We start from the raw sequence: 54,794 nt of genomic DNA on the forward strand, positions 1-54,794 counted from the left end.
CCTGATGAAAAATCAGAGCGAATATCAACCCAAAGGGTGGGTTATGGCTTGATCACAACCATAGAATCTCCCACAGGTAAACCGCATACCTCCTGTGGGAGCGAATTCATTCGCGAAAGCTGCATCTCTAACGACGAAATTCCCGCGCTGTCACAAATGCCCAATCTTGCACTGCTAGCTTTCCCCTTTACCTTCAACAAGGGGACCCTCCATGACTCAGTTCGACCCGACACGTCGCCGCATCATTCAGGCAGCTGGCGCAGGCTTGCTTTTGCCCGGTCTGGCTCCAGCCGTTATCGCTTCGATTCAGGACCGGCCGAAAATCACCGACGGGGTGCAGTCCGGTGACGTGTTGGGTGATCGGGCGATGGTCTGGAGTCGCAGTGATCGACCGTCGCGCATGGTCGTGGAATGGGACACCCGCAGCATGTTCACCAACCCGCGTCGTGCGGTCTCAGCCCTCGCTGACCAACGCACCGATTTCACCGCGCGAGTCGAGTTGAGCGGTTTGCCGACCGATCAGGCGATTTTCTACCGGGTAATGTTTGAAGATGCGCAATCAGGCGTGACCAGTGAACCCTGGTTCGGCCATCTGCGCAGCGTGCCGCAACAGCGTCGTGACCTCCGGTTTGTCTGGAGTGGCGACACGGTCGGCCAGGGCTTCGGCATCAACCCGGACATAGGCGGCATGCGTATCTATGAAGCCATGCGTCTGCGTCTGCCGGATTTCTTTATCCACAGCGGCGACACCATCTATGCGGACGGCCCGGTTCCGGCGCAGATCGTCGCGGAAGACGGGCGCATCTGGCGCAACCTCACCACCGAAGCCAAGAGCAAGGTCGCGGAAACCCTCGACGAGTATCGCGGTGCTTATCGCTATAACCTGATGGATGAGAACCTGCGCCGCTTCAACGCGGAAGTGCCGCAAATCTGGCAATGGGACGACCACGAAGTGACCAATAACTGGTCGTCGAGCAAACAGCTGGATGATCGCTACAAGGTCAAGGACATCCAGTTGCTGGCTTCCCGTGGCCGACAGGCGTTTCTGGAATATGCGCCCATGCGTTTGCAGGAAGCGGATAACGGCGGGCGCATCTATCGCAAGATGAGTTACGGGCCGATGCTGGATGTGTTCGTGCTGGACATGCGCAGTTATCGGGACGGCAACGATTCAAACCTGGCGGATAAACCGGGGCCTACCACGGCTTTCCTGGGGCGTACGCAGCTGGACTGGCTGAAAAGCGGGCTCAAGAACTCCACCGCACAATGGAAAGTTATCGCAGCCGATATGCCGATTGGTCTGGGCGTACCGGATGGCGAAGTCAGCCCTGGCGTCGCGCGCTGGGAAGCCATCGCCAACGGCCAGGACGGCCCTGCGGCTGGACGCGAGCTGGAGGTCGCCGAGTTGTTGACCTATCTGCGCGCACAGAAAATCCGCGACTGCGTGTGGCTGACCGCCGATGTGCATTACTGCGCGGCGCATCACTACCAACCGGATCGGGCTGTGTTTCAGGACTTCGACCCGTTCTGGGAATTTGTCGCCGGGCCGTTGAACGCTGGCAGCTTTGGCCCCAACGCGCTGGACAAGACCTTCGGCCCTGAACTGGTCTTCCAAAAGGCCCCGCCTGCGCAAAATACCTCTCCATTTGCCGGTTTCCAGTTTTTTGGTGAAGTGAACATCGACGGCCAAAGCTCGGAGATGACCGTGACCTTGCGGGATCTGGACGGGGTGTCGGTGTTCGAGAAGAAACTGGTGCCCGCTCGGGATGCATGAAGGTAAACAGCATCTGGATCTGTAATGAAATCTTCTGTGGGAGCCCGGCTTGCCGGCGATAAGGCCGGGCGCGATCTAAAAGTGAACCGCATCCAGCCTTATCGCCGGCAAGCCTGGCTCCTATCAAACATCACTCCAATAATGGATTTGAAACGCGGACCTTGTAGGAGCTAACTTGTTGGCGAAGCGGAATTTCTGACGATGCGGGTCCGACGTCTCGCCAACAAGTTGGCTCCTACAGGTCACCCGTTTGCTGCGCGACAGCGTGGTGCCTGGGACACCGGGGCGACTCCCACAGGATTTGTGTCGCACATCGACTTTTGGGCAGGCACACAATCACCGTGTTTGGGTTTTGTCCGGAGCCCAGCCAGAAATTCCCTGTAACGTTCTCGTCTATGCTGGCTTATCATTAGCCACCTAACGACGGGGCAGGGTTCGACGATGCTGGACATTTTCTATCAGACCCTGGCCATCACCGCGCCGGTTTTCGCCATGCTGTTCCTGGGTGTGCTGCTCAAGCGCATCAACTGGATTGACGACAATTTCATCATGACTGCGTCGAGTCTGGTGTTTAACGTGACGATGCCCGCGCTGTTGTTTCTCGGCATTATCCACGCTGATCTGCGTGAAGCGTTGCAGCCCTCGCTGCTGGTCTTTTTCACCATCATCACCCTGGCCGGTTTCGCCTTTGCGTGGACCTGGGCGATCTGGCGCGTGCCGCTGGCAGACCGTGGCGTTTTTGTTCAGGGCGCTTTTCGTGGTAATAACGGCGTGATCGGCCTGGCGCTGGCCGCCAGCATGTACGGCGATTACGGTATTTCTCTGGGGGCGATTCTCGCCGCCCTGGTCATTCTTTTCTATAACGCGCTCTCGACCATCGTGCTTGCGGTGTACAGCCCGGTGATCAAATCCGATCCGTGGAGCCTGTTCAAAAGCGTGTTGGGCAACCCGCTGATCATCAGCATCATGCTTGCCTCGCCGTTCGCCTACTTCAAGATCGGCCTGCCGCACTGGATCGAGACGTCGGGCAATTACCTCGCGCAGATGACTCTGCCACTGGCGCTGATCTGTATCGGCGGCACGTTATCGCTGAGTTCGCTGCATCAGAGTGGCAAGCTGGCTGTCAGCGCCAGCTTTATGAAGATGGTCACTTTGCCGGTGCTGTCTACGCTGGCAGCCTGGCTGTGTGGGTTCCGCGGTCCGGAGCTGGGGATTCTGTTCCTGTACTTCGCCAGCCCGACCGCTGCGTCCAGCTATGTCATGGCCCGGGCGGCCAATGGCAATCACGTGCTGGCGGCAGCGATCATCGTGATCACAACGCTGGCGGCCGCAGTGACCACCAATGTCGGGATTTTTATCCTGCAATGGGGCGGCTGGATCTAATGCTGACGTCGCCATGCGCGGATGGTGCTGAAGGTAATCATCACCGCGAACACCGGCAGAACAAATTGCACCATCAGCCGCTCAAGTTTATCGGCGAGCGGCATGCCGGTGGTGAACGACACAATGTGCAGCCCATACGCCAGATACAGCGACAGCAGCATCAGCCCTTCAATCCGGGTGATCCGGTAGCCTGAGTAGAACAGCGGCATGCAAAGCGCCGCTACCCCGAGCATCACCGGTAAGTCAAAATCCAGAGCATTGGGTGAAACAGACAGTGGTGCTGGTGCGATCAACGCGGTGATGCCCAGCACGCCCAACAGATTGAACAGATTGCTACCAATCACGTTGCCCACGGCGATGTCACGCTCGCCACGGAGCGCCGCGATTAACGAAGTGGTCAGGGCGGGCAGGGACGTACTGACTGCGATCACCGTCAAGCCGACCACCCGTTCGGACAAACCAAGGTCTATCGCGATCACCACCGATGCTGCCACCAGCAGATGACTGCCCAGTATGACGCAGGCGATGCCGGTAAACAACGCTCCGAGACGCAGCAGCACCTGGCCGGTTTTGCGCGAATGCTCCGATCCGCTTGACTGGCGATAGGCAAAGCGTTGCCCGGATTGGCGCAAAACGATCAGCAGGTAGGCCAGCAAGCCCAGCAGCAGAATCGCGCCATCGAGCGCGCCCAGCACGCCGTTCCAGGAAAGGGCCAGCACCAGTGCGCTGGCGACAACCATCAACGGGATCTCCAGGCGTACCAACTGCCGGGTAACCCGCAACGGAATGATCAAGGCGCACAGCCCAAGGGTGACCAGTACATTGAAGATGTTGCTGCCCACCACGCTGCCCACGGCGATGTCGGCGCTGGAAGTAAAGGCTGCTTGCAGGCCGACTGCCATCTGCGGCGCGCTGCTGCCCAGTGCGACAAATGTCAGACCGATGAATAAGGGGCGCACGCCGAGGGTGGTTGCCAGGCTCACCGCGGCGCGTACTGAAAGTTCGGCACCGATCAGCAGCAACAGCAGGCCGCATATCCACTGAAGGACATCGGGAAACGGCAGGGATGAGAGTTCGAGAATTCGGGGCGTCCTTAGTCGCTCAGACTTTGTACACGCACAGGCGCGGTGCCACTGCGCAGCATACCGATTTGTTCGGCGGCAGCACGTGACAAATCAATCAATCGACCACGGGTGTGAGGGCCGCGATCATTGATCCGGACGATCACGCTTTTGTCGTTATCCAGGTTGGTGACTCTGACCCGGGTGCCAAAGGGCAACTGGCGATGGGCCGCAGTGAGTCCATTCTGGTCAAAGGGTTCGCCGCTGGCGGTACGCTTGCCGTGATGCCGGGCGCCGTAATAGGAAGCGTTGCCGGTTTCGTTGTAGCCGCGAGGGTCGATGATCTGATCCTGGCTGGCGCAGCCAACCAGAAAGGTGAGCAGAGCTGTGGTGCCGAGAAGGCGCAGCATGGGATTGATCCTTCTACTACATTGGATGCGCTCTACCCTGTAGGAGCCAACTTGTTGGCGAAGCGATGTTCCTGATTAGGCAGGTTCGACGTCTCGCCAACAAGTTGGCTCCTACAGGGGGAGCGGGGCTATCAACCTTCCAGCTTTTTCTTCAGCAGTTCATTGACCTGCTGCGGGTTGGCCTTGCCTTTCGAGACTTTCATGGCCTGACCGACGAAGAAGCCAAACATCTTGCCGCGTTTGGCTTCATCAGCAGCGCGGTACTGTTCGACCTGTTCGGCGTTGGCTGCGAGCATCTCGTCGAGCATTGACTCGATGGCACCGCTGTCAGTCACTTGCTTCAAGCCGCGTTTTTCGATGATCTCATCGGCGCTGCCTTCACCATTGGCCATTGCCTCGAAAACCATTTTCGCGATTTTGCCGGAAATGGTGTTGTCGGTGATGCGCTTGAGCATGCCGCCCAATTGCTCGGCACTGACCGGCGATTCTTCGATTTCCAGGCCTTGCTTGTTCAGCAGGCTGCCCAGCTCTACCATGACCCAGTTGGCGGCCAGTTTCGCGTCGCCGCTGATGCTGACCACTTGCTCGAAGTAGTCCGCCTGCTCGCGGCTGGAGGCCAGCACGCTGGCGTCATAGGCCGACAGGCTGAACTGACTCTGGAAGCGCTCGCGCTTCTGCGGAGGCAACTCCGGGAGCGTGGCGCGGGTTTCTTCGATGAATGAATCTTCGATCACTACTGGAAGCAGGTCTGGATCGGGGAAGTAACGGTAGTCGTTGGCTTCCTCCTTGCTGCGCATGGCGCGGGTTTCGTCTTTGTTCGGGTCGTATAGACGGGTCTGTTGAATGACCTTGCCGCCATCTTCGATCAAGTCGATCTGACGCTGGATTTCGCTATTGATCGCCTTCTCGATGAAGCGGAACGAGTTGACGTTCTTGATCTCGCAGCGTGTACCGAATTCAACCTGGCCCTTGGGACGGATCGACACGTTACAGTCGCAACGCAGCGAGCCTTCCGCCATGTTGCCGTCGCAGATGCCCAGATAACGAACCAGTGCGTGCATGGCTTTAACGTAAGCCACTGCTTCCTTGGCCGAACGCATGTCCGGCTCGGAAACGATTTCCAGCAGCGGAGTGCCAGCGCGGTTCAGGTCGATACCGGTCATGCCGCTGAAGTCTTCGTGCAGGCTTTTGCCGGCGTCTTCTTCAAGGTGGGCGCGGGTGATGCCGACGCGTTTCACGGTGCCGTCTTCAAGGGTGATGTCCAGGTGGCCTTTGCCAACAATCGGCAATTCCATCTGGCTGATCTGATAGCCCTTGGGCAGGTCAGGGTAGAAGTAGTTTTTGCGGGCAAACACGTTGTGCTGGCCGATCTCGGCATCTACCGCCAGACCGAATTTGACAGCCATGCGCACGGCTTCTTTGTTGAGCACCGGCAAAACACCCGGCATGCCCAGATCAACCAGGCTGGCCTGCGTGTTGGGCTCGGAGCCGAACGCGATGGCGCTGCCAGAGAAAATCTTTGATTGGGTCGAAAGCTGGGTGTGAATCTCCAGCCCGATAACGACTTCCCATTGCATTGTGTTTTCTCCTTAGAAGCCGTCAGGCGTGCGCAGATGCCAATCGGTGACTTGCTGATATTGATGGGCAACGTTCAGCAGGCGGCCTTCCTGGAAATACGGGGCGAGCAATTGCACGCCTACCGGCAGCCCGTCGGCAAAGCCCGCAGGCATGGACAAGCCCGGCAGACCCGCGAGGTTGGCGGTGATGGTGTAGAAGTCTTCCAGGTACTCGGCGACCGGATCATTGGTCTTGGCGCCGATTTTCCAGGCCGGGTTAGGCGTGGTCGGGCCGAGGATCACATCGACTTCGGCAAAAGCGCTCATGAAATCGTTCTTGATCAGGCGACGGATTTTTTGCGCCTGCAAGTAGTAGGCGTCGTAATAACCCGCTGAGAGCGCGTAGGCACCCACCAGAATCCGGCGTTGTACTTCCGGGCCAAAGCCTTCGGCGCGGGAGCGCTCGTACAGGTCGGTGAGGTCTTTTGGCTCTTCGCAGCGATGGCCGAAACGCACGCCGTCAAAGCGCGACAGGTTGGACGAAGCCTCTGCCGGAGCGATCACGTAATAGGCCGGGATGCCGTGTTGCAGGTTCGGCAGGCTGATTTCCTTGACCACGGCACCGAGCTTTTTCAGCTCTTCGACGCTGGCCATGACCATATCTGCAATGCGCGGATCGAGACCGGCGCTGAAATACTCCTTTGGAAGACCGATGCGCAGTCCCTGCAGCGAGCCGTTGAGGCTGGCGCTGTAATCTGGAACGGGTTCGTCGATGCTGGTGGAGTCCAGTGGGTCGAAACCGGCCATGCCTTGCAGCAGCAGCGCACAGTCTTCAGCGCTGCGTGCCAACGGACCGGCCTGATCGAGGCTCGACGCATAAGCGATCATGCCCCAGCGTGAAACACGACCGTAGGTCGGTTTCAAGCCGGTCAGGTTGGTCAGTGCGGCCGGTTGGCGAATCGAGCCGCCGGTATCGGTGCCGGTGGCGGCAGGCAGCAGGCGCGCAGCTACTGCAGCAGCCGAACCCCCTGAGGAGCCGCCCGGCACATGGTCAAGATTCCACGGGTTTTTCACCGCGCCGTAGTGGCTGGACTCGTTGGCCGATCCCATGGCGAATTCGTCCATGTTGGTCTTGCCAAGGGTCACGGTGCCCGCTGCGGCCAGCTTGGCAACAACGGTGGCGTCATATGGCGCCTTGAAGTTATCGAGCATCTTCGACGCGCAGCTGGTACGGATACCTTGCGTGCAGAACAGGTCCTTGTGAGCCAGTGGTGCGCCCAGCAATGGATTGTTTTCACCGGCAGCGCGACGTGCGTCAGCGGCCTGCGCCTGAGTGATGGCCAGGTCTTCGGTGAGGGTAATGAAGCTGTTGAGCTGTGGATCGAGCTGCGTGATACGCGCGAGCAGGACACGGGTCAATTCTTCGGAAGAAAACTTTTTATCGGCGAGTCCGCGGGCGATCTCGGCCAGAGTCATTTGATGCATTGAAGGCACATTCCCTTAGTCGATGACTTTTGGAACCAGATAAAGGCCGTCTTGGACCGCTGGTGCGATGGCTTGATAGGTATCCCGACGATTTCGCTCGGTAACCACATCTTCGCGCAGGCGTTGGGAAGCTTCGAGGGGGTGGGCAAGGGGTTCAATACCGGTGGTATCGACCGCTTGCATCTGATCAACCAGCCCAAGAATGCTATTAAGTGCTTCGGTAGTACGTGGGACATCGGCGTCATTCAGGCGAATTCGCGCCAGATGAGCGATCTTTTCCACGTCGGAGCGATCAAGCGCCATGGGGTTCTCCAGTGGAATGCCTACGGATTGGATCCGTGTGGTAGATTGAGGAACACTATCGCATTTCTACGGTCAGAAGGCCGCGAACGTCGAGGGTCGTGCTCGGAAAAACCGCTAATTTAGCATATTGGCTCCTTGCCCAAAATCCCTGTCGTTGTTAGAGTTTGCCGCACTTTTTTACCCACGCGTTCCCTAGGGTCCCTTTCCCATGTTCAAGAAACTGCGTGGCATGTTTTCCAGCGATCTGTCTATCGACCTGGGCACTGCCAACACCCTTATTTACGTGCGTGAGCGCGGCATCGTTCTGAATGAACCATCAGTTGTGGCCATTCGGACCCACGGAAACCAGAAAAGCGTCGTTGCTGTCGGGATGGAAGCCAAGCGCATGCTCGGCCGTACCCCAGGCAACATCGCCGCTATTCGCCCAATGAAAGACGGCGTTATCGCCGACTTCAGCGTTTGCGAAAAAATGCTGCAGTACTTCATCAACAAGGTTCACGAAAACAGCTTTCTGCAGCCAAGCCCTCGGGTGTTGATCTGCGTACCGTGCAAATCCACACAGGTTGAACGACGCGCGATTCGCGAGTCGGCCCTGGGTGCTGGTGCCCGTGAAGTGTTCCTTATCGAAGAGCCAATGGCTGCTGCCATCGGTGCCGGTCTGCCGGTCGAAGAAGCACGCGGTTCGATGGTTGTCGACATCGGTGGTGGTACTACTGAAATCGCTCTGATCTCGCTCAATGGCGTGGTTTATGCCGAATCCGTACGGGTTGGCGGCGACCGCTTCGACGAAGCGATCATCACCTACGTGCGTCGTAACTACGGCAGCCTGATCGGCGAATCCACCGCCGAGCGCATCAAGCAGGAAATCGGTACTGCCTACCCAGGTGGTGAAGTGCGTGAAGTCGACGTGCGTGGCCGTAACCTGGCTGAAGGCGTTCCACGTGCTTTCACCCTGAACTCCAACGAAGTGCTGGAAGCGTTGCAGGAATCTCTGGCAACTATCGTTCAGGCCGTGAAAAGCGCGCTGGAGCAGTCGCCTCCGGAACTGGCATCCGACATCGCCGAGCGCGGTCTGGTGTTGACCGGTGGTGGTGCCTTGCTGCGTGATCTGGACAAATTGCTGGCTCAGGAAACAGGTTTGCCGGTAATCGTTGCCGAAGATCCACTGACCTGCGTAGCGCGTGGTGGTGGCCGTGCGCTGGAAATGATGGATAAGCACACGATGGATCTGCTCTCCAGCGAGTAACTCGCCGGTAGGACCTATCATGCATCCTTATGTGTACAGGTAGCGATTTGGCTACCTGTATGCGTTAGGCTGACGCCAAAATATGGCGTTACTTTTTCTACCTGTTCAAGCCGGTTGCATATCTCATGAATAACAACAGCCGATTGAAATCCTGCTTCGGAGGAGCGGCCTATTAAACCGCTTTTCGCAAAAGGCCCCTCATTGGGCGTGCGCCTGTTGGTGCTGGTCGTTTTATCCGTGGCGCTGATGGTCGTTGATGCGCGGTTCACCGTGCTCAAACCCGTGCGCAGCCAGATGTCGCTGGTACTGATGCAGTCGTACTGGATCGTCGATCTGCCGCAGCGTTTGATACAGGGTGTGGCCAGCCAGTTTGGCAGCCGTACCGAGCTCATCGCTGAAAACGAAAAACTCAAGACTGAAGCCTTGCTCCTTCAAGGGCGCCTGCAAAAGCTCGCGGCCCTGACCGAGCAGAACGTGCGCCTACGCGAGTTGCTCAACTCGTCGGCGCTGGTCAACGAAAAGGTTGAAGTGGCCGAACTGATCGGCATGGATCCCAATCCATTTACCCATCGAATCATTATCAACAAAGGCGAGCGCGACGGCGTTGTCCTGGGTCAGCCAGTGCTCGACGCACGTGGCCTGATGGGGCAAGTGGTCGAGTTGATGCCTTACACCTCGCGTGTACTGCTGCTGACCGACACGACTCACAGCATTCCAGTGCAGGTCAACCGCAACGGGCTTCGTGCGATTGCCAGCGGCACGGGTAACCCGGAACGTCTGGAGCTGCGCCATGTCGCGGACACCGCTGACATCAAGGAAGGCGACCTGCTGGTCAGTTCCGGTCTGGGTCAGCGCTTTCCTGCCGGATATCCGGTGGCAACCGTTAAAGAAGTCATCCATGACTCCGGACAACCGTTTGCTATCGTTCGCGCCGTGCCGACAGCCGCATTGAACCGCAGCCGTTACCTGCTGCTGGTGTTCTCCGACGGTCGCTCGCCGGAAGAGCGCGCCGCCGATGCCGCACGTGCCCAGGAGTCCATCGAGAAAGGTGTTGATCCGGCAGCCGTCCCGGCGACTGTTCCTGTCAATAACGCAGCCGCTCCTGCCGGGACGACACACGCCGCGCCTGCCGCCCACGGTGCTGCTGCTCCGGCTGCTGCTCCGTCCGCCGCGCCAGCTGCAACACCTGCCGCAACGCCGGCCACGCCAGCACCCAAGCCCGCCAGCAAGCCGCCTGTAAAGCCTGCGGCGACCAAGCCACCGGCCACCGCGCCTGCCGCCACTCGGGAGAGAATCGATGGCTAGTCATGCCCCGGAACGTAACGGGTGGGTCGTGTGGTTCACTTTCGTCGTCGGTTTGCTGTTGAGCGTTTCGCCGCTGCCGCAGTTCATGGAAATTTTTCGTCCGCTCTGGCTGGCGCTGCTCGTGACCTTCTGGGCGCTGTATCTGCCCCATAAGGTCGGCATGACCACCGCATGGCTGTTGGGTCTGATGGAGGACGTGTTGTACGGCACACTGCTGGGGCAGAACGCCCTGACGTTGTGTCTGATCACCTTCCTGGTGATGTCCCTGCAGCAGCGTTTGCGCATGTTCCCCATGTGGCAACAGTGTCTGATTCTGTTGGTTATCTATGGGCTGGCCCAGTTGGCCCAGCTCTGGCTCAGCGCTCTGACCGGCAATCGACAGCCGACACTGGCGTTGGTGTTGCCTGCTTTGGTCAGTGCGTTGTTATGGCCTTGGGTCAGCTATGGCCTGCGAGGCTTGAGCAAGCGTTTGAAAATCAACTGACGCAGCATGTAGCCCCGGGTAAGCATCTCTGGCTCGGGGCCGCATCACGATCTTTGACACGGAGATGTCCCAATGCCCCCGCTTTTTCTGGCCTCTGGCTCGCCGCGCCGTCGGGAATTACTGACCCAGATTGGCGTTCGCTTCACGGTGCTCAGCGCACAGATTGACGAAACTCCCCACAGCGAAGAAACCCCGACGGCCTATGTCGAGCGTCTTGCCCGTGGCAAAGCGCAAGCCGGATTGGCGTTGCTGACCGATGATCAGGGCTGCGTGTTGGGGGCTGACACTGCTGTGGTGCTCGACGGTCATATCCTCGGCAAGCCTCGGGATGAAGCGGATGCCCAGAGCATGCTGACGGCGTTGTCGGGGCGTGAACACGAGGTGTTGACGGCGATTGCGCTGGTCAGTCAACAGCGTTGCGAAACCCGCGTCGTCTCCAGTCGGGTGCGTTTTCGGTCGATCTCTACTGCAGAAATCCAGACTTACTGGTCCAGTGGCGAGCCTCAGGACAAGGCAGGCAGCTACGCTATTCAGGGCCTGGCGGCGATTTTCGTCGAGGGTTTGCACGGTAGTTATTCCGCAGTGGTGGGCTTGCCGCTATGCGAAACCGCAGAACTGCTGAGCCGTTTCGGCATACCCTGTTGGCAAGGCCAGGAAGGTGACAAGTCATGAGTGAAGAGATTCTGATCAACATCACGCCAATGGAATCACGCGTGGCAGTGGTGGAAAACGGTGTTCTGCAAGAGGTTCACGTCGAGCGGACCCAGCGTCGCGGCATCGTGGGCAACATTTATAAAGGCAAGGTTGTCAGGGTGTTGCCCGGCATGCAGGCCGCGTTCATTGATATCGGGCTGGACCGTGCAGCGTTCATTCACGCCTCGGAAATCTCCATGCGTGAAGGCTCTGCCGTCGAAACCATCAGCGCGTTGGTGCACGAAGGTCAGAGCCTCGTCGTTCAAGTCACGAAGGATCCGATTGGCAGCAAAGGCGCGCGACTAACGACGCAGCTGTCAATTCCTTCGCGCTATCTGGTGTACATGCCCAAGACGGCGCACGTCGGGATTTCTCTGAAGATCGAGGACGAGGGCGAGCGTGAGCGACTGAAAAAAGTGGTCAGCGATTGCGTTGCCCTCGAAGGCATCAAAGAGGTTGGCGGCTTTATCCTGCGTACTGCGGCCGAAGGTGCCGGGGCTGACGAAATCCTTATGGACATTCGTTATCTGCGCCGCCTCTGGGATCAGATCGGTGAGCAGATCAAGACCGTCAGCCCGCCCAATGTGATCTACGAAGATCTTGGTCTGGCGCTGCGCACGTTGCGTGATCTGGTCAGCCCGCGTATCGAGAAGATCCGCATCGACTCCCGGGAAACCTTCCAGAAAACCACGCAATTCGTGGCTGAGCTGATGCCTGAGATCGCTGACCGCCTGGAGCATTACCCTGGCGAGCGGCCTATCTTCGACCTCTACGGCGTTGAGGATGAGATCCAGAAGGCGCTTGAGCGCAAGGTTCCTCTCAAGTCCGGCGGCTATCTGGTGATCGATCCGGCCGAAGCAATGAGCACCATCGACGTCAACACTGGCGCCTTCGTCGGGCATCGCAACCTCGAAGAAACCATCTTCAAGACCAATCTGGAGGCGGCAACGGCCATTGCCCGTCAACTGCGCCTGCGTAATCTGGGCGGCATCATCATCATCGACTTCATTGACATGGAAGACGGTGAGCACCAGCGTCAGGTCCTGCGTACCCTGGAGAAACAACTGGAGCGCGATCACGCCAAGACCAACATCATCGGGATCACCGAGTTGGGGCTTGTGCAGATGACCCGCAAGCGAACCCGTGAAAGCCTTGAGCAGGTGCTGTGCGAGCCTTGTCATGCTTGCCAGGGGCGCGGCAAGCTGAAGACGCCGGAAACCGTCTGCTACGAGATATTCCGGGAAATTCTGCGTGAGGCCCGTGCCTATCAGGCGGTGGGCTACCGGGTACTGGCCAATCAGCGAGTTGTAGACCGCCTTCTGGACGAAGAGTCGGGTAATGTGGCGGAACTGGAAGCGTTCATCGGCCGCACTATTCGTTTTCAGGTAGAAACCATGTATTCACAGGAACAATACGATGTCGTGCTGCTCTGACAGTGCACCTGATAGATTGAATTGTTAACGGTGCCTCAGGGCCAGCGGCATGCATGCCGTCACAAGCAGAGAACTATGCGTGGTAAATGAGCTAACCCCTGGCAGTATCAGCACCATTAAGTGGGGCCATTTCACGCAAGCCGATTGGCGCGCATACCGTTCCGGAGGCTCGCTGAAATGGGGCGTCTGACACGTTTGGCCTCGCTCCTGACGCGCTGGGGTCTGAGTCTCTGCGCATTGGTTCTGATCCTGGCGGCTCTGTATGTCAGCGTCGGTCGTGAGCTGACGCCACTGGTCGCGGGTTACCGTGTTGAAGTCCAGAGCAAGGCGCAGGCTGCAGTCGGCATGCCCTTGGCTATCGGCAGCCTTGAAGGCAGCTGGCGTGGCTTTTCACCGGTTTTCGTCGCCAACGATGTAATGGTCGGCGAGGGCGCAAACGCTGTGCGTCTTGATGAAGTTCGCGCCGAACCTGATCTCTGGGCCAGCTTGCTGGCATGGGATGTGCGACTTTCCCACGTTGAAGTCAACGGTTTGCAGGTGATCCTCAAGGAGGATCAGGACGGTCATTGGGCGCTGCAAGGTTTGCCGGTCCAGGATGACAAAACGCTTGATCCCGAGCAGATTCTCAACCAGATGCAGGTTGTATCGCGCCTCTCTCTGCTCAACAGTCAGGTCACCCTGCAGCCTTTTGAGCAAGCACCGCTGACCCTGACTTATGTGAACATCAGTCTGGCGACGGGCAGCACCCATCAGCGTCTTGATGCGCGGTTGACACTCCCGGATGGTCAACCACTTGCCCTTAACGTTCGCTCGCGGATTCAGGCCAGCGCGTGGAAGGAGGGTGAAGCCGATATCTACCTGAGCCTGCCACAAAGCGACTGGGCGAAGTGGCTGCCCAAAACCCTGACCCGCGAATGGAAAGTATCGACCCTGAAGGCGGGTGGCGAGTTCTGGCTGAGCTGGGGCAAGGGCACTGTGCAAAGTGCTGTCGCACGCCTCAATGCCCCGACGCTGAAAGCGGCTTATGCCGAGCGAAAATCGTCGAAGATCGACAATCTGGCGCTCAACGCGTGGCTTAAACGAAACGACAGCGGCTTTGAAGTGAACCTTGGCTCTCTGGCCATGGACCTGAACGGCAAGCGCTGGGAAAGCCGCATTCAGCTTGAGCAAAAGATCGCCACCAGCGATCAGGAAGAAACCTGGCATGTTCAGGCTGACCGGCTTGATCTGACTCCGGTGACGCCTCTGTTGAAGTCTCTGGCTCCGTTGCCGGACACCTTCATGCAGGTCGTTGATAACCTGAAAGTGAAGGGTGCACTGCGTAACGCACTGGTGGATTACCGCCCGCAAGCGGTGGGTGACAAGCGCCTGAGCTTCGCCGCCAATCTTGAAAACATCGGGTTTAAGGCTTATCACGGTGCTCCTGGGGCGGGGAATGTCAGCGGCGCGATCAGTGGTGATCTGGGGCAGGGTGAACTGCGCCTCGACAGCGACAACTTCATGCTGCACCTGTATCCAATTTTCAAAAACGAGTGGACCTATCCAAAAGCCAATGCCCGCCTGACCTGGCGTCTGGATGACGAGACTTTCACGCTGATCGCGCCCTACATCAAAGTGCTGGGCGACGAGGGCAAGATCGCTGCGGACTTTCTGATTCGACTGCATCTGGAACATGAGCGGGCGGATGAGGATTACATGGACCTGCGGGTGGGCATGGTCGACGGCGACGGCAGTTATACCAGCAAGTATCTGCCGGCTGTTCTCAGCCCGGACCTGGACAAGTGGCTGCGTACGGCGATCATCGGCGGCAAGGTTGACCAGGGTTTCTTCCAGTACCAGGGGTCGCTAAGCAAGAACGCGGCTGACACCGCCCGGGTCATCAGTCTGTTTTTCAAGGTGCGTGACGCGACGCTGGACTTCGAGCCAGGCTGGCCGCAGCTGACTGGCGTGGACGGCAAGGTGTATGTCGAGAACAGTGGCGTGCGTGTCAAAGCCAGCAAGGGCAAGCTGCTCGATACCGATATCAGCAAGGTACAGGTCAATATTCCCCACACTCCAGCCGGACAACCCAGCCATTTGCTGGTAGACGGCAACTTTTCCGGTCAACTGGCCGATGGCGTGAAGATTTTGCAGGAGGCGCCTATTGGTACTGCCAGTACCTTCGCGGGCTGGCAGGGCACCGGTCCGCTGGATGGCAAGCTGAAGCTGGATATCCCATTGGTCAAAGGGCAGGAGCCGAAAATCGCTGTGGACTTCAGCACCCAGGGCGCACGTTTGAAACTGGCTGACCCGGCGCTGGATCTGACCCAATTGAAAGGCGAGTTTCGCTTTGATAATGCCAAGGGGTTAAGTGGTAAGGGTGTTCAGGCGCAGGCGTTTGATCGCCCTGTCACTGCGGAAATCGCAGCGGAAGGCAAGCCCGGCGCCAATCTTACTCGTGTGGTTGCCAACGGTCAGGTCACGGTAAAACGTCTGACTGAATGGTTGGGCGTTACCCAGCCGTTACCTGTTTCTGGCGATATTCCGTATCAGCTACAACTGACTCTGGGCACAGATAGCTCGTTGCGGATCAACTCCAGCCTGAAAGGCGTAGCGGTGGATCTTCCTGCACCGTTCGGCAAAACGGCTGAAAGCAGCCTGGACAGCGAATTCCGCATGACTCTCCAGGGCGCTGAACGGCGCTTTGGTTTTGCCTACGGCAAGCTGGCCAATCTGGCCTACGCCGCGGCACCGGACAAACTGGGCGACGGGCGTGGCGAGGTGTTTCTCGGTGACGGCGGCGCCATTGTCCCGGACGCCAAAGGCCTGCGTGTCAGAGGCTCACTTTCGGAGCTCGATGTCGCGCCCTGGCAAGCAATGGTTAAACGTTACGCCGGTGATAATCCTGGTAGTAGCGCCAAGCAATTGGTCAATAGCGTCGACCTGCATATTGGCAAGCTGACCGCTATGGGCACGACGCTGGACAACGCCAGTGTTCAGCTCAAACGCAACACTGACAATTGGGCGCTTTCGCTGGATAGCCAGCTTGCCAAGGGTACGGCGACGCTTCCTGACGTGAAGACCGCACCTATTGGCATTGACATGCTTTATGTCCGACTGCCTGCGCCTGATCCAGCCGCAGTAGTTGTAGAGAATGCACCAGACCCACTGGCCGATATCGATCCGAGCCAGATTCCGGCGCTTGATGTGAAGGTCACGCAGCTGTTTCAGGGCGAGCAGTTATTGGGCGCATGGGCCCTCAAGATTCGTCCAACGCCCACAGGTATTCGTCTGTCTGACCTGGACCTGGGTCTCAAGGGCATACGTTTGAAAGGCGAGGGTGGCTGGGAAGGCGCGCCGGGTTCAACCAGCAGTTGGTACCGGGGTAATCTTGAAGGCAAGAACCTCGGGGATATCCTCAAGGCATGGGGGTTTGCCCCGACGGTCACTGCCGAAAAATTCGAATTGAACGCCGATGGTCGTTGGCCCGGATCACCGGCCTGGGTGGCGCTCAAGCGTTTCTCCGGCAGCCTGGATGCCAAGCTTGAAAAAGGCCAGTTTGTCGAGGTGGAAGGCGGAGCACAGGCATTGCGAGTGTTTGGCCTGCTGAACTTCAACTCCATCGGCCGTCGTTTGCGTCTTGATTTCTCCGACTTGCTGGGCAAAGGGTTGAGCTACGATAGGGTCAAAGGCCTGCTGATCGCGAGCGATGGTGTCTATGTCACGCGCACGCCGATTACCCTGACGGGGCCTTCAAGCAATCTGGAGTTGAACGGGACGCTGGACATGGTCAAGGATCGAGTCGATGCCAAGCTGCTGGTGACGCTGCCGGTCACTAATAACCTTCCGATCGCTGCTTTGATTGTCGGTGCGCCCGCTATTGGCGGGGCGTTGTTCCTCGTCGATAAGCTGCTGGGCGATCGTGTCGCACGATTCGCCAGCGTTCAGTACAAGGTCGAAGGCCCCTGGAAAGAGCCGAAGATCACGTTCGACAAGCCGTTTGAAAAACCTCAATAGTTCGTCATGGAGTACAGTGGAAGCTATATGGGGTCCATCGCCCAGACGCCGCGAGACCCTGTAGGAGCTGACGAGCACCGCGAGGCCGCGATGGGGTGTATCAGGTGAACCGCTATCGCGGCCTCGCGGTGCTCTTCAGCTCCTACAGAAAAATGCATTCCAATTCAGAGGTTCGCGCGTTGTTTGAGGAGAGGCCGCCATGTCTTTTGCCGTGATTCAAATGGTTAGCCAGAGCGACGTGCCGGGCAATCTGACTCAGGCCCGGCGACTGCTGGAACAAGCTGCTGCTTCTGGAGCGCGCCTGGCGGTACTGCCGGAAAACTTTGCTGCCATGGGCCGTCGCGATGTCGCGGATATCGGCCGGGCGGAAGCTTTAGGCCAGGGGCCAATCCTGCCATGGTTGAAACTGGCCGCTCGCGACCTCAAGTTATGGATAGTTGCCGGAACCATACCTTTACCGCCGATTGATAATCCTGAAGGCAAGATTACCGCGTGTTCATTGTTGATTGATGAGCATGGCGAGCACGTGGCGCGTTACGACAAGCTGCACTTGTTTGATGTGGACGTGTCAGACAGTCGTGGACGTTATCGGGAGTCCGACGACTATGCTCATGGCAGCAATGTGGTGGTTGCCGACACGCCAGTGGGGCGTCTCGGTTTGACCGTATGCTACGACTTGCGCTTCCCTGAGCTGTACACCGCTCTGCGAAAGGCAGGGGCTGAATTGATTACTGCGCCGTCGGCCTTTACCGCCGTTACCGGCGCAGCGCACTGGGACATTCTGATCCGTGCGCGAGCCATTGAAACCCAGTGCTATCTGCTGGCGGCCGCGCAGGGCGGGGTTCATCCGGGACCTCGGGAAACATACGGGCATGCAGCGATCGTCGACCCATGGGGGCGAGTCCTGGCCGAACAGGCGCAGGGCGAGGCGGTGCTGCTGGCCGAACGGGACAAAGAAGAACAGGCGTCCATCAGGGCGCGGATGCCGGTGTCCAGTCACCGGCGATTTTTTACGCAGGACGCCGTGCGGCCTGTGCAGACCTCGGAGTGAATATGAGCGACTTGTCCTCTGTCAGCGAACACCTTCTGGCACCTGGTGGCTTGAACCTCGACAGCCTTCAATCGGTGTTGGGCGAGCTGGCCGGTCCAGGCATTGATGCCGCTGACCTGTATTTCCAGGGGCAGATTTCTGAGTCCTGGTCGCTGGAAGACGGCATCGTCAAAGAGGGCAGCTTCAACCTCGATCAGGGAGTTGGCGTGCGTGCCCAATCGGGTGAGAAAACCGGTTTTGCCTACAGCAATGCAATCACTCACGAAGCCCTGACCACGGCAGCTCGCGCTGCGCGCTCGATTTCCCGCGCCGGTCAGAATGGCACCGTGCAGGCTTTCACTGCACAGGACGTGGCCCAGTTGTATGCGCCGGATAACCCACTGGAAGTGATGACCCGCGCGGAGAAAGTCGAACTGCTCAAACGGGTTGACGTTGCCACCCGTGCACTGGATACGCGTATTCAGCAGGTCACGGTGAGCATGGCGGGCGTTTGGGAACGTATTCTCGTCGCTTCCACTGATGGCAGTCTGGCGGCCGATGTGCGCCCTCTGGTGCGTTTCAACGTCAGCGTCATCGTCGAGCAGAACGGCCGTCGCGAGCGTGGCGGTCATGGCGGCGGCGGGCGTACCGATTACCGTTATTTCCTCAGCGATGACCGCGCCATGGGTTATGCCCGTGAAGCGTTGCGTCAGGCGTTGGTCAACCTCGAAGCGATTCCTGCCCCGGCGGGCACGCTGCCCGTTGTTCTCGGCTCCGGCTGGTCCGGTGTCTTGCTGCACGAGGCGGTTGGTCACGGCCTGGAAGGCGATTTCAATCGCAAAGGCAGTTCGGCCTACAGTGGCCGTATGGGCGAGATGGTTGCTTCAAAGCTTTGCACCATTGTCGATGACGGCACCCTGGCTGGACGTCGCGGCTCGTTGAGCGTCGATGACGAAGGCACGCCGACTGAATGCACGACCCTGATCGAAAACGGTGTGCTCAAGGGCTACATGCAGGACAAACTCAATGCACGCCTGATGGGCGTAGCGCGTACCGGTAATGGTCGTCGTGAGTCCTATGCGCACCTGCCGATGCCACGCATGACCAATACCTACATGTTGGGTGGGCAGAGCGATCCGCAGGAAATCATTGCTTCGGTCAAGCGCGGTATCTACTGCGCCAACCTGGGTGGCGGTCAGGTAGATATCACCAGCGGCAAGTTCGTTTTCTCCACCAGCGAAGCCTATTTGATCGAAGACGGCAAAATTACTGCCCCGGTCAAAGGTGCGACGTTGATCGGTAACGGCCCGGAAGCCATGAGCAAGGTGTCGATGGTCGGTAACGATCTGTCGCTGGACAGCGGTGTCGGTACCTGCGGCAAGGATGGTCAGTCGGTTCCGGTGGGCGTGGGTCAGCCGACCCTGAAGATCGATGCGATCACGGTAGGCGGCACGGGCGGTTGAGGGTGTGAGGCCGGGGCAGACTGATGAACAGTCCGCCCCATGGTCGAGTGTTAACGCAAACCGCGTTGTTTCTCGTCCAGCTCACGGATGTACTTGAAGATTTTCCGGCTCGACGCAGGCGCCTTGTTATGGGCCAGCTCGTGTTGGGCCTGACGGATCAGCGAACGCAGCTGCTGACGGTCCGCTTCCGGATATTCAGCGACGAACATTTCGAGGAGACCGTCATCACCGGCGATCAGTCGATCACGCCAGCGTTCCAGGCCGTGAAAACGTTCGTTGTATTGGCGAGTGGAGGCATCGAGTTGATCGAGAAGCACCAGAATGGCGTCCAGATCCTGATCGCGCATCAGCTTGCCGATGAACTGAATATGCCGTTTGCGTGCGATATGAGCCGTGTGCTTGGGCGCATCGGCCAAGGCTCTGCGCAGCGGATCGGTCAAAGGCAGCTTGTTCAGCAAATCAGGTTTGAGCGACACAAGACGCTCGCCAAGTTCAACCAGAGCATGCAGCTCGCGTTTGACCTGGGTTTTGCTTTTCTCCCCGTCGAGGGAGTCGTCGTAAGAATCAACCATGGGGGCAGTCCGCAAATAAACGCCGCCATGATAACCAGTCATGGGCCTCTTGTCCGGCCCGCTCGGTATTCGGCTCGTGCCGAAAGCAGAATTTGATGGAGAAAGTCATGAGTGCATCACAAAGCGTCGGCCCACAGGCCTTGCCCGCACTGCAGGAACAAGTCGAGCAAATCATTGCCGAAGCCAGGCGTCAGGGTGCCAGTGCCTGCGAAGTCGCTGTGTCGCTGGAGCAGGGTCTGTCGACCTCGGTTCGTCAGCGCGAAGTGGAAACCGTCGAATTCAATCGTGACCAGGGTTTCGGCATTACCTTGTACGTAGGCCAGCGTAAAGGCTCTGCCAGTACCTCGGCCAGTGGCGCTGATGCAATTCGTGAGACTGTCGCCGCCGCGCTCGCCATCGCTAAACATACTTCTGAAGATGAAGCCTCAGGCCTCGCTGATGCTGCGCTGATGGCCAGGGAGCAGCAGGATTTTGACCTGTTTCACGCTTGGGATATCACCCCCGAACAGGCCATCGAGAAAGCCTTGATCTGCGAAGCAGCAGCTTTTGACGCCGATAGCCGGATCAAGAACGCCGACGGTACAACGCTTAATACCCATCAGGGCTGCCGCGTGTACGGCAATAGCCACGGCTTTATCGGCGGTTATGCCTCGACCCGCCACAGCCTGAGCTGCGTGATGATCGCTGAAGGCGATGGCCAGATGCAGCGCGATTACTGGTATGACGTGAGTCGCCAGGGTGAGTTGCTGGCTGATCCGCAGAGCATCGGTCGCAAAGCTGCCGAGCGGGCAGCCAGCCGCCTGGGCGCGCGTCCAGTGCCGACGTGCGAAGTGCCGGTGTTGTTTTCGGCCGAGCTGGCCGGTGGACTGTTCGGCAGTTTCCTCGGGGCGATTTCTGGCGGCAATCTTTATCGCAAGTCGTCGTTCCTCGAGGGCTCCATCGGTCAGCGACTGTTTCCTGAATGGCTGACCATTGACGAACGGCCGCACTTGATGCGCGCCATGGGCAGTTCGGCGTTCGACGGTGATGGTCTGGCAACGTATGCCAAACCGTTCGTCGAAAATGGCGAGTTGGTTTCTTACATTCTTAGCACCTACTCTGGCCGTAAGCTGGGCTTGCCAAGCACCGCAAACGCGGGCGGCGTGCATAACCTGTTCGTCACCCACGGGACTGAAGACCAGGCAGCGCTGATCCGCCGCATGGGCCGCGGGCTGCTGGTCACCGAGTTGATGGGCAGCGGCCTGAACATGGTGACCGGTGATTATTCCCGCGGCGCGGCCGGTTTCTGGGTCGAGAACGGCGAAATCCAGTTCGCGGTGCAGGAAGTGACCATCGCCGGCAACATGCGTGACATGTTCAAGCAAATCGTTGCCGTTGGCAGTGATCTTGAGTTGCGTAGCAACATTCGCACGGGCTCTGTGTTGATCGAACGGATGACTGTCGCCGGTAGCTGATACAAAAGTTGTCCGCACCCACCTTTGTCTCTGTGGGAGCTGAGCTTGCTCGCGATAAGGCTGGATGCGATCTGAAGTGAACCGTGTCCAGCCTTATCGCGAGCAAGCTCAGCTCCCACAAAAAAACATGCCGTTCCGACGATTATTCTCCTCCCCCTCTAAATCCCTTCACCCTCTACGGTTGTTTTGATTCTCAATATCATTTAATAATGAATATCATTATCTGGATGAGCCGTGGTCATGGGTCCTGTCTTGCACGCACTTCCTGCACACCTGGAAAACTGGCGCGGGATGAGTTTCAGAATTCGTTGTGCCCTTGAGCCTGACGAACCACGGCTGATTGACCACTACCTCGCCGAAGGCCGTTATCTGGCTCGCTTCACCGCTACGCCTCAGCGAATGATCGCTGAAACCTCCTTCCGGCTGCTCATCGACACTGCTCGCGATACGGTTTTGCCCTGGCATTGGCGCTGTCTTTGCGTCGATCAGGCCTGGCGTCCGCTGCGCGATCTCAAGTCCCTCATCAACTCCCCGGCCGACCAACAACGCTGGCAGGCCTACAGCTGGCAGTTGGCGACATGCCTGCTGCAGCCCTCGATCTCTCCTACTGAACTGGTGCAAGGAAATTCCGATGAGTAATACCCGTATCGAACGCGACAGCATGGGCGAATTGCAGGTCCCGGCCGAGGCCCTGTATGGCGCTCAGACCCAGCGTGCGGTGAATAACTTCCCTATCAGTAACCTGCGCATGCCAACGCAGTTCATCCGTGCACTATTGCTCGCCAAGGCTGCCGCCGCGCACGCGAACCTTGAGCTGGAGCAGATAACGGCCGCGCAGAGCGAAGCGATTGTCAGTGCCTGTCAGGAATTGCTGAGCGGCGATTACATGGCGCACTTTCCGGTGGACGTGTTTCAGACCGGTTCCGGCACCAGCACCAACATGAACGCCAACGAAGTCATCGCTACCATTGCCAGCCGCGTACTGGGCGACAAGGTCAACGCCAACGACCACGTGAATTGTGGCCAGAGCAGCAACGACATTATCCCGACCACTATTCACGTCAGTGCCGCCCTGGCGTTGCACGAGCAGCTATTACCGGCGTTGACCCATCTGGTCGACGTGATCGAGCGCAAGGCTGATGAGGTGCACCCCTTCATCAAGACCGGCCGCACACACTTGATGGACGCCATGCCGGTGCGCATGAGTCAGGTGCTGAACGGTTGGGCTCAGCAGATTCGCGCCAATATCGAACATCTCCAGGCCTTGCTGCCAAGCCTGCAGGCGTTGGCTCAGGGCGGCACCGCCGTGGGTACCGGAATCAATGCGCATCCGGAGTTTGCCAAGCGTTTCAGCAGTCATTTGAGCCGTTTGAGTAACGTAGCTTTTGTGCCCGGCAAGGATTTGTTCGCGTTGATCGGCTCCCAGGACACTGCCGTTGCTGTGTCTGGCCAGCTAAAGGGAACTGCGGTTTCGCTGATGAAAATCGCCAATGACCTGCGCTGGATGAATTCCGGTCCGCTGGCCGGGCTGGGAGAGATTGAACTGGAAGCTTTGCAGCCGGGTTCGTCGATCATGCCGGGCAAGGTTAACCCGGTGATCCCGGAAGCCACAGCCATGGTGGCGGCACAGGTCATTGGCAATGACGCGGCGATTACGGTCGCCGGGCAGTCGGGCAACTTCGAGTTGAACGTGATGCTGCCGATCATTGCGCAAAACCTGCTGAGCAGCATCGAGCTACTGGCCAACTCCAGCCGACTGCTGGCCAACAAGGCCATCGCGACCTTCAAGGTCAATGAAGCGAAGCTCAAGGAAGCCTTGTCGCGCAACCCGATTCTGGTCACTGCCCTGAACCCGATCATTGGTTACCAGAAGGCCGCCGAAATCGCCAAGACGGCCTACAAACAGGGGCGCCCGATCATCGACGTCGCCCTTGAACACACCGACCTGCAGCGCAGCCAACTGGAGGCATTGCTGGATCCGGAAAAACTCACTGCTGGCGGGATCTGACCCGTCGGCCATCGCTTGAGGAGTCGCGCCATGGAGCATTGGAAACGCACAATCGAAAAAGCCAATCGCTGTTTCAATCTCGGTGAGCTGGTTGACGCCCGCGAGTTGTATCTGCAGGCGCTGGCGCTGGCTCAGGTGTTGTTCGAGCGCTGGCCCAATCCTGATGAAGCGGTGGCCGCTTGCGTCATTTCCCATCACAACCTTGCCGACCTGCATTTGAGTCTGGGCCAGCCGGAGGAGAGCGCGGAGTACCTGTGCGCGATCCATCAGCACCTGTTGCGGGTCATGCAAGAGCAACGTCTGCCGCCAGCCTTGCGTCAGGCTGCGTTGCGCCATAGCAGCAAAACCTACGCCGAGCTGCTGAATTTTATCAGCGAGCACGGTGAATACCCGCGCACCCATCGCCTGTTGAACAGTGGCGGCGAGCATTCGCGCTCGTCATTACAACGCAATGCCGCAGCCACTTCCGGCCTTTTCTACGGAGTACATTGATATGCCGTTTACTTTGCCTGCCTTGCCATACGCTTACGATGCCCTGGAACCGCACATCGATGCGCAGACCATGGAGATTCACTACAGCAAGCACCACCAGACTTACATCAATAACCTGAACGCGGCAGTTGAAGGTACTGAGTGGGCTGAGTGGCCAATCGAGAAGCTGGTGGCATCTGTCGCTCAACTTCCCGAGAAGCTGCGCCCTGCGGTCATCAACCAGGGTGGGGGGCACGCCAACCATTCGTTGTTCTGGGATGTCATGACCCCAACCGGTGGCGGCTCGCCTGACGGTGCACTGGCAAAAGCGATTGATGAGCAACTGGGTGGCTTCGAGCAATTCAAGGATGCTTTCACCAAGGCAGCACTGACACGTTTCGGCAGTGGCTGGGCCTGGCTCAGCGTGACCCCGGAGAAAAAACTGGTGGTTGAGAGCAGCGGTAACCAGGACAGCCCGCTTATGAACGGCAACACGCCGATTCTGGGTCTGGACGTGTGGGAGCACGCGTATTACCTGCGTTACCAGAACCGTCGCCCGGAATACATCAACGCGTTTTACAACGTCGTCAACTGGGCTGAAGTCGCTCGTCGTTACCAGGCCGCTCTGGTCTGATCTCCCAATAATCAGATCCAGGGCAGTTTATGCGCACGGAAATACTCACCGTCAGCAGCGGGCGGTTGTTTCGCCTGGCACTGGGATCGGTTCTGCTGTTGGCAGGTATGGCGCTTCTGGTCGCTCATGCGCTTGAGTGGCTGAATCTTGAACCGCGCCTGATGCGGGCACTTGAGGGCGGAGCGATTTGTGCTCTGGGCACCGCGTTAGGTGCCGTTCCCGTGCTGGTCATCAGGGGCATGCCTGCATCGGTGTCCGATGGTTTGCTCGGCTTCGGTGCAGGAGTGATGTTGGCAGCGACCGCGTTCTCCCTGATCGTGCCTGGCCTTGCGGCGGCTGAAAGCCTTGGATTTTCCCCGTGGGGTGCTGGCGGGCTTGTCAGCCTTGGTATTTTTCTCGGGGCTGTCGGCTTGTTTGTGGTTGACCATATCGTCTCCAAAGGTTCGCCTCTGAGCGGTGGAGAACTTCCTGCAATTGCGCCGCGAATCTGGTTGTTCGTCATCGCGATCATTGCCCACAACATCCCTGAAGGCATGGCTATTGGTGTGTCCGCTGGCGGCGGTTTGCCCGACGCTGACAGTCTCGCCATGGGCATCGCGATACAGGATGTGCCCGAGGGACTGGTCATTGCGTTGGTGCTGGCGGGGGCAGGGATGTCGCGCTTCAAGGCATTTCTGATCGGCGCTGCCTCAGGTCTGGTTGAGCCGGTTTTCGCCCTGTTGTGCGCCTGGCTCGTAGCAATCGCCGAGTTGTTGTTGCCGCTAGGGCTGGCGTTTGCTGCGGGTGCCATGTTGCTGGTGGTCACTCAAGAGATCATCCCGGAGTCGCGCCGTAACGGACACGATAAAGTCGCCAGCCTCGGTTTGATTGCGGGGTTCTGCCTGATGATGGTGATGGACACAGCCCTGGCTTGAAGGGTGGGCGAGGCGGCGAAGTGAGATTCGCCTCCTTTGCACTTGAAAAACCACTTATAATCCATGGTTTTTACCCTTCGACGCGAGAATGTCCGTGAGCTTACCTGCCTGCCCGAAATGCAATTCCGAATACACCTACGAAGACGGTACTCAACTGATCTGCCCGGAATGCGCGCATGAATGGTCTGCCGACGGCAGCAGCGAAGCGGCTGATGACGTAATAGTCATCAAGGATTCGGTAGGCAACACCCTGCAAGACGGCGATACCGTCACCGTCATCAAGGACCTCAAAGTCAAAGGCTCCTCGCTGGTCGTGAAGGTTGGTACCAAGGTGAAGAACATCCGTCTGGTGGATGGCGATCACGACATCGATTGCAAGATCGACGGCATTGGCGCAATGAAGCTGAAGTCGGAGTTTGTGAAGAAGGGGTAAGGTTTCGAGTAAGCCCTTTTAATGATGAAGAGTCCGGACCCGAAAGGGACCGGATTTTTTTTAGGTGCCGTATAGATATACGAACAATTCCTACATGAATTACGGAGGTTTCTGTTAGCGTTCGCTGATATATTCCGTTGAGGTTATATTTTCACCGTTTCATAGTTCTTCTATAAATTGGGAAATTGAATACACAGATGAGTTTGAATGCTGGTGGGACGGTTTGGGGGAGGACGAACAGGCCAGTGTTGAATCAAGCGTCAGGCTGCTGGGGCAATTCGGTCCCTCTCTACGATTTCCACACAGCAGTGGGATCAGCGGGGCGCGTCTTGGCATTCTGAGAGAGCTTCGCGTTCAGCACGCCGGTCGGCCTTACCGGGTTCTTTATGCCTTTGATCCCAGGCGTTGCGCTTTATTGCTGATTGGTGGGGACAAAACCGGGCAGAACCGCTGGTACGATGAGCATGTGCCTTTAGCTGAGCCTCTTTACCGCGAGCACCTTGAAACATTGCGTACAGAGGGTCTTACAGATGGCTAAAAAATTCTCCGAACTGCAAGCGCGTATGTCGCCTGAGTCCCGGGCCGCTGCTGATCGGTTGTATCAAGAGCACCTTGAGCAAATGCCGCTTCACGAATTGCGTCAAGCAAAAGCCTTGAGCCAAGCGACTCTAGCCAAGACTTTGCACGTCAATCAGGCGGCTATTTCGAAAATGGAACGTCGTACGGATATGTACATCAGCACTTTGCGCAATTACATCCGTGCGATGGGCGGAGAGTTGGAGATTGTCGCTACTTTCCCGGATGGGCAGGTCAAGATCGAAAATTTCGCGAGTTGAGGGCGTTAGTGTAAAAGGCTGTGGCGCGCCGAGCTCAACGACTATTCCCCTTCATCAAACTTGTTTTTGATCAACTCAACCAGACCATCCAGCGCAGCCTGCTCTTGCTCGCCTTCGGTCGAAAGGTGAATATCCGTGCCTTTGCCAGCGGCGAGCATCATCACCGCCATGATGCTTTTACCATCCACCATGCTTTCCGGTGAGCGACCCACGCGGATCTGGCAGGGGAACTTGCCGGCGACTCCGACGAATTTGGCGGCTGCGCGGGCGTGCAGGCCCAGCTTGTTGATAATGGTGATTTTAAGAGCGGGCATCGCAGGGGAAGTCCTTTCAGCTTAAGTCGCGGTGGCGAACCTGAACGTTTTTGAGGGATTGTTGCAGGACCTGACCCAGGCGCTCGGTCAGGTACACCGAGCGGTGATGACCGCCAGTGCAGCCGATGGCGATAGTCACATACGAGCGGTTACTGGCAGCAAAGCGCGGCAGCCACTTGTTGAGATACGTGAAGATGTCCTGAAACATCTCCTCTACATCGGGCTGTGCAGCAAGGTAGTCGATAACGGGTTGATCCCTGCCTGATTTCTCTCGCAGTTCAGGTTTCCAGTAAGGATTTGGCAGGCAGCGCACATCGAATACCAGGTCGGCGTCCACTGGCATGCCGCGTTTGAATCCGAAAGACTCAATCAGGAAGGCTGTGCCTGGCTCTGGCTTGTTCAGCAAGCGAAGCTTGAGGGTGTCGCGTAACTGGTAGAGATTCAGGTGGGTAGTGTTGATCTTCAGGTCGGCAAGATCAATGATCGGCCCCAGCAATGTGGTCTCGTCCCGAATGGCCTCGGCCAGCGAGCGGTCTGCGTTGCTCAGAGGATGACGGCGACGGGTTTCCGAGAACCGCTTGAAGAGCGTTGATTCATCCGCATCCAGGTAAAGTACATCGCACTGGATATTGCGTGAACGAACCTCTTCCAGCATCTGTGGGAAGCGGGTCAGGTGGCTAGGCAGGTTCCGTGCATCAATAGACACCGCCAACAGTGGTTCGGCCAGCTCGGTGTTGATCAGCGCGCGCTCGGCAAGCTCGGGAAGCAGGCCCGCAGGGAGATTATCAACGCAGTAAAAACCGCTGTCTTCCAGAACGTCCAGCGCGGTACTTTTGCCGGAGCCTGAGCGACCGCTCACAATGATCATGCGCATGATTAATGACCGTTTTGCTCGTCCAGTACGACCTGATAAAGGGCTTCATTGCTCGGGGCACTACGCAGGCGTTCACGCACTTCTTTGCGGTCGAGCATGCTGGCTATCTGGCGCAGTAATTCCAGGTGTGCATCGGTAGCCGCTTCCGGGACCAGCAGAACAAACAGCAGGTCAACGGGGGCGCCATCGATAGCGTCGAAATCTACAGGAGCGTTCAGGTGCAACAACGCGCTGATAGGGGATTCACACCCCTTCAAGCGACAATGCGGAATGGCGATGCCATTACCAAAGCCGGTAGAACCTAGCTTTTCACGGGCGATAAGACTCGAAAACACGTCGTCCGAATCCAGATCAGGCACTTCTTTGCCGATCAGGTTGGCAATTTGTTCGAGGACTTTTTTCTTGCTGCCGCCCGGCACGTTCACGAGTGAACGGCCGGGGGTCAGGATATTTTCTAGTCGGATCATGTTTTGGGGGTATCAGCGAGCCGTTGCACCCTGAAGGAGGCTTAGCTGCTTTTCCTTATGCTTGAGCAGTTGTCTATCCAGCTTGTCGGTCAAAAGGTCGATTGCCGCGTACATGTCATCATGTTCCGCATTGGCGACGACCTTTGAGCCGGGGATGTGCAGGGTGGCTTCGATTTTCTGCTTGAGCTTCTCGACCTCCATGATGACCTGCACATTAGTGATCTTGTCGAAGTGGCGCTCCAGTCGTCCGAGTTTTTCGGTGATGTAGTCGCGTAGGGCGTCGGTCACATCCAGTTGATGTCCACTGATGTTGACTTGCATACCGCTTTCTCCTTATTGCCAGTGCATAAAGAGGCAGGCGTTTGCCTGCCACTGGAACGCTGTGGCTAGCAACCGGGTTGTGTAGAACCGCCTCGGGCCAAAGCTCGCACGGTTGCTACTGTACCTCTCGTCACATCAGTCGCTTGCGTTCACTCGACGGCGCAATGCCAAGAGATTCGCGGTATTTGGCTACTGTGCGACGGGCTACTTGAATGCCTTGTGCCTCCAGTAAACCAGCGATCTTGCTGTCACTCAACGGCTTTTTCTGATTTTCCGCTGCAACTAGTTTTTTGATGATCGCCCGAATGGCTGTGGATGAACATTCACCGCCCTCGGAGGTGCTTACATGGCTCGAGAAGAAATATTTCAACTCGTAAATACCACGGGGGGTATGCATGAATTTCTGCGTGGTTACACGAGAAATGGTCGACTCATGCATGCCTACGGCCTCTGCAATGTCATGCAGGACCAGTGGCTTCATCGCCTCATCGCCATACTCAAGAAAGCCGCGCTGGTGCTCGACGATCTGTGTCGCCACTTTCATCAGGGTTTCATTGCGGCTCTGCAGGCTTTTGATGAACCAGCGTGCTTCTTGCAGCTGATTGCGCATGAAGGTGTTATCGGCGCTGGTATCAGCGCGGCGGACAAACCCGGCGTATTGCGGATTAACACGCAGGCGTGGGACCGATTCCTGATTGAGCTCAACCAGCCACCGCTCGTTGTCCTTGCGCACAATGACGTCCGGTACCACATACTCAGCTTCGGTGGACTCGATTTGCGAACCCGGGCGAGGGTTGAGGCTTTGCACCAGTTCGATGACCTGGCGCAGTTCATCTTCCTTGAGCTTCATGCGGCGCATGAGCTGTGAGTAGTCGCGGCTCCCCAGCAGGTCGATGTAGTCACTGACCAGGCGCTGTGCTTCGCTGAGCCAACGGGTTTTTGCAGGTAGCTGACGCAGTTGCAGCAGCAGGCATTCGCTAAGGTTGCGCGCGCCGATGCCGGCGGGTTCAAACTGCTGGATGCGGTGGAGCACGGCTTCAATCTCGTCGAGCTCGATATCAAGCTCGGGATCGAAGGCGTCGAGGATTTCTTCCAGCGTCTCGTCCAGATAACCCTGATTGTTGATGCAGTCGATCAGCGTCACGGCGATCAGGCGATCGGTGTCGGACATCGGCGCCAGATTCAACTGCCAGAGCAAATGGCTTTGCAGGCTCTCACCGGCAGAAGTGCGAGTGGTGAAGTCCCATTCGTCATCGTCGTTGCTGGGCAGGCTGCTGGCGCTGGTTTGGTAGACGTCTTCCCACGCGGTGTCGACGGGCAGCTCGTTGGGGATGCGCTCGCTCCAGTCGCCCTCTTCAAGGTTGTCCACAGTAGGCGCCGGCTCCTGATAAGTCGGCTCCTGGACATCAGGATTAGGTTTCTGCTCGACGTTGTCAGCCAGTGGATCAGCGTTGTCGAAATCGTCGCCTTCTTCCTGGCGTTCCAGCATAGGGTTCGACTCCAGTGCCTCCTGGATCTCCTGTTGGAGGTCCAGTGTCGACAATTGGAGTAAGCGGATGGCCTGTTGCAGCTGCGGCGTCATCGTCAGCTGCTGGCCCATTCTCAAGACTAGCGATGGTTTCATGGCTGGGGCTTAACACCTTATTCGCCGGCGCACATGCGCCATCCACTACCGAGCGCCTGGGCGCGTACATAAGCAAATTATATGCCTGAAACTGAAGTGTTTGCCTAGGGGATGCTGGCATTTAATAACCATCAGCACCAACAACCAGGCATGCCCGCCTTTAAAGCCGGGCACCGCAGTTCTTTTTACAGGCGGAACTCGTGACCGAGGTAGACCTCTTTCACCAGCTGATTTGCGAGAATGGTTTCCGAGTCGCCTTCGGCAATTAGCTGCCCGTCATTGACGATGTAGGCTGTCTCGCAGATGTCCAGAGTTTCACGAACGTTGTGATCGGTGATCAGCACGCCGATGCCCTTGGCTTTCAGATGGTGGATGATCTGTTTGATATCGCCTACGGAAATCGGGTCCACACCTGCGAATGGTTCGTCGAGCAGAATGAATTTCGGTGAGGTAGCAAGTGCGCGTGCGATTTCTACGCGGCGGCGCTCACCACCAGACAGGCTCATGCCCATATTGTCGCGGATATGGGTGATGTGGAACTCCTGCAGCAGGCTTTCCAGCTCCTTGCGGCGTCCATCCCGGTCCAGTTCCTGACGGGTCTCGAGAATCGCCATGATGTTGTCGGCTACCGACAACTTGCGAAAGATCGAGGCTTCCTGTGGCAGGTAGCCAATACCGGCACGTGCACGGCCGTGCATGGGCTGGTGGCTTACATCCAGGTCGTCGATCAACACTCGCCCCTGATCCGCCTGAACCAGGCCGACAATCATGTAAAAGCAAGTGGTCTTGCCAGCGCCGTTAGGCCCCAGCAATCCAACGATCTGGCCGCTTTCGATGGACAGGCTCACATCGCGAACGACCTGACGGCCCTTGTAGCTCTTAGCCAAATGCTGGGCTTTCAGCGTCGCCATTTACTGGGCCTTCTGCTGGTCGGTTTTCTTTTTCGGCTGGATAACCATGTCAATACGCGGGCGTGGCGTGGTCACCTTGCTGCCGCCATTGGCACGACCGGCACTGACGATCTGCTTGACCGTGTCATACACGATCTTCTCGCCTTCGGACGTGTTGCCGTCATTGATAACCTTGGCCTTGTCGATCAGCACGATACGATCCTGCGCAGCGTAGTACTGGATGGTGATCGCGTAGGCTTGAACGATAGGTTTGTCTACAGACGGCTTCTGCTCGTAGTAAGCCAGGTTGCCGACCGATGTGAACACGTCGACTTCGCCTTGGGCATTACGTGTGATGGTCACGGTATTACCGGTGATCTTCATCGAGCCCTGGGTGATGATTACGTTGCCCTTGTAGGTAGCAACGCCTTTCTTGTCGTCGAGTTGTGCGTCGTCGGACTGAATGTGAATCGGCTGATCGCGATCAGTCGGCAGGGACCAGGCGCTCGCGCTTCCCAGTGCTGCACCCAGGCCAAGCAAAAAAGGAAGGGTTTTAACGAGCCTCATACTGTCCTCTTACATTAGATAGCAGGTCCATCCTGCCGTCGTTCAAATACGCTTTCATTCCCTTGGCCGTAGTCACACCGCCCGCGCCGTCGATTCTAACGGCTTGCTCGGTCTGCGCATATTGCTTCTGCGGGAATACGGTCATTCGACTGCTGGTAATTATGGTCGTACGTTTTTTCTCGTCGGTTCTTGCTATGCGAACCGAGTCAATCAGTTCGACTTGCTCACCACCAGGGGAAACCTCACCCGTTTTGCTCTGGATATGCCAGGGAAACAGGGTGCCACGGTACATCTGCAAGTCTGGCGTGGTCAGCATTGTCACATCGGTGGCCTTGATATGCTCGACCTTGTCGGCCGTCATTTCGTACTGCAACTTGCCATCCGGCAGATACTGCACGCTGTGAGCATTGATTGCGTAAAAGTCGATGGCGCTTTCGTCCACCGTAGCAGCCGGTTGCTCCATGAAGCTTTCCGGGCTGATGTTCCAATAGCCTGCGGCGGCCAGCAAAAATGCCAGCACACCGAGGATCAGAAACGTTCGAATTCGTTTGCTAAGCATAAATGGCTTCTGTCTATAAGTAGGCTGCGTGGGCGGCTTCAAGACTGCCTTGGGCGCTCATGATCAATTCACAGAACTCGCGCGCTGCGCCTTCGCCACCGCGCGCCAGGGTAATGCCATGGGCATGTTGCCGGACAAAAGTAGCGGCATTGGCCACCGCCATGCCCAGGCCGACACGCCGAATGACTGGCAAGTCTGGCAGATCATCACCCAGATAGGCGACCTGTTCGTAATTCAGACCGAGTTGGCCGAGTAGTTCGTCGAGAACCACCAGCTTGTCTTCACGGCCCTGATAAAGATGTTCAATACCGAGGTTCTTTGCCCGGCGTTCAACCACTGGGGTCTTGCGGCCGCTGATAATGGCCGTTGCCACGCCAGAGGCGATCAGCATTTTAATGCCTTGGCCGTCCAGCGTGTTGAAAGTCTTGAATTCGCTACCGTCCTCAAGGAAGTACAGGCGACCGTCGGTCAGTACGCCGTCGACGTCGAAGATGGCCAGTTTGATATTTTTGCCGCGTTGCAGCAGATCGGTAGTCATTTGCGCATCTCCATTACATGACGCCTGCGCGCAGCAGGTCCTGCAGGTTGAAAGCTCCGACCGGATGATCATTTTCGTCAACGACGATGAGTGAACCGATCTTGTGATCTTCCATGATTTTCAATGCTTCAGCCGCGAGCATTTCAGGGCGGGCTGTCTTGCCGTGAACGGTCATCACGTCATCGATGGTTGCCAGGCGAATATCAATCGGACGATCCAGAGTGCGGCGCAGGTCGCCGTCAGTGAATATCCCGGCCAGTCGTCCATCGGCCTCGATAACTGCGGTCATGCCCAGTCCCTTGCGGGTCATTTCCATCAGCGCGTCGCGCAGCAGAGTGCCGCGTTGTACTTGTGGCAGTTGTTCGCCGCTGTGCATGACGTGCTCGACCTTGAGCAGCAAGCGTCTGCCTAAAGCACCACCGGGATGCGAGAACGCGAAGTCTTCAGCCGTGAAACCGCGGGCTTCCAGCAGTGCTACTGCGAGAGCATCGCCCATGACCAGTGCTGCAGTTGTCGAAGAGGTAGGAGCCAGATTCAGTGGGCAGGCCTCATGCTCGACGCGAGCATTAAGGTTAACGTCGGCAGCTTCAGCCAGGGTTGACTCCGGATTTCCCGTCAGGCTGATCATCTTGATGCCGAGGCGTTTGATCAGGGGGAGCAAAGTGACGATTTCAGCCGTTGTTCCCGAGTTTGAGAGGGCAAGGATGATGTCACCGGAGGTGATCATGCCCATGTCGCCATGGCTGGCTTCAGCTGGGTGAACAAAAAATGAAGTAGTGCCGGTACTCGCCAGAGTGGCGGCGATTTTTTTTCCGATGTGGCCTGATTTACCCATGCCCACCACGACAACGCGTCCTTTGCTCGCGAGAATCATCTCGCAGGCCTTGATGAAATCCGCGTCGATATGAGGTAACAACCCCTCCACGGCTTCGATTTCAAGGCGGATGGTGCGTTGTGCTGACTGGATCAGGTCGCTGGATTGGTTCATGTGAAAATCGGTTGGCCGGTTAAAAGGCGGCGATTATAGCGGTAATGCGCGATTCCCTCACGTCTGATCGTCAAGCTTCGCGTTTAATCGTTCTGTATGAGGATAGGTCGAGCCTATTTGTAGGAAGTGTCGCAAATTGTGTATGGCGATATTGATTGATCGTCTTCGCGCTTTGGCGACGCCTTATTGCGGTGGTATAGTCCGCGGCTTGTTCTGCCCACCGAGACAGCATGTCTCCCGCCAGGGACTCGGCAGCTGAACGTGAGGCTGTATCGCAAGGAGTTTAGATGAGCGCCGATAACGCCTACGCGATCGAGCTGAAGGGCGTTTCCTTCAGGCGCGGTACGCGCAGCATTTTCGATAATGTTGATATTCGTATTCCCCGCGGAAAAGTCACCGGCATCATGGGGCCTTCGGGCAGTGGCAAAACTACTTTGCTGCGTTTGATGGGCGCCCAGCTACGGCCTTCTGCGGGCGAAGTGTGGGTCAACGGTCAGAACCTTCCCGCCTTGTCGCGCAGCGATCTGTTCGATGCACGCAAGCATATGGGCGTGTTGTTTCAGAGCGGCGCACTGTTTACGGACCTGGATGTGTTCGAGAACGTTGCCTTCCCGTTGCGGGTCCATACAGAGCTGCCGGAAGAAATGATTCGTGACATCGTTCTGCTCAAGTTGCAGGCGGTGGGGCTGCGTGGCGCTATCGAGTTGATGCCCGACGAGCTGTCAGGTGGCATGAAGCGTCGCGTGGCGCTGGCTCGTGCGATTGCCCTCGATCCCCAGATACTCATGTACGACGAGCCATTCGTGGGGCAAGACCCCATTGCAATGGGTGTGCTGGTTCGTCTGATCAAGCTGCTCAATGATGCGCTCGGTATCACCAGTGTTGTGGTCTCCCATGATCTGGACGAAACGGCGAGTATTGCTGACTACCTCTACCTGGTTGGCGACGGTCAGGTGCTGGGGCAGGGGACACCCGAGGAACTGATGGGGTCGGACAACCCGCGCATTCGTCAATTCATGACCGGCAACCCGGACGGCCCGGTGCCGTTTCACTATCCTGCGCCGGATTACCGCGAAGATCTTTTGGGGAAGCGCTGATGCGCAAGAAGTCATTAATTGAGCGAGTACGCCTGCTCGGGCGTGCCGCAATCGATATCCTGGCGGTGCTAGGGCGTTCGGCGATTTTTCTGGTTCACGCCTTGCTGGGCCGGAGCTCGATTGGCGGCAGCTTTCAGTTGCTGGTCAGGCAGCTCTATTCGGTCGGTGTCATGTCCCTGGCGATCATCGTCGTATCGGGCATGTTTATCGGCATGGTGCTGTCGCTTCAGGGTTTCAGCATCCTGACCAAGTACGGTTCGGAGCAGGCAGTCGGGCAAATGGTTGCCCTTACGCTTTTGCGAGAGTTGGGGCCTGTGGTTACGGCGTTGCTGTTTGCTGGCCGTGCAGGTTCGGCATTGACCGCCGAGATCGGCAACATGAAATCGACCGAGCAGTTGTCCAGTCTGGAAATGATCGGTGTTGACCCGCTCAAGTACATTGTTGCGCCACGTCTGTGGGCCGGGTTCATTTCCCTGCCGCTGCTGGCCATGATCTTCAGCGTAGTGGGTATCTGGGGAGGCTCCTGGGTAGCGATCGACTGGCTGGGTGTCTATGAAGGCTCTTTCTGGTCAAACATGCAGAACAGCGTTTCTTTCGTTGATGATGTGATTAACGGCGTCATCAAGAGCGTCGTATTTGCGTTCGTTGTGACCTGGATTGCCGTTTTCCAGGGTTACGACTGCGAACCCACCTCAGAAGGGATCAGTCGTGCCACGACGAAAACAGTCGTGTATGCATCCTTGGCCGTACTGGGCCTGGACTTTATTCTGACCGCCTTGATGTTTGGAGATTTCTGATGCAAAACCGCACCATCGAAACAGGTGTAGGCCTGTTCCTGCTGGCCGGGATTCTGGCTTTGCTCCTGCTTGCCCTGCGCGTCAGCGGTCTGAGCTCCAGCGCCAGCACTGATACTTATAAACTTTATGCAAATTTCGACAATATTGCCGGTTTGACTGTCAGAGCCAAGGTGAGCATGGCTGGCGTCACAATTGGCAAGGTCACGGCGATTGATCTTGATCGCGACACCTTCACAGGTCGGGTGACCATGGAAGTCCAGAAGAAGGTGAATAACCTGCCTCTCGATTCCACTGCATCGATTTTGACCGCTGGCTTGCTCGGTGAGAAATATGTGGGTATCAGCGTAGGTGGCGACGATGGGTTGCTTAAGGATGGCAGTACCATCCATGACACGCAGTCGTCGCTTGTGCTGGAAGACCTTATCGGAAAATTCCTGCTCAATACCGTGAGTAAAGACGCTAAATGAGGAGCTTTTACATGATCTCTATCGTGCGCCGTGGTCTGTTGGTGTTGCTGGCATTGTTGCCAATGCTGGGGAATGCCGCCGCCACACCGTCCGCTCATGATCTGGTGGATCGCACCACCAAGGAATTGCTGAGTGATCTGGCAGCCAACAAAGAACAGTACAAAAGTAATCCGGGCGCGTTTTACGACGCGCTGAACCGCATTGTCGGTCCGGTGGTAGATGCCGATGGCATTTCCAAAAGCATCATGACCGTGAAGTACTCGCGCAACGCTTCTCCAGAGCAGATTCAGCGCTTCCAGGAAAACTTCAAGCGCAGCCTGATGCAGTTCTATGGCAACGCACTGCTTGAATACAACAACCAGGGCATCACCGTTTCGCCTGAAAAACCTGAAGGCGCCGATCGCACCAGCGTTGAAATGCAGGTCAAGGGTACCAACGGCGCGATGTATCCGGTCTCCTACACACTCGTCAAGATTGGCGGCGAGTGGAAGGTACGGAACGTGATCATTAACGGGATTAACATCGGCAAGCTGTTCCGTGATCAATTCGCCGATGCAATGCAGCGTAACGGCAACAACCTCGACCAGACGATCAACAACTGGGCGGGTGAAGTTGCCAAGGCTAAAGAGAAAGCGCCTGAAGCTGCTCCGCAATGACCGAGTCAGCCGTCAAGCTCGTTGCGCCGGGCGAGCTGCAGTTAACCGGTACTCTCGACTATTCGACCGGTCCGGCCTTGCGCAAGCAGGGTGCCGCGCTGATCAAGTCGAGCGAGTTGTCGACCGTTGTTCTGGACTGCTCCGGTGTCGAGAAGTCCAGCAGCGTTGGTCTGGCCTTGCTGCTCGCGTTCATGCGTGATGCGCGTGACGCGGGCAAAGATGTGAGCATTCGTTCCATGCCGGAAGACATGCGCAAGATCGCCCAGGTGTCCGAGTTGACTGAACTGCTTCACAATCATTGATTGTCCTTTATGAAAGCCCCTCGTCCGGGTCCTGCGTTGCGGGGTTCGCATTGAGTGGGCTTTTTTGTATGATGGCCGACCCGCGCGCGTAGGTCGCCAATCGAGGTTTTGCATGCACGCCGTAGAAGTTAAGAGCTTCCTTGAAGGGAAGCTGCCCGAGGTACAGGTCGAAGTTGAAGGCGAAGGCTGCAACTTCCAGCTGAACGTGATCAATGACGAGTTGGCTACGCTGAGCCCGGTCAAGCGTCAGCAGCAGATCTACACGCATTTGAACCCTTGGATTGCCGATGGCAGCATCCATGCGGTCACCATGAAATTTTTCAGCCGCGCTGCGTGGGCCGAGCGCACCTGAGCCACTTGGCGTCGAGACTCTAATGGATAAATTGATTATTACTGGCGGCGTTCGTCTTGATGGCGAAATCCGCATTTCCGGGGCGAAAAACTCTGCCCTGCCGATTCTTGCCGCGACCCTGTTGGCCGATGGCCCGGTAACCGTCCAGAACCTGCCGCACTTGCACGACATCACCACCATGATCGAACTGTTCGGTCGTATGGGTATCGAGCCGGTGATCGACGAAAAACTCAGCGTGGAAATCGATCCGCGCACGATCAAGACGCTGATTGCCCCGTACGAGCTGGTGAAGACCATGCGCGCCTCGATTCTGGTGCTCGGCCCTATGGTCGCCCGTTTCGGCGAAGCTGAAGTCGCGTTGCCAGGCGGTTGCGCCATCGGCTCGCGTCCAGTGGATCTGCACATTCGTGGCCTCGAAGCCATGGGCGCGATCATTGACGTCGAGGGCGGCTACATCAAGGCCAAAGCCCCTGAAGGCGGTCTGCGCGGTGCCAACTTCTTCTTTGATACCGTCAGCGTGACCGGTACCGAAAACATCATGATGGCCGCGAGCCTGGCCAACGGCCGCAGCGTTCTGCAGAACGCCGCCCGTGAACCTGAAGTCGTTGACCTGGCAAACTTCCTGATTGCCATGGGTGCGAAAATTCAAGGCGCTGGTACTGACACCATCACTATTGATGGCGTGAAGCGTCTGCACTCGGCAACCTACAAAGTCATGCCTGACCGCATCGAGACCGGCACTTATCTGGTTGCTGCTGCCGCCACCGGTGGCCGCGTCAAGGTCAAGGACACCGATCCGACCATCCTCGAAGCAGTGTTGCTGAAGCTTCAGGAAGCGGGCGCTGAAGTGACCAGCGGCGTGGACTGGATCGAGCTGAACATGCACGGCAAGCGTCCTAAAGCCGTCAACGTGCGTACAGCTCCGTATCCTGCGTTTCCGACTGACATGCAGGCGCAGTTCATCTCGCTCAACGCCATCGCTGAAGGCACGGGTGCAGTAATCGAGACCATCTTCGAAAACCGTTTCATGCACGTGTACGAAATGCACCGCATGGGCGCGCAGATTCAGGTCGAAGGCAACACGGCCATCGTGACCGGTACCGAAGTGCTCAAAGGCGCGCCAGTCATGGCTACCGATCTTCGTGCCTCGGCCAGCCTGGTTATCTCTGCACTGGTTGCCCAGGGCGATACGCTGATCGACCGCATCTACCACATAGACCGCGGTTACGAGTGCATCGAAGAGAAACTGCAGATGCTGGGCGCGAAGATTCGTCGCGTTCCGGGCTAGCAGTCATATAACTGGCGTCTGAGGCCATTTGTGGCCTCGGACGTTGGTCTTGCACGTTTCGCGGCGTGTGAATTCTGATTCGTTTCACCTCATGCCCGTTTTTATACGGCATGAGGATTTGCCCGGCGTCGATTGCGTCCGGGCAAAAGCTTCCTGATAAGGACTGACGTTTCCCATGTTGACCATCGCATTGTCCAAGGGCCGCATTCTTGATGACACCCTGCCGCTTCTTGCTGAAGCAGGCATTGTGCCGACCGAGAATCCGGACAAGAGCCGCAAGCTGATCATCCCCACGACTCAGGCCGATGTGCGCCTGTTGATCGTGCGTGCTACCGATGTGCCGACCTACGTCGAGCATGGCGCTGCTGATCTTGGCGTTGCCGGTAAAGATGTGTTGATGGAATACACCGGCCAGGGTCTGTACGAGCCGTTGGACCTGCAGATTGCCAAGTGCCGTTTGATGACAGCAGGCGCCATCGGTGCTCCCGAGCCCAAAGGCCGTCTGCGCGTGGCAACCAAGTTCGTCAACGTTGCCAAGCGCTATTACGCCGAGCAAGGTCGTCAGGTCGACATCATAAAGCTGTACGGCTCCATGGAGCTGGCACCGCTGATTGGTCTGGCTGACAAGATCATCGACGTTGTTGATACCGGCAACACGCTACGGGCCAATGGCCTGGAGCCTCAGGAGTTGATCGCGACGATCAGTTCCCGCTTGGTGGTCAACAAGGCTTCCATGAAAATGCAGCACGCCCGTATTCAGTCGCTTATCGATACCCTGCGCAATGCAGTGGAATCGCGACACCGCGGCTGACTTACTCGCGCAACCTTGAGTTGCGCCCGTCTATCCGCCTCATAGCCAGAATTCTCAGGTGCCCAAGCGGAACGACTGCTAGTTTAGGGCGCCTGAGTTTTTGCCATTCCTATGAGGCTCTCGCTATGACCGCACCGACTGCAATTCGCCGACTCAATGCTGCTGACCCGGATTTCGCGCATCATCTGGATCATCTGCTGAGCTGGGAAAGTGTGTCTGACGATTCGGTCAACCAGCGTGTCCTCGACATCATCAAAGCCGTGCGTGAGCGGGGCGATGCTGCGCTTGTCGAATTCACCGAGCGCTTCGACGGTTTGCAGGTGGCCTCCATGGCTGATCTGATTCTGCCTCGCGAGCGTCTTGAGTTGGCACTGACTCGCATCACCCCAGCCCAGCGCACAGCGTTGGAAAAAGCCGCAGATCGTGTACGCATGTACCACGAAAAACAGAAGCAGGACTCCTGGACCTACACCGAGGCCGACGGCACGGTACTCGGCCAGAAGGTCACGCCGCTGGATCGCGCGGGTCTGTATGTGCCCGGTGGCAAGGCGTCGTATCCATCGTCGGTATTGATGAACGCTATTCCTGCCAAGGTTGCGGGTGTTGCTGAAGTCGTCATGGTCGTGCCGACCCCGCGCGGGGAAATCAACGAGCTGGTACTGGCCGCGGCCTGTATTGCCGGAGTCGACCGAGTGTTCACCATCGGTGGGGCTCAGGCGGTTGCGGCACTGGCTTACGGCACTGAAAGCGTGCCGCGCGTCGACAAGGTCGTCGGCCCGGGCAACATCTATGTCGCCACGGCCAAGCGCCATGTTTTTGGTCAGGTCGGGATCGACATGATCGCTGGTCCTTCCGAGATCCTTGTGGTCTGCGACGGTCAGACAGACCCGGACTGGATTGCTATGGATCTGTTCTCTCAGGCCGAGCACGATGAGGACGCCCAGGCCATTCTGGTAAGTCCGGATGCAGACTTTCTGGATCAAGTCGCAGCGAGCATTGCCAAATTGATGCCGACCCTTGAACGTGCGGACATCATCGATAAGTCGATCAATGGCCGTGGTGCGTTGATCAAGGTCGCTGATATGCAGCAGGCCATTGAAGTCGCCAACCGTATTGCTCCGGAACACCTTGAATTGTCGGTGGCAGACCCTGAAGCCTGGTTGCCGCAGATTCGTCACGCGGGCGCGATCTTTATGGGGCGTCACACCTCCGAGGCGCTGGGCGACTATTGCGCCGGTCCGAACCACGTGTTGCCAACCTCCGGCACAGCGCGCTTTTCATCGCCGCTGGGTGTTTACGATTTTCAGAAGCGTTCGTCGATCATCTACTGCTCGCAGCAAGGTGCATCCGAACTTGGCAAGACCGCATCGGTACTGGCGCGTGGCGAATCATTGACTGCGCACGCCCGCAGCGCCGAGTACCGGATCATTGATAGCGAAGGGCAGGGGAACTGAATATGAGTAAATTCTGGAGTCCTTTCGTCAACAGCCTCGTGCCGTATGTGCCGGGCGAACAACCCAAGCTGACCAAGCTGGTCAAGCTCAACACCAATGAAAATCCTTACGGCCCTTCGCCTAAAGCTCTGGCCGCGATGCGCGCCGAGCTGACTGATGACTTGCGTCTTTATCCCGACCCGAACAGCGACCTGCTCAAGCAGGCTGTAGCGACCTATTACGGCGTGCAGATCAGCCATGTGTTTTTGGGCAATGGCTCCGATGAAGTGCTGGCACATGTGTTCAATGCGTTTTTCCAGCACGGCAAGCCTTTGCTGTTTCCGGACATCAGCTACAGCTTTTATCCGGTTTACTGTGGCCTGTACGGCATCGAGTTCGACGCCATCGCGCTGGATGAGCAGTTCCAGATTCGTGTCTCGGATTACGCCAAACCTAATGGCGGGATCATCTTCCCGAACCCTAACGCGCCAACCGGTTGCGTAGTGGGGCTGGATGCTGTTGAGCAGATGCTGAAGGCGAGCCCGGATTCAGTGGTTGTGGTGGATGAGGCGTACATCGATTTTGGTGGCGAGACGGCCATCTCGCTGGTGGAGCGTTATCCGAATCTGCTGGTGACGCAGACGTTGTCCAAGTCCCGCTCGCTGGCGGGTTTGCGGGTCGGTCTGGCGGTTGGACATCCTGATCTGATCGAGGCGTTGGAGCGGGTCAAGAACAGCTTCAACTCGTATCCGCTGGATCGTCTGGCAATCGTCGGTGCCGCTGCAGCCTTCGAGGATCGCGAGCACTTCGATTCCACCCGTAACAAGGTGATCGCCAGCCGGGAATTATTGACCGCTGAGCTGCAAGCCCTTGGTTTTGAAGTACTGCCATCTGCGGCCAACTTCATCTTTGCCCGTCACCCGCAACACGACGGAGCGGGCATTGCGGCGAAGCTGCGCGAGAAGGGTGTCATCGTTCGGCACTTCAAACAGGAGCGGATTGCCCAGTTCCTGCGGATCAGCATTGGTACGCCGGAGCAGAACCAGGCGTTGCTGGATGGGCTGGCGGGTCTGTAAGACCCCCATCGCAGTATCGCCGCAATCGCGGATTGCATCACACTTGTGGGAGCGAGGCTTGCCCGCGATAAAAGCACTGAGGTCTGTCTGATAAACGAGGCGGCCTTATCGCGGGCAAGCCTCGCTCCCACAGGTATCTACGCAACTCAGTGATCACTGCTCTTCAACCGGAGTAGCCGACGGCGGGGGCGGTGGGCGCAGGCCAACTTCAGCGTTGAGCTTCACTTCTTTTCCGTTGCGCATCACCTCGATGGCGATCTTGTCGCCGGGCTTGGTGCGTGCCACCTGATTCATCGAGCGACGACCATCACCCGCGGGCTCGCCGTTGATGCTCAAAATCACGTCACCCAACTGCAAGCCTGCTTTCTGTGCCGGGCCATCGCGGAAGATACCTGCGACGACGATGCCTGGTCTGTCTTTCAACCCGAATGACTCGGCCAGATCCTGTGTCAGCGGCTGCACTTCAATACCCAGCCAGCCACGAATCACCTGACCATGCTCGATGATCGATTTCATGACCTCCATGGCCAGTTTGGTCGGAATCGCGAAACCGATGCCTTGAGAGCCGCCAGACTTGGAGAAGATCGCTGTATTGATCCCGGTCAGGTTGCCATTGGCATCAACCAGTGCGCCGCCAGAGTTGCCCGGGTTGATCGCTGCGTCGGTCTGAATGAAGTCTTCATAAGTGTTCAGGCCGAGCTGGTTGCGGCCGGTGGCGCTGATAATACCCATGGTCACGGTCTGGCCGACGCCGAAAGGGTTGCCGATGGCCAGTGCAACGTCACCGATGCGGATGCTGTCGGAGCGGCCAATAGTGATGGACGGGATGTTCTTGAGATCAATCTTCAACACTGCCAGATCGGTTTCCGGATCATTGCCGATCACCCTGGCAATGGTTTCCCGACCGTCCTTCAGTGCAACGACGATTTGATCGGCACCGGTGGTGACATGATTGTTGGTCAGAATGTAGCCTTCCGGGCTCATCAGAACGCCGGAGCCGAGGCTCGACTCCATGCGTTTCTGCTTGGGCATGTTGTCGCCGAAGAAACGTCGGAATTGCGGGTCCTCGAACATCGGATTTGCCGCTTTGTTGACCATCTTTGTGGTGTAGAGATTGACCACCGCAGGTGCCGCCATGCCAACCGCATCGGCATACGTGACTGGCCCTTGCTGGACATAAGTGGTTTGTGGCGCCTGCTGCAGGTTGACGTCGAGGCTTGGCAGACCCACCAGATCCGGGAAGCGCTGAATAATCAGCAGTGCGACGAGTACGCCTGCCAGCAATGGCCAACCAAAAAAGCGCAGTGCCTTGAACATTGAGCAAATCCTGAAAGTGATCCGACGCTGCGGCTTGCTGCCCATCTGCGCCATAATGGGCGGCATTATACGAGCACTTGGGGTTGTGTCTCGCAAATAAGATCTTCTGAAGTGAACCATTTCAGCAGCACGACCCTATCAGCTTCAAACCACACATTCAGGAGTCTTTTATGGCTGTTGCGCTCAGCACTCTGGTAGAAGAAGCCAACCGTTATCTCGGCAGTTCGCGTATCCAGGATTATTGCCCCAACGGCTTGCAGGTCGAAGGTCGTCCGCAGGTCATGCGCATCGTCAGCGGTGTCACCGCCAGCCAGGCTTTGCTGGATGCCGCAGTGGATGCGCAGGCCGATCTGATTCTTGTGCATCACGGGTATTTCTGGAAAGGCGAGAACCCTTGCGTCGTCGGCATGAAACAGCGCCGCCTGAAAACCCTGCTCAAGCACGACATCAGCCTGCTGGCCTATCACTTGCCACTGGATGTGCATCCGGATGTGGGTAATAACGTGCAGTTGGCGCGCCAGCTGGATATCACCGTGGAAGGCCCACTGGATCCAGATAATGCCCGCGTCGTCGGCTTGGTCGGTTCGTTGAATGAACCCATGATGCCCCGCGACTTTGCCCGTCGCGTGCAGGAAGCACTGGGGCGTGAGCCGTTGTTGATTGAAGGTGCCGATATGATTCGCCGGGTGGGTTGGTGTACCGGAGGCGGGCAGGGTTACATCGATCAGGCAATCACTGCGGGTGTCGATCTGTTCATCAGCGGCGAAGCGTCTGAGCAGACCGTTCACAGTGCCCGGGAAAACGGCATCAGCTTTATTGCCGCCGGACACCACGCAACTGAACGTTACGGGGTTCAGGCGCTGGGTGACTATCTGGCGCGGCGGTTTGCACTGGAGCACCTGTTTATCGACTGTCCTAACCCGGTTTGAATACCTAACGAGACGGTATATCCATAGAACGTTTCGATCTATTGGGGCCCCTGAATAGAAGCAGGTGCTGTGCTAGAGTGCGGCCTCGAACACGGCCCGCTGGCCGTCCCGGGCGTTGTCCGGTCAATAATGAATGCAACCCGTGAGTAACCATGGTCGATAAACTGACGCATCTTAAGCAACTGGAGGCGGAAAGCATCCACATCATCCGCGAGGTCGCCGCCGAGTTTGATAACCCGGTGATGCTGTACTCCGTCGGTAAAGACTCTGCCGTAATGCTGCACCTTGCGCGCAAGGCGTTCTTTCCGGGCAAGCTGCCATTCCCGGTGATGCATGTGGACACCCGTTGGAAATTCCAGGAAATGTACCGTTTTCGTGACCAGATGGTTGAGGAAATGGGCCTGGACCTGATCGTCCACATCAACCCGGACGGCGTGGCTCAAAACATCAGCCCACTGACCCACGGCAGCTCCAAGCACACTGACATCATGAAGACCGAAGGTCTCAAGCAGGCCCTGGACAAGCACGGCTTCGATGCCGCGTTCGGTGGCGCGCGTCGTGATGAAGAAAAATCCCGTGCCAAAGAGCGCGTGTACTCGTTCCGCGACAGCAAGCACCGCTGGGATCCGAAGAACCAGCGTCCGGAGCTGTGGAACGTCTATAACGGCAACGTCAATAAAGGCGAGTCGATTCGCGTGTTCCCTCTGTCCAACTGGACCGAGCTGGACATCTGGCAGTACATCTATCTGGAAGGCATCCCGATTGTCCCGTTGTACTTCGCCGCCGAGCGCGATGTCATCGAGATGAACGGCACCTGGATCATGATCGACGACGAGCGTCTTCTGAATCACCTCAGCGATGAAGACAAGGCTCGCATCGTCAAGAAGAAAGTCCGCTTCCGTACACTTGGCGACTACCCGTTGACGGGCGCAGTCGAGTCCGAGGCCACCAGCCTCACTGACATCATTCAGGAAATGCTTCTGACGCGTACTTCCGAACGTCAAGGCCGGGTCATCGATCACGATGGCGCTGGTTCGATGGAAGAAAAGAAACGTCAGGGTTATTTCTAAAGAGCAGCTACAAGCCTCAAGTGGCAAGCTGCAAGTGAATCAAAAGCAGGTGATCGAAATGGATTTCGAGAAACTCTTGGTTTGGCAAAGAGCCAAGGCTTTGGCAGTCAATCTTTACAAGGAGATGGCTTCCTGTCCCGATTTGGCTTTCAGGAGTCAGATCACGCGCTCTGGGCTGTCGGTGCCGAGCAATATTGCGGAAGGTATGGAGCGTTTCACTGCGAAGGACAAATGCCGCTTTCTATCGATTGCTAAAGCATCCTGTGGCGAGCTAAGAACTCAGCTCATCATCGGCGGTGAAATTGGTTATATCGCTGAACCACTTGCAGCAGCCTGGATTATCGAAACCCGTGAGCTTTCAAAAATGCTTTGCGGGCTGATCAATAAAATTTCTGACTAGCTGTACGCCGACAAGCTTGCCGCTTGAAGCTTACAGCTTGGAGCTCGAATGAAATGAGTCACGCATCTGATTTGATCAGCGAGGACATCCTCGCCTATCTGGGCCAGCACGAACGCAAGGAAATGCTGCGCTTTCTTACCTGTGGCAACGTCGACGACGGCAAGAGCACGCTGATCGGGCGTCTGCTGCACGACTCCAAGATGATCTACGAAGATCACCTTGAAGCCATTACCCGCGATTCGAAGAAGTCCGGCACCACCGGCGAAGACGTCGATCTGGCGTTGCTGGTTGACGGCCTTCAGGCCGAGCGGGAGCAGGGCATCACGATTGATGTGGCCTACCGTTACTTCTCCACCGCCAAGCGCAAGTTCATCATTGCCGATACTCCGGGCCATGAGCAGTACACACGCAACATGGCGACCGGTGCATCGACCTGCGACCTGGCGATCATCCTGGTGGATGCCCGTTACGGCGTACAGACCCAGACCCGCCGTCACAGCTACATCGCATCGCTGCTGGGCATCAAACATATCGTTGTGGCCATCAACAAGATGGACCTCAATGGCTTCGACGAAAGCGTCTTCGAGTCGATCAAGTCTGATTACTTGAAGTTCGCCGACGGCATTGCGTTCAAACCGACCACCATGGCCTTCGTGCCGATGTCGGCTCTCAAGGGCGACAACGTGGTGAACAAGAGCGAGCGTTCGCCCTGGTACACCGGCCAGTCCTTGATGGAGATCCTCGAAACCGTCGAGATTGCCAACGACCGCAACTACACCGACATGCGTTTCCCGGTGCAGTACGTCAACCGTCCAAACCTGAACTTCCGTGGTTTCGCCGGTACGCTGGCGAGCGGTATCGTGCACAAGGGTGACGAAGTCGTCGTGCTTCCGTCGGGCAAGAGCAGTCGTGTCAAATCCATCGTCACCTTTGAAGGTGAGCTGGAGAGTGCCGGGCCGGGTCAGGCCGTCACTCTGACCATGGAAGACGAGATTGATATCTCCCGTGGTGACTTGCTGGTACACGCCGATAACGTTCCGCAAGTGGCTGATGCATTCGATGCCATGCTGGTATGGATGGCTGAAGAGCCGATGCTGCCGGGCAAGAAATACGACATCAAGCGTGCCACCAGCTATGTGCCGGGCTCGATTGCCAGCATCACCCATCGTGTCGATGTGAATACCTTGGCCGAAGGGCCTGCCAGTTCGCTGGGCCTGAATGAGATTGGTCGCGTCAAGATCAGCCTAGACTCGGCCATCGCGCTGGACGGTTACGACAGCAACCGCACCACGGGTTCGTTCATCGTAATTGACCGTTTGACCAATGGCACAGTGGCCGCGGGCATGATCATCGCCAAGCCCGTTGGCGGCGCAGGTGCCAATCATCACGGCGCTCTGGCTCACGTTGCGACTGAAGAGCGAGCTCAGCGTTTTGGTCAGCAGCCAGCCACTGTGCTGTTCAGCGGCCTGTCGGGCGCTGGCAAAAGCACCTTGGCTTATGCGGTCGAGCGCAAGCTGTTCGACATGGGGCGCGCGGTTTACGTGCTGGATGGACAGAATCTGCGTCACGACCTGAACACTGGTTTATCGCAGGATCGCGCCGGGCGTACTGAAAACTGGCGTCGTGCAGCTCACGTGGCACGTCAGTTCAACCAGGCAGGGTTGATTACCCTGGCCGCGTTCGTTGCGCCTGATGGCGAAGGTCGCGAGCAGGCCAAGTCTCTGATCGGAGCTGATCGCCTGCTGACCGTATACGTCCAGGCATCCCCTGCGGTTTGCCGCGAACGCGATCCACAGGGCCTGTACGCAGCCCAGGGCGATAACATTCCGGGCGAGTCCTTCCCGTACGACGTACCGCTCAATGCGGATCTGGTCATCGATACTCAAACCCTGAATCTCGAAGACAGCGTCAAGCAAGTGCTGGACCTGCTGCGCAGTCGCGGCGCGATCTGACGATCGTTTGCTGTAAAAGGAAACCCGCCAGAGATGGCGGGTTTTTTTTAGGGTGCAATAGAGCTTGTGGGGATTCTCTGTTGGTCTGCAAGTGTTGATCCTGGTGGGAGCGAATTCATTCGCGAAGAGGCCGGTACATTCGCCGCCTTTCTGCCGCCTGAAATAGTCATTCCCGAATGTAGTTGAGCTCCACCCTGTGGGAGCGAGGCTTGCCCGCGATTGAGGCAACCCGGTCCGTCAGGTATACCGCGTTATCGTTCATCGCGAGCAAGCTCAGTTCCTATCAAACATCACTCCAATAATGGATTTGAAACGCGGACCTTGTAGGAGCTAACTTGTTGGCGAAGCGGAATTTCTGACGATGCGGGTCCGACGTCTCGCCAACAAGTTGGCTCCTACAGGGTCATCCGTTTGCTTAGCGACAGCGAGGTGTCAGGGATACCGGGACCACTCCCACAGAGATAGCCGATACCTGCCGGAGCCGGGCTTGCGCGCGATTGAGGCGACTCGCTCCGTCAGGTATACCGCGTAATCGTTCATCGCGAGCAAGCTTGGCTCCTACAGGTATCGCTTATCTCTGTAGGAGCCGAGCTTGCTCGCGATGAACAATTACGCAGTCTGTCTGAAACCCGCTCCACAGATTTTGTATGTAGGGAGTCATGGGTACTGACGTTGCTACTGCAAGAATAATCAAGGCGTTAAGATAATTCAGATGCGGTATATATTTATCGCATGCTTTGAGTCAGTGGATGATTAGTTGAATGCTCAATCAATAGCTTTCAAAGGTGAAAGTATGAGTATTCAGTATGGTGTGTTTGGAAATAATGGTGCTCCGGTATTGCCGCCCAATCAGAAAATGACACCGGGGCAGTTTTTACAATCGCCCAATGGACGTTTTCGTCTGGAACTGCAAAGCGATGGCAACCTGGTTATTAAAGATAGTGGCAGTGTTGTTTGGGTCGCTGATCGCGGTCAGGCCTTTAGCATCACGTTGTCCCGCAAGCAGAGAGGTGCTCCGTGGTTTGTGGTAAGTAACAATGGCTTCCTCTACGACCCTGCCAGATCAAGGTTGTGGGTAGCTGAGAGTACGCACACCAAGGACAAGTCTTTCTGGAATCATAGTCACATCTCCATACAGGATGACGGGAATCTGGTTATTTATGACGGCCGAAAAGGCGACCTCCGATGGGCTAGATTCGGATTTACACCTGGGAGGCATCCAGTGAAAAAAGTGAAGATATGGGGACCATATAGAATATACGAATACAAGTTTTGATCGGGTTGGATCTTAGCGCTGTACAGGACAATCTGATCGGAGTGGGTCCATGTTGCATTTATGTAAAAGCTCCAGGTCTTGTTTTCCCCAGATATAGCAACTATTTGTGCAGTCTCCGGGTACGCAGCCCGAAAATAAAAGACAGGCTATCAGTAGTTTGAATTTTTTCATGCTTCCTCCGTTTTCCAAAAAGCATAGAGGTCGCAACAAAATATATATAGCCGCTGTATTCCTGAAACTGCGTAGGAAGTTTCTCCTCCAGAATTTTTTCCCGAGGCAATGTCCACAAAAAAGCCCGCCATTCTCACGAATGGCGGGCTTTCCTGATCCAGCTTTCGCTTACGGCTTTTTCAAACCGTAATGCTCATCGAGCATGCCGGGAGCGTTGGGTGATTTTGGCGCGTAGTCTTTCGGTGCTTCATTTGTGCGCGGTGGAGTCAGGCGGTCGCGGTGGACCTGGCTGGCTTCAGGGTGCAGGGCAGCCAGCAGACGCTGACGAGTCAACTCGTCGGTAGCAAGACGGTTGGCACCTTCGGCGAGATGTTCCTGTACGTCCTGATAGCTTTGCGAAAGCTTCTGGACCAGATTGGCCGTGCTATTGAAGTGAGTGACCACCTCGTTCTGATAGGCATCGAAACGCTCCTGAACGTCATCCAGCTGGCGCTGGGTTCCATTGGGAGCAGCGTTGGGCACCAGACGTGCGACCAGAAAACCGATGACAACACCGACAACCAGGGCAATGGTCGGCAACAACCAAACTAAGAGCGACAGTTCCACGAGTCCTTCCTCTATAAACGGCTTTGCTTTACGTTAACGGCTCGAACCTGCTCTGTATACCGCGACACGCTCACGGATATGCTATTTGCAGACAATCAGCTAGACGAGTCGACCCATTGCGAGGTCACGGAGTTCCTTTTTGCTCATGCGCGAAACCCCCGTATTGATCGATGGCCCGGTGGGCCAGCTTGAAGCCCTTTACCTTGATTTGCCCGATGCTACAGGCGTGGCGTTGATCTGCCATCCTAACCCGATCCAGGGCGGCACCATGCTCAACAAGGTCGTCTCGACTCTGCAACGTACGGCTCGCGATGCGGGTTTGATTACATTGCGTTTCAATTATCGTGGCGTCGGGGCGAGCGCCGGTACGTCTGAAGCGGGCCCTGGCGAAATCGAAGATGCTCAGGCCGTCGCTCGCTGGGTGCTGGAAAAACACCCCGATCTGCCCCTGACACTGTTCGGTTTTTCCTTTGGCGGTTTCGTTGCAGCCAGTCTTGCCGGCCGACTTGAGGGCGCTGGACACACGATTAGCCATCTGTTCATGGTCGCGCCTGCGGTCATGCGCTTGAGCGAGCAATATCCTCTGCCGCAGAACTGCCCACTGACCGTCATCCAGCCGGAGACCGACGAAGTCGTCGAGCCTGAACTGGTTTACCACTGGTCGGCAGCATTGCCGCGCCCACATGAACTGCTGAAAGTGGCAGAATGCGGACACTTTTTTCACGGCAAGCTCACTGATCTCAAAGATCTGATTGCGCCACGCCTTTCGAACTGATGACAGCCCCATAAGCGACCTGCCATGACTACTCGTATCCTGACCGGTATCACCACCACCGGTACGCCTCACCTGGGTAACTACGCGGGCGCCATTCGCCCGGCCATCGTTGCCAGCCGCCAGAGCGATGCTGATTCGTTCTACTTTCTGGCTGACTACCACGCCTTGATCAAGTGCGATGACCCGCTGCGCATTCAGCGCTCGCGTCTGGAAATCGCCGCAACCTGGCTGGCTGCTGGCCTGGATGTGGAGCGCGTGACCTTCTATCGCCAGTCCGATATCCCGGAAATCACCGAGCTGACCTGGCTGCTGACCTGCGTTGCTGCCAAAGGCTTGCTCAACCGTGCTCACGCGTACAAAGCGTCCGTGGACAAGAACGTCGAAACCGGTGAAGACCCGGATGCTGGCGTCACCATGGGCTTGTACAGCTACCCGGTGTTGATGGCAGCTGACATTTTGATGTTCAACGCGCATCAGGTTCCGGTGGGTCGCGACCAGATTCAGCACGTCGAGATGGCTCGCGATATCGGCCAACGCTTCAACCATCTTTTCGGCAAGGGCAGGGAGTTCTTCGTCATGCCTGAAGCCCTGATCGAGGAAAGCGTCGCCACGCTGCCAGGTCTCGACGGCCGCAAAATGTCGAAAAGCTACGACAATACGATTCCGTTGTTCAGCAGCGCCAAGGACATGAAGGATGCGATTTCGCGCATCGTGACTGACTCCAAAGCGCCGGGTGAAGCCAAGGACCCTGACAACTCCCATCTGTTCACGCTCTATCAGGCCTTCGCTACCCCGGAGCAGATCACAGAGTTCCGTTCCGACTTGTTGCAAGGTCTGGGTTGGGGCGAAGCGAAGAGTCGCCTGTTCACCTTGCTGGATAGTGAGCTGAGCGAAGCTCGTGAGAATTACCATCGTCTGATCGAACGTCCGGCTGACCTGGAAGACATTCTGCTGGCTGGCGCAGAGAAAGCCCGCAAAGTCGCCACACCTTTCCTCGGCGAGTTACGTGAAGCGGTAGGCCTGCGTTCATTCCGCAGCAATGTGCAAGTGGCCGAAACCGGCAAGAAGAAAGTTGCTAAGGGTGCACGCTTTGTCAGCTTCCGTGAAGACGATGGCAGCTTCCGTTTCCGTCTGCTGGCAGCCGATGGCGAGCAGTTGCTGTTGTCTCGCAACTTTGCTGATGGCAAGGCCGCTGGCGCAGTCAGCAAACAGCTGCAGCAGGGCAGTGAATTCGAGCTCCGTCCAGAGCATTTTGGGTTTACCCTCTGGATCAATGGTGAGCACATCGCCGAAAGTCCGCAATTCGTCGACGCTGCAGCGCGTGATGCCGCTATCGAAAGCCTCAAGCTGGCCCTTGCCCCCCAACAGGATTGATTGCCAATCTGCCGGGCCGTCGCTACAGTGACGGCCCGTTTTTGTTGCCTTGTTAGCGAATATGACCCCTCTAGAACGATACCAAGCTGATCTGAAACGCCCTGACTTCTTCCATGACGCGGCGCAGGAAACGGCTGTGCGTCACTTGCAGCGTCTCTATGATGATCTGGTTGCCGCTAACCAGAGCAAGCCGGGCATGTTCGGCAAGCTGTTTGGCAAGAAGGAACAGGCGCCGGTCAAGGGCTTGTACTTCTGGGGTGGCGTTGGCCGGGGCAAGACTTATCTGGTCGACACCTTCTTCGAAGCCCTGCCGTTCGAGCAGAAAGTCCGTACCCACTTCCACCGCTTCATGAAGCGCGTGCACGAAGAGATGAAGACCCTCAAGGGTGAAAAGAACCCGCTGACCCTCATCGCCAAACGTTTTTCAGATGAAGCGCGGGTGATCTGTTTCGATGAGTTCTTCGTGTCCGACATCACCGACGCCATGATCCTCGGCACCTTGATGGAAGAACTGTTCAAGAATGGCGTGACTCTGGTTGCGACCTCGAACATCGTCCCGGATGGCCTCTACAAGGACGGCCTGCAACGTGCGCGCTTCCTGCCCGCCATCGCGCTGATCAAACAGAACACCGAAATCGTCAACGTCGACAGCGGCGTGGACTATCGCCTGCGTCACCTTGAGCAGGCTGAGCTGTTCCACTTCCCGCTGAATGAAGCCGCGCAGGAAAGTCTGCGCAAGAGCTTCAAGGCCCTTACGCCTGATTGCGCCGAGACCATCGAAAACGATGTGCTGATGATCGAGAATCGCGAAATCCGTGCACTGCGCACTTGTGATGACGTGGCCTGGTTCGACTTCCGCGAACTGTGCGACGGCCCGCGTAGCCAGAACGATTACATCGAACTGGGCAAGATCTACCACGCCGTGTTGCTCAGTGGCGTTGAGCAGATGAGCGTCACCACCGACGACATCGCCCGACGCTTCATCAACATGGTCGACGAATTCTACGACCGTAACGTCAAGCTGATCATCTCGGCTGAAGTTGAGTTGAAGGATTTGTACACCGGTGGGCGTCTGAACTTCGAGTTCCAGCGCACGTTGAGCCGGTTGCTGGAAATGCAGTCCCATGAATTCTTGTCGCGGGCGCATAAACCCTAAGTTGGGATCTGTAGGAGTGCACGAGCACCGCGAGGCCGCGATGGCGGTGAATCAGGCAGAACGCTATCGCGGCCTCGCGGTGCTCGTGCGCTCCTACAGTTGATCGTCTGATGCCGGTGGATCAAGCCGCCTGCTGAAACTGCTGCCGATACTGATTCGGCGACAACTCTGTATGTTGACGAAACAGTCGGGCGAAGAAGCTGGCGTCGTCGTATCCGACTTCATAGCTGATGGTCTTGATGCTTTTGCGCGTGCCAGACAGCAAGCCTTTGGCGGTTTCGATGCGCAGCCTTTGCAGGTAGTGCAGGGGCTTGTCTCCGGTGGCGGTCTGGAAACGGCGCATGAAGTTGCGGATGCTCATGCCGTGATTACGGGCCACATCTTCGAAGCGAAACTTGTCGGCGAAATGCTCTTCCAGCCAGTGCTGGATTTGCAGGATCACGACGTCCTGATGCAGTTTCTGCCCGCCAAAACCCATTCGGCCCGGCGCGTAATTGCGCTGCACTTCATACAGAATGTCCCGAGCCACGGCTTGCGCGACGTTTGCACCGCAGAAGCGCTCAATCAGATAAATGTACAGGTCACAGGCTGAAGTCGTGCCGCCTGCGCAGTACAGATTGTCCGCGTCTGTCAGATGTTTCTCCTGGTTCAACAAAACATTCGGAAAACGCTCACCGAAGTCGTTGAAAAATCGCCAGTAGGTTGTCGCTTCCTTGCCATCGAGCAGGCCGGATTCTGCCAGCCAGAACACGCCGCTGGCTTCACCACAGAGCACTGCGCCGTTGGCATGTTGTTCGCGCAGCCAGGGAATGACCTGAGGGTATCTCAAACGAAGAGCGTCGAAGTTGTCCCAGAATGCCGGGATCACGATGACATCGCTTTGGTCGAGGTCGCCATCGACGGGGAGTACGACGTCGCTGAAGCTACGCACGGGCTTGCCGTCCGGGCTGACCAGTCGGGTTTCGAACGCAGGGACTCTTCCAAGGCCCAGCTGTTTGCTGTAGCGCAGAGCGGCAAGGTGGAAGAAATCCTTGGCTTGCATCAATGTGGAAGCGAACACCCCGTCAATAGCCAGGATGCTGACGCGCCGCAGGGGCGCGGAGGCGTGAGTCGACATATTCTTTTATTCTTATATGGGGAAGTGGTCAGGTTACGGCTGGATCGTCTTATTTTTTTTCGGGTGTGTCCAGCGATGGAATGCTGAGCAGGCTATTGGCCGATGTTGATCATGTGGGAGATTCTATGTTGGCCCGAAGTCCCTTAGGACCGGCTTTAGCCGGGAGGGCGGTATTTCTGGCGAAGAAGAATGGGTGGCTGTCCCGACGCCCTCCCGGCTAAAGCCGGTCCTATGTATGGACTCGCCCCTACATTCAACCTGCTTTTGAACACTGCTACCCGGTTGC

The 54,794-nt window shown here is 57.1% G+C and carries 56 protein-coding genes; 37 read left to right on the forward strand and 19 right to left on the reverse strand.

The genetic code is table 11. The features are described 5' to 3' along the window. The first annotated feature begins 211 nt into the window (after positions 1 to 211). Both RX972_RS21945 and RX972_RS21950 read left to right on the forward strand, forming a co-directional pair. Positions 212 to 1,774: an alkaline phosphatase D family protein gene (locus RX972_RS21945; protein WP_231675178.1), complete on the forward strand. Its 1,563-nt coding sequence runs from the start codon at positions 212 to 214 to the stop codon at positions 1,772 to 1,774. Between the two features lie 441 nt (positions 1,775 to 2,215). After that, positions 2,216 to 3,157 carry an AEC family transporter gene (locus RX972_RS21950; protein WP_316878448.1) on the forward strand — a complete coding sequence of 314 codons (942 nt, stop codon included), beginning with the start codon at positions 2,216 to 2,218 and terminating at the stop codon, positions 3,155 to 3,157. Here RX972_RS21950 and RX972_RS21955 read toward each other — a convergent pair. The 5 genes from RX972_RS21955 to gatC form a co-directional block, all read right to left on the reverse strand. After that, the gene (locus RX972_RS21955; protein ID WP_410478251.1) at positions 3,154 to 4,173 is read right to left on the reverse strand and encodes a calcium/sodium antiporter; all 1,020 of its coding nucleotides are present in this window, start codon (positions 4,171 to 4,173) and stop codon (positions 3,154 to 3,156) included. The genes RX972_RS21950 and RX972_RS21955 overlap by 4 nt on opposite strands. A 77-nt stretch (positions 4,174 to 4,250) precedes the next feature. Continuing rightward, on the reverse strand, positions 4,251 to 4,628 hold the full coding sequence (locus RX972_RS21960; RefSeq protein WP_316878451.1) for a septal ring lytic transglycosylase RlpA family protein: 378 nt from the start codon (positions 4,626 to 4,628) through the stop codon (positions 4,251 to 4,253). Positions 4,629 to 4,759: 131 nt separating this feature from the next. Further along, a complete protein-coding gene (gene gatB / locus RX972_RS21965; RefSeq protein WP_027902214.1) occupies positions 4,760 to 6,205 on the reverse strand; it encodes an Asp-tRNA(Asn)/Glu-tRNA(Gln) amidotransferase subunit GatB in 1,446 nt (481 codons plus the stop codon). A gap of 12 nt (positions 6,206 to 6,217) precedes the next feature. Beyond that, on the reverse strand, positions 6,218 to 7,669 hold the full coding sequence (gatA, locus tag RX972_RS21970) for an Asp-tRNA(Asn)/Glu-tRNA(Gln) amidotransferase subunit GatA (protein WP_027902215.1): 1,452 nt from the start codon (positions 7,667 to 7,669) through the stop codon (positions 6,218 to 6,220). Positions 7,670 to 7,684: 15 nt separating this feature from the next. Next, complete coding sequence (gatC, locus tag RX972_RS21975; protein ID WP_027902216.1) at positions 7,685 to 7,972, reverse strand: Asp-tRNA(Asn)/Glu-tRNA(Gln) amidotransferase subunit GatC; 288 nt, start codon at positions 7,970 to 7,972, stop codon at positions 7,685 to 7,687. Between the two features lie 208 nt (positions 7,973 to 8,180). Between gatC and mreB the strand changes: the two genes are divergently transcribed. From mreB to tldD, 8 genes are all read left to right on the forward strand, one after another. Further along, entirely contained in the window at positions 8,181 to 9,218 is a 1,038-nt protein-coding gene (gene mreB / locus RX972_RS21980) for a rod shape-determining protein MreB (RefSeq protein ID WP_020292894.1), read from the forward strand. A gap of 219 nt (positions 9,219 to 9,437) precedes the next feature. Beyond that, positions 9,438 to 10,523: a rod shape-determining protein MreC gene (mreC, locus tag RX972_RS21985; protein ID WP_231675241.1), complete on the forward strand. Its 1,086-nt coding sequence runs from the start codon at positions 9,438 to 9,440 to the stop codon at positions 10,521 to 10,523. Then, positions 10,516 to 11,007, forward strand: coding sequence for a rod shape-determining protein MreD (gene mreD, locus RX972_RS21990; protein ID WP_027902218.1), 492 nt, complete (start codon positions 10,516 to 10,518; stop codon positions 11,005 to 11,007). The genes mreC and mreD overlap by 8 nt, the downstream gene beginning before the upstream one ends. A gap of 72 nt (positions 11,008 to 11,079) precedes the next feature. Next, the gene (locus RX972_RS21995) at positions 11,080 to 11,679 is read left to right on the forward strand and encodes a Maf family protein (RefSeq protein WP_316878463.1); all 600 of its coding nucleotides are present in this window, start codon (positions 11,080 to 11,082) and stop codon (positions 11,677 to 11,679) included. Next, the gene (gene rng / locus RX972_RS22000) at positions 11,676 to 13,133 is read left to right on the forward strand and encodes a ribonuclease G (RefSeq protein WP_027902220.1); all 1,458 of its coding nucleotides are present in this window, start codon (positions 11,676 to 11,678) and stop codon (positions 13,131 to 13,133) included. Before RX972_RS21995 ends, rng begins: the two co-directional genes overlap by 4 nt. A 177-nt stretch (positions 13,134 to 13,310) precedes the next feature. Next, positions 13,311 to 17,129 carry a YhdP family protein gene (locus tag RX972_RS22005; RefSeq protein ID WP_316878466.1) on the forward strand — a complete coding sequence of 1,273 codons (3,819 nt, stop codon included), beginning with the start codon at positions 13,311 to 13,313 and terminating at the stop codon, positions 17,127 to 17,129. Positions 17,130 to 17,328: 199 nt separating this feature from the next. Beyond that, positions 17,329 to 18,180: a carbon-nitrogen hydrolase family protein gene (locus tag RX972_RS22010; protein WP_316878469.1), complete on the forward strand. Its 852-nt coding sequence runs from the start codon at positions 17,329 to 17,331 to the stop codon at positions 18,178 to 18,180. Between the two features lie 2 nt (positions 18,181 to 18,182). Continuing rightward, positions 18,183 to 19,622 (forward strand): metalloprotease TldD, encoded by a 1,440-nt coding sequence (gene tldD, locus RX972_RS22015; protein WP_027898155.1) that lies wholly within the window; start codon positions 18,183 to 18,185, stop codon positions 19,620 to 19,622. Between the two features lie 50 nt (positions 19,623 to 19,672). Here the strand turns inward: tldD and yjgA are convergent, their stop codons facing one another. Then, a complete protein-coding gene (yjgA, locus tag RX972_RS22020; RefSeq protein WP_027898154.1) occupies positions 19,673 to 20,194 on the reverse strand; it encodes a ribosome biogenesis factor YjgA in 522 nt (173 codons plus the stop codon). Positions 20,195 to 20,301: 107 nt separating this feature from the next. On the opposite strand from yjgA, the gene pmbA reads away from it, so the two are divergent. The 9 genes from pmbA (at position 20,302) to RX972_RS22065 (ending at position 26,944) form a co-directional block, all read left to right on the forward strand. Beyond that, entirely contained in the window at positions 20,302 to 21,648 is a 1,347-nt protein-coding gene (gene pmbA / locus RX972_RS22025) for a metalloprotease PmbA (RefSeq protein WP_122708235.1), read from the forward strand. Between the two features lie 240 nt (positions 21,649 to 21,888). Beyond that, entirely contained in the window at positions 21,889 to 22,287 is a 399-nt protein-coding gene (locus tag RX972_RS22030) for a FagA protein (protein ID WP_316878481.1), read from the forward strand. Then, positions 22,280 to 23,656: a class II fumarate hydratase gene (locus RX972_RS22035; RefSeq protein ID WP_099270967.1), complete on the forward strand. Its 1,377-nt coding sequence runs from the start codon at positions 22,280 to 22,282 to the stop codon at positions 23,654 to 23,656. The genes RX972_RS22030 and RX972_RS22035 overlap by 8 nt, the downstream gene beginning before the upstream one ends. Positions 23,657 to 23,686: 30 nt before the next feature. Next, complete coding sequence (locus RX972_RS22040; protein WP_027897851.1) at positions 23,687 to 24,148, forward strand: hypothetical protein; 462 nt, start codon at positions 23,687 to 23,689, stop codon at positions 24,146 to 24,148. Position 24,149: 1 nt separating this feature from the next. Further along, the gene (locus RX972_RS22045) at positions 24,150 to 24,761 is read left to right on the forward strand and encodes a superoxide dismutase (RefSeq protein WP_027897850.1); all 612 of its coding nucleotides are present in this window, start codon (positions 24,150 to 24,152) and stop codon (positions 24,759 to 24,761) included. 29 nt (positions 24,762 to 24,790) lie between these two features. Next, the gene (locus tag RX972_RS22050; RefSeq protein ID WP_122708233.1) at positions 24,791 to 25,675 is read left to right on the forward strand and encodes a ZIP family metal transporter; all 885 of its coding nucleotides are present in this window, start codon (positions 24,791 to 24,793) and stop codon (positions 25,673 to 25,675) included. 88 nt (positions 25,676 to 25,763) lie between these two features. Beyond that, positions 25,764 to 26,108, forward strand: coding sequence for a zinc ribbon domain-containing protein YjdM (locus tag RX972_RS22055; RefSeq protein ID WP_316878487.1), 345 nt, complete (start codon positions 25,764 to 25,766; stop codon positions 26,106 to 26,108). Between the two features lie 172 nt (positions 26,109 to 26,280). After that, positions 26,281 to 26,646 carry a type II toxin-antitoxin system RelE/ParE family toxin gene (locus tag RX972_RS22060; RefSeq protein WP_316878524.1) on the forward strand — a complete coding sequence of 122 codons (366 nt, stop codon included), beginning with the start codon at positions 26,281 to 26,283 and terminating at the stop codon, positions 26,644 to 26,646. Next, positions 26,639 to 26,944, forward strand: coding sequence for an XRE family transcriptional regulator (locus tag RX972_RS22065; protein ID WP_122394940.1), 306 nt, complete (start codon positions 26,639 to 26,641; stop codon positions 26,942 to 26,944). Before RX972_RS22060 ends, RX972_RS22065 begins: the two co-directional genes overlap by 8 nt. 41 nt (positions 26,945 to 26,985) lie before the next feature. Here RX972_RS22065 and RX972_RS22070 read toward each other — a convergent pair whose 3' ends face one another. From RX972_RS22070 to RX972_RS22115, 10 genes are all read right to left on the reverse strand, one after another. Beyond that, a complete protein-coding gene (locus RX972_RS22070) occupies positions 26,986 to 27,258 on the reverse strand; it encodes an HPr family phosphocarrier protein (RefSeq protein WP_316878490.1) in 273 nt (90 codons plus the stop codon). Between the two features lie 16 nt (positions 27,259 to 27,274). Continuing rightward, positions 27,275 to 28,132, reverse strand: a complete 858-nt coding sequence (rapZ, locus tag RX972_RS22075) for an RNase adapter RapZ (protein ID WP_316878492.1) — start codon at positions 28,130 to 28,132, stop codon at positions 27,275 to 27,277. A gap of 2 nt (positions 28,133 to 28,134) precedes the next feature. Then, complete coding sequence (gene ptsN, locus RX972_RS22080) at positions 28,135 to 28,599, reverse strand: PTS IIA-like nitrogen regulatory protein PtsN (RefSeq protein WP_027897843.1); 465 nt, start codon at positions 28,597 to 28,599, stop codon at positions 28,135 to 28,137. Positions 28,600 to 28,611: 12 nt separating this feature from the next. Beyond that, positions 28,612 to 28,920 carry a ribosome hibernation-promoting factor, HPF/YfiA family gene (hpf, locus tag RX972_RS22085; protein ID WP_027897842.1) on the reverse strand — a complete coding sequence of 103 codons (309 nt, stop codon included), beginning with the start codon at positions 28,918 to 28,920 and terminating at the stop codon, positions 28,612 to 28,614. Between the two features lie 130 nt (positions 28,921 to 29,050). Continuing rightward, complete coding sequence (locus tag RX972_RS22090; RefSeq protein ID WP_099270963.1) at positions 29,051 to 30,544, reverse strand: RNA polymerase factor sigma-54; 1,494 nt, start codon at positions 30,542 to 30,544, stop codon at positions 29,051 to 29,053. A gap of 185 nt (positions 30,545 to 30,729) precedes the next feature. After that, on the reverse strand, positions 30,730 to 31,455 hold the full coding sequence (gene lptB, locus RX972_RS22095) for an LPS export ABC transporter ATP-binding protein (RefSeq protein ID WP_027897840.1): 726 nt from the start codon (positions 31,453 to 31,455) through the stop codon (positions 30,730 to 30,732). Continuing rightward, complete coding sequence (gene lptA / locus RX972_RS22100; RefSeq protein WP_027897839.1) at positions 31,456 to 32,001, reverse strand: lipopolysaccharide transport periplasmic protein LptA; 546 nt, start codon at positions 31,999 to 32,001, stop codon at positions 31,456 to 31,458. Next, complete coding sequence (lptC, locus tag RX972_RS22105; RefSeq protein WP_027897838.1) at positions 31,988 to 32,560, reverse strand: LPS export ABC transporter periplasmic protein LptC; 573 nt, start codon at positions 32,558 to 32,560, stop codon at positions 31,988 to 31,990. Before lptC ends, lptA begins: the two co-directional genes overlap by 14 nt. Before the next feature lie 13 nt (positions 32,561 to 32,573). Beyond that, positions 32,574 to 33,098, reverse strand: a complete 525-nt coding sequence (locus tag RX972_RS22110) for a KdsC family phosphatase (RefSeq protein WP_231675187.1) — start codon at positions 33,096 to 33,098, stop codon at positions 32,574 to 32,576. Between the two features lie 13 nt (positions 33,099 to 33,111). Further along, positions 33,112 to 34,086: a KpsF/GutQ family sugar-phosphate isomerase gene (locus tag RX972_RS22115; protein ID WP_099270961.1), complete on the reverse strand. Its 975-nt coding sequence runs from the start codon at positions 34,084 to 34,086 to the stop codon at positions 33,112 to 33,114. Positions 34,087 to 34,373: 287 nt separating this feature from the next. Here RX972_RS22115 and RX972_RS22120 point away from each other — a divergent pair, with 287 nt between their 5' ends. The 10 genes from RX972_RS22120 (at position 34,374) to hisC (ending at position 42,365) form a co-directional block, all read left to right on the forward strand. After that, on the forward strand, positions 34,374 to 35,183 hold the full coding sequence (locus RX972_RS22120) for an ATP-binding cassette domain-containing protein (protein WP_027897835.1): 810 nt from the start codon (positions 34,374 to 34,376) through the stop codon (positions 35,181 to 35,183). Then, a complete protein-coding gene (gene mlaE, locus RX972_RS22125; RefSeq protein ID WP_316878497.1) occupies positions 35,183 to 35,980 on the forward strand; it encodes a lipid asymmetry maintenance ABC transporter permease subunit MlaE in 798 nt (265 codons plus the stop codon). Before RX972_RS22120 ends, mlaE begins: the two co-directional genes overlap by 1 nt. Continuing rightward, positions 35,980 to 36,447, forward strand: a complete 468-nt coding sequence (mlaD, locus tag RX972_RS22130) for an outer membrane lipid asymmetry maintenance protein MlaD (protein WP_027897833.1) — start codon at positions 35,980 to 35,982, stop codon at positions 36,445 to 36,447. The genes mlaE and mlaD overlap by 1 nt, the downstream gene beginning before the upstream one ends. An 11-nt stretch (positions 36,448 to 36,458) precedes the next feature. Further along, positions 36,459 to 37,103 (forward strand): phospholipid-binding protein MlaC, encoded by a 645-nt coding sequence (locus RX972_RS22135; RefSeq protein ID WP_027897832.1) that lies wholly within the window; start codon positions 36,459 to 36,461, stop codon positions 37,101 to 37,103. Beyond that, positions 37,100 to 37,405 (forward strand): lipid asymmetry maintenance protein MlaB, encoded by a 306-nt coding sequence (locus tag RX972_RS22140; RefSeq protein ID WP_027897831.1) that lies wholly within the window; start codon positions 37,100 to 37,102, stop codon positions 37,403 to 37,405. The genes RX972_RS22135 and RX972_RS22140 overlap by 4 nt, the downstream gene beginning before the upstream one ends. Positions 37,406 to 37,517: 112 nt before the next feature. Beyond that, on the forward strand, positions 37,518 to 37,757 hold the full coding sequence (locus RX972_RS22145; RefSeq protein WP_027897830.1) for a BolA family protein: 240 nt from the start codon (positions 37,518 to 37,520) through the stop codon (positions 37,755 to 37,757). Between the two features lie 22 nt (positions 37,758 to 37,779). Further along, the gene (murA, locus tag RX972_RS22150) at positions 37,780 to 39,045 is read left to right on the forward strand and encodes a UDP-N-acetylglucosamine 1-carboxyvinyltransferase (RefSeq protein WP_027897829.1); all 1,266 of its coding nucleotides are present in this window, start codon (positions 37,780 to 37,782) and stop codon (positions 39,043 to 39,045) included. A 175-nt stretch (positions 39,046 to 39,220) separates the two neighbouring features. Continuing rightward, entirely contained in the window at positions 39,221 to 39,856 is a 636-nt protein-coding gene (gene hisG, locus RX972_RS22155) for an ATP phosphoribosyltransferase (RefSeq protein WP_027897828.1), read from the forward strand. 125 nt (positions 39,857 to 39,981) lie between these two features. Beyond that, positions 39,982 to 41,310 (forward strand): histidinol dehydrogenase, encoded by a 1,329-nt coding sequence (gene hisD, locus RX972_RS22160; protein ID WP_122708223.1) that lies wholly within the window; start codon positions 39,982 to 39,984, stop codon positions 41,308 to 41,310. Between the two features lie 2 nt (positions 41,311 to 41,312). Beyond that, positions 41,313 to 42,365: a histidinol-phosphate transaminase gene (gene hisC, locus RX972_RS22165; RefSeq protein WP_316878503.1), complete on the forward strand. Its 1,053-nt coding sequence runs from the start codon at positions 41,313 to 41,315 to the stop codon at positions 42,363 to 42,365. 153 nt (positions 42,366 to 42,518) lie between these two features. On the opposite strand, the gene algW is transcribed toward hisC, so the two are convergent. After that, positions 42,519 to 43,682 carry a Do family serine endopeptidase AlgW gene (gene algW, locus RX972_RS22170; protein WP_027897825.1) on the reverse strand — a complete coding sequence of 388 codons (1,164 nt, stop codon included), beginning with the start codon at positions 43,680 to 43,682 and terminating at the stop codon, positions 42,519 to 42,521. A 170-nt stretch (positions 43,683 to 43,852) separates the two neighbouring features. On the opposite strand from algW, the gene RX972_RS22175 reads away from it, so the two are divergent. From RX972_RS22175 to RX972_RS22195, 5 genes are all read left to right on the forward strand, one after another. Then, positions 43,853 to 44,611 carry a Nif3-like dinuclear metal center hexameric protein gene (locus RX972_RS22175; protein ID WP_316878507.1) on the forward strand — a complete coding sequence of 253 codons (759 nt, stop codon included), beginning with the start codon at positions 43,853 to 43,855 and terminating at the stop codon, positions 44,609 to 44,611. A gap of 152 nt (positions 44,612 to 44,763) precedes the next feature. After that, complete coding sequence (gene cysD, locus RX972_RS22180; RefSeq protein WP_316878509.1) at positions 44,764 to 45,681, forward strand: sulfate adenylyltransferase subunit CysD; 918 nt, start codon at positions 44,764 to 44,766, stop codon at positions 45,679 to 45,681. Positions 45,682 to 45,739: 58 nt separating this feature from the next. Further along, entirely contained in the window at positions 45,740 to 46,081 is a 342-nt protein-coding gene (locus tag RX972_RS22185) for a four helix bundle protein (RefSeq protein WP_095096900.1), read from the forward strand. Between the two features lie 53 nt (positions 46,082 to 46,134). Beyond that, positions 46,135 to 48,033, forward strand: coding sequence for a sulfate adenylyltransferase subunit CysN (gene cysN, locus RX972_RS22190; protein ID WP_316878511.1), 1,899 nt, complete (start codon positions 46,135 to 46,137; stop codon positions 48,031 to 48,033). A 793-nt stretch (positions 48,034 to 48,826) separates the two neighbouring features. Beyond that, positions 48,827 to 49,309 (forward strand): hypothetical protein, encoded by a 483-nt coding sequence (locus RX972_RS22195; protein ID WP_316878513.1) that lies wholly within the window; start codon positions 48,827 to 48,829, stop codon positions 49,307 to 49,309. A gap of 339 nt (positions 49,310 to 49,648) precedes the next feature. Here the strand turns inward: RX972_RS22195 and RX972_RS22200 are convergent, their stop codons facing one another. Next, on the reverse strand, positions 49,649 to 50,086 hold the full coding sequence (locus RX972_RS22200) for a YhcB family protein (protein ID WP_027898485.1): 438 nt from the start codon (positions 50,084 to 50,086) through the stop codon (positions 49,649 to 49,651). Between the two features lie 145 nt (positions 50,087 to 50,231). Here RX972_RS22200 and RX972_RS22205 point away from each other — a divergent pair, with 145 nt between their 5' ends. The 3 genes from RX972_RS22205 (at position 50,232) to zapE (ending at position 53,391) form a co-directional block, all read left to right on the forward strand. After that, positions 50,232 to 50,861 (forward strand): alpha/beta hydrolase, encoded by a 630-nt coding sequence (locus tag RX972_RS22205; RefSeq protein ID WP_316878516.1) that lies wholly within the window; start codon positions 50,232 to 50,234, stop codon positions 50,859 to 50,861. A 24-nt stretch (positions 50,862 to 50,885) separates the two neighbouring features. Further along, a complete protein-coding gene (locus RX972_RS22210; RefSeq protein ID WP_316878518.1) occupies positions 50,886 to 52,235 on the forward strand; it encodes a tryptophan--tRNA ligase in 1,350 nt (449 codons plus the stop codon). Positions 52,236 to 52,296: 61 nt separating this feature from the next. Beyond that, a complete protein-coding gene (gene zapE / locus RX972_RS22215; protein ID WP_027898482.1) occupies positions 52,297 to 53,391 on the forward strand; it encodes a cell division protein ZapE in 1,095 nt (364 codons plus the stop codon). Between the two features lie 121 nt (positions 53,392 to 53,512). On the opposite strand, the gene RX972_RS22220 is transcribed toward zapE, so the two are convergent. After that, positions 53,513 to 54,433 (reverse strand): GlxA family transcriptional regulator, encoded by a 921-nt coding sequence (locus tag RX972_RS22220; RefSeq protein WP_176560700.1) that lies wholly within the window; start codon positions 54,431 to 54,433, stop codon positions 53,513 to 53,515. Between the last annotated feature and the right edge of the window lie 361 nt (positions 54,434 to 54,794).

Source organism: Pseudomonas syringae group sp. J309-1 (genome assembly GCF_032582135.1).
Classification (GTDB): Bacteria; Pseudomonadota; Gammaproteobacteria; order Pseudomonadales; family Pseudomonadaceae; genus Aquipseudomonas; species Aquipseudomonas quasicaspiana.

Bases quoted from the DNA above. Each gene is read 5' to 3' on its own strand.
- RX972_RS21945 (WP_231675178.1), top strand. From the start codon at position 212: ATGACTCAGTTCGACCCGACACGTCGCCGCATCATTCAGGCAGCTGGC.
- RX972_RS21950 (WP_316878448.1), top strand. From the start codon at position 2,216: ATGCTGGACATTTTCTATCAGACCCTGGCCATCACCGCGCCGGTTTTC.
- RX972_RS21960 (WP_316878451.1), bottom strand. From the start codon at position 4,628: ATGCTGCGCCTTCTCGGCACCACAGCTCTGCTCACCTTTCTGGTTGGC.
- gatB (WP_027902214.1), bottom strand. From the start codon at position 6,205: ATGCAATGGGAAGTCGTTATCGGGCTGGAGATTCACACCCAGCTTTCG.
- gatA (WP_027902215.1), bottom strand. From the start codon at position 7,669: ATGCATCAAATGACTCTGGCCGAGATCGCCCGCGGACTCGCCGATAAA.
- gatC (WP_027902216.1), bottom strand. From the start codon at position 7,972: ATGGCGCTTGATCGCTCCGACGTGGAAAAGATCGCTCATCTGGCGCGA.
- mreB (WP_020292894.1), top strand. From the start codon at position 8,181: ATGTTCAAGAAACTGCGTGGCATGTTTTCCAGCGATCTGTCTATCGAC.
- mreD (WP_027902218.1), top strand. From the start codon at position 10,516: ATGGCTAGTCATGCCCCGGAACGTAACGGGTGGGTCGTGTGGTTCACT.
- RX972_RS21995 (WP_316878463.1), top strand. From the start codon at position 11,080: ATGCCCCCGCTTTTTCTGGCCTCTGGCTCGCCGCGCCGTCGGGAATTA.
- rng (WP_027902220.1), top strand. From the start codon at position 11,676: ATGAGTGAAGAGATTCTGATCAACATCACGCCAATGGAATCACGCGTG.
- RX972_RS22005 (WP_316878466.1), top strand. From the start codon at position 13,311: ATGGGGCGTCTGACACGTTTGGCCTCGCTCCTGACGCGCTGGGGTCTG.
- RX972_RS22010 (WP_316878469.1), top strand. From the start codon at position 17,329: ATGTCTTTTGCCGTGATTCAAATGGTTAGCCAGAGCGACGTGCCGGGC.
- tldD (WP_027898155.1), top strand. From the start codon at position 18,183: ATGAGCGACTTGTCCTCTGTCAGCGAACACCTTCTGGCACCTGGTGGC.
- yjgA (WP_027898154.1), bottom strand. From the start codon at position 20,194: ATGGTTGATTCTTACGACGACTCCCTCGACGGGGAGAAAAGCAAAACC.
- pmbA (WP_122708235.1), top strand. From the start codon at position 20,302: ATGAGTGCATCACAAAGCGTCGGCCCACAGGCCTTGCCCGCACTGCAG.
- RX972_RS22030 (WP_316878481.1), top strand. From the start codon at position 21,889: ATGGGTCCTGTCTTGCACGCACTTCCTGCACACCTGGAAAACTGGCGC.
- RX972_RS22035 (WP_099270967.1), top strand. From the start codon at position 22,280: ATGAGTAATACCCGTATCGAACGCGACAGCATGGGCGAATTGCAGGTC.
- RX972_RS22040 (WP_027897851.1), top strand. From the start codon at position 23,687: ATGGAGCATTGGAAACGCACAATCGAAAAAGCCAATCGCTGTTTCAAT.
- RX972_RS22045 (WP_027897850.1), top strand. From the start codon at position 24,150: ATGCCGTTTACTTTGCCTGCCTTGCCATACGCTTACGATGCCCTGGAA.
- RX972_RS22050 (WP_122708233.1), top strand. From the start codon at position 24,791: ATGCGCACGGAAATACTCACCGTCAGCAGCGGGCGGTTGTTTCGCCTG.
- RX972_RS22055 (WP_316878487.1), top strand. From the start codon at position 25,764: ATGTCCGTGAGCTTACCTGCCTGCCCGAAATGCAATTCCGAATACACC.
- RX972_RS22065 (WP_122394940.1), top strand. From the start codon at position 26,639: ATGGCTAAAAAATTCTCCGAACTGCAAGCGCGTATGTCGCCTGAGTCC.
- RX972_RS22070 (WP_316878490.1), bottom strand. From the start codon at position 27,258: ATGCCCGCTCTTAAAATCACCATTATCAACAAGCTGGGCCTGCACGCC.
- rapZ (WP_316878492.1), bottom strand. From the start codon at position 28,132: ATGCGCATGATCATTGTGAGCGGTCGCTCAGGCTCCGGCAAAAGTACC.
- ptsN (WP_027897843.1), bottom strand. From the start codon at position 28,599: ATGATCCGACTAGAAAATATCCTGACCCCCGGCCGTTCACTCGTGAAC.
- hpf (WP_027897842.1), bottom strand. From the start codon at position 28,920: ATGCAAGTCAACATCAGTGGACATCAACTGGATGTGACCGACGCCCTA.
- RX972_RS22090 (WP_099270963.1), bottom strand. From the start codon at position 30,544: ATGAAACCATCGCTAGTCTTGAGAATGGGCCAGCAGCTGACGATGACG.
- lptB (WP_027897840.1), bottom strand. From the start codon at position 31,455: ATGGCGACGCTGAAAGCCCAGCATTTGGCTAAGAGCTACAAGGGCCGT.
- lptA (WP_027897839.1), bottom strand. From the start codon at position 32,001: ATGAGGCTCGTTAAAACCCTTCCTTTTTTGCTTGGCCTGGGTGCAGCA.
- lptC (WP_027897838.1), bottom strand. From the start codon at position 32,560: ATGCTTAGCAAACGAATTCGAACGTTTCTGATCCTCGGTGTGCTGGCA.
- RX972_RS22110 (WP_231675187.1), bottom strand. From the start codon at position 33,098: ATGACTACCGATCTGCTGCAACGCGGCAAAAATATCAAACTGGCCATC.
- RX972_RS22115 (WP_099270961.1), bottom strand. From the start codon at position 34,086: ATGAACCAATCCAGCGACCTGATCCAGTCAGCACAACGCACCATCCGC.
- RX972_RS22120 (WP_027897835.1), top strand. From the start codon at position 34,374: ATGAGCGCCGATAACGCCTACGCGATCGAGCTGAAGGGCGTTTCCTTC.
- mlaE (WP_316878497.1), top strand. From the start codon at position 35,183: ATGCGCAAGAAGTCATTAATTGAGCGAGTACGCCTGCTCGGGCGTGCC.
- mlaD (WP_027897833.1), top strand. From the start codon at position 35,980: ATGCAAAACCGCACCATCGAAACAGGTGTAGGCCTGTTCCTGCTGGCC.
- RX972_RS22135 (WP_027897832.1), top strand. From the start codon at position 36,459: ATGATCTCTATCGTGCGCCGTGGTCTGTTGGTGTTGCTGGCATTGTTG.
- RX972_RS22140 (WP_027897831.1), top strand. From the start codon at position 37,100: ATGACCGAGTCAGCCGTCAAGCTCGTTGCGCCGGGCGAGCTGCAGTTA.
- RX972_RS22145 (WP_027897830.1), top strand. From the start codon at position 37,518: ATGCACGCCGTAGAAGTTAAGAGCTTCCTTGAAGGGAAGCTGCCCGAG.
- murA (WP_027897829.1), top strand. From the start codon at position 37,780: ATGGATAAATTGATTATTACTGGCGGCGTTCGTCTTGATGGCGAAATC.
- hisG (WP_027897828.1), top strand. From the start codon at position 39,221: ATGTTGACCATCGCATTGTCCAAGGGCCGCATTCTTGATGACACCCTG.
- hisD (WP_122708223.1), top strand. From the start codon at position 39,982: ATGACCGCACCGACTGCAATTCGCCGACTCAATGCTGCTGACCCGGAT.
- hisC (WP_316878503.1), top strand. From the start codon at position 41,313: ATGAGTAAATTCTGGAGTCCTTTCGTCAACAGCCTCGTGCCGTATGTG.
- algW (WP_027897825.1), bottom strand. From the start codon at position 43,682: ATGTTCAAGGCACTGCGCTTTTTTGGTTGGCCATTGCTGGCAGGCGTA.
- RX972_RS22175 (WP_316878507.1), top strand. From the start codon at position 43,853: ATGGCTGTTGCGCTCAGCACTCTGGTAGAAGAAGCCAACCGTTATCTC.
- cysD (WP_316878509.1), top strand. From the start codon at position 44,764: ATGGTCGATAAACTGACGCATCTTAAGCAACTGGAGGCGGAAAGCATC.
- RX972_RS22185 (WP_095096900.1), top strand. From the start codon at position 45,740: ATGGATTTCGAGAAACTCTTGGTTTGGCAAAGAGCCAAGGCTTTGGCA.
- cysN (WP_316878511.1), top strand. From the start codon at position 46,135: ATGAGTCACGCATCTGATTTGATCAGCGAGGACATCCTCGCCTATCTG.
- RX972_RS22195 (WP_316878513.1), top strand. From the start codon at position 48,827: ATGAGTATTCAGTATGGTGTGTTTGGAAATAATGGTGCTCCGGTATTG.
- RX972_RS22205 (WP_316878516.1), top strand. From the start codon at position 50,232: ATGCGCGAAACCCCCGTATTGATCGATGGCCCGGTGGGCCAGCTTGAA.
- RX972_RS22210 (WP_316878518.1), top strand. From the start codon at position 50,886: ATGACTACTCGTATCCTGACCGGTATCACCACCACCGGTACGCCTCAC.
- zapE (WP_027898482.1), top strand. From the start codon at position 52,297: ATGACCCCTCTAGAACGATACCAAGCTGATCTGAAACGCCCTGACTTC.
- RX972_RS22220 (WP_176560700.1), bottom strand. From the start codon at position 54,433: ATGCAAGCCAAGGATTTCTTCCACCTTGCCGCTCTGCGCTACAGCAAA.